Genomic DNA, 53,511 nt, shown 5'->3' with positions numbered 1-53,511 from the left:
GACGCCACGCGGCTGCCGTTCAAGGACGACACCTTCGACGCGGTGACGATCTCCTTCGGGCTGCGCAACGTGCACGACACGGACGCGCCCCGGCCGCCCGGCCCGTCGTACCCGGACCGGTTCACCGCGCGCGGCGTCGCAGCCCCGCCGCGACGACGGCGCCCAGCCCTCCGGCCAGGGCCGCCGCCCCGGCCCGGTTGCGATGGCGCGACAGCCATGCCTGCGGGCTGCTCGCGGCGGACTCCGCGTCGAAGCGCCCGTGCGCGCCGTGGTCACGCCCGTCCGGGCCGTCCGCGGGGCGCCACAGGTTGACCGGTCCCCGGGGTCCGCCCTGGTCCTGCTGGGCGTCGAACCCGGTCCGGGCCAGGTACCGGTCCAGCAGCCCGGGCGCGACCGCGTTGGCGAGCAGCGTGGCTGCGGTGGAGCCGCCCACCCAGTACTCGCGGCGCCGCGCGTGCCCGGCGGCGTGCACGACGGCCCGCGCGGCGACCTCGGGCTGGTAGACGGGCGCGACGGGGCGGGCCTGCCCGGCCATCCGGCTCAGCACCCAGTCGAACTGGGGGGTGTTGACGGCGGGCAGCTGCACCATCGTCGTACGGACGCCGCTGCGCGCGTGGAGCAGTTCGCAGCGCAGCGACTCGTTGAAGCCCTGGATGGCGTGCTTGGCCCCGCAGTACGCGGCCTGCAGCGGAATCCCGCGGTAGGCGAGCGCGGAGCCGACCTGGACGATGGTGCCGCGGTCGCGCGGCAGCATGTGGCGCAGGGCGGCCCGGGTGCCGAACACGTACCCCAGGTACGTCACTTCGGTCACCCGGCGGTACTCGTCGGGCCCGATCTCGGTGAACGGCCCGAAGACTCCGGTGAAGGCGTTGTTGACCCACACGTCCATGCCGCCGAACGTGTCGGCGACGCGCTCCGCGGCCTCGTCGACGGCCTGGGCGTCGGAGACGTCCACGGGGACGACGAGGGCCTCGCCGCCGGCCCGCTCCACCTCCTCCGCCGCCGCGGCCAGGCCCTCGCGTCCGCGGGCCAGCAGGGCGACGCGGTCACCGCGGGCGGCGAAGGCACGGGCCGTGGCCCGGCCCACGCCGCCGCCGGCGCCCGTCACCACGACGGCCCTGGGGCGGTCCGGGGACAGGGGACGCTTCCGGAACTCGCGCACGGCTCAGTCCGCCCGGCCCCGCGATGCCCCGGAACCGGTGTCGCCCCGGCGCGGCGCCGGGGTGCGGGGCGCGTGCGTGCCCGCTCCCGGCGGGCCGGGCGGCATCGGCGGGTACGGCGTGCCGGGGGCGCCCGGCGTCGCGACGGGCGGAGCGCCGCCGGCCACACGGTCACGGCCGGCGCTGACCCCGGCCGCGGCCCCGGTCGCCGTCGCGGACGCGTGGCCCGTCCCGTGTCCGCCGGTCCGGGCCGCGGCGCGCAGTGCGTACGCCGCCGCGGCCAGGACCGCCGCGGTGATCAGCGCGGCGGCCCAGTCGGGCAGACCGGCGGCGAGGACGAGCCCCACGGTGAGGGCGAGGGCCGCGCCCGCGTACAGGGCGGCGGCGCCGGAGGCGGCGTACAGCGTGGCCTTGCGGCGCTGCGTGCGCGTCTGCCGGCGCAGTTCGTCGCGCACGGTCTCGCGCGCCACCTGCGCCAGTTCGTCGGCCAGGTGCTTGTCCAGGTGCTCCAGGTGATCCAAGCGATCCATGCGCGCCCGGGTACCCGTACACGCGTACGCATAACGCCGTGCGCGACGGCCCCCTGCCGCGCGCAGGCGCCTGCCCCAACTAGGCTCGCCCGTATGGAGATTCTCGGAGCGACGCTGCGCGTCTGCGTCGACGACCTGGAGAAAGCGATCCCCTTCTACGAGCGTCTCGCGGGCGGCAGAGCCCTGCGCTTCGGGCGCGGCGGCGTCCAGGTGGCCGCGGTGGGCTGCTTCCTGCTGATGAGCGGACCGGAGTCCGAGCTGGAGGTGCTGCGCAAGGTCGCCGCGACGATCGCCGTGACGGACGTCGAGGACACCCGCCACACCCTCGCCGAGCTGGGCGCCGACATCATCGCGGGCCCGGTCGCGACCCCGGCGGGCCGCAACCTGATCGCCAGACACCCCGACGGGGCGGTGTACGAGTACGTCGACCGCCGCGCCTGACCTCACCGGGTGGCCGGGTCCGTGACCGTGGAGCGCGGGTCACGGACCCGGTCACGGGGAAGGCCGGCCGAAGGGCGCCGTTTCGGCGGTGAGGGCCCACCGCTGGTGGTCGCGCCAGGCCCCGTCGATGTAGAGCATCTTCGGGGAGAAGCCCTCCAGCCGGAACCCGCAGGCGCGGGCCAGCGCGATCGACGCGGCGTTGCCCGGCTGGACGTTGATCTCCAGCCGGTGCAGCCCCATCGGCCCGAACGCGTACCGCACGACGAGGCCGAGCCCCTCCCGCATCAGCCCGCGCCCCGCCGCGTGCACGAAGGCGCCGTAGCCCAGGGTCCCGCTGAGGAAGCCGCTGCGGACGATGTTGTTGATGTTGACGAACCCGGCGAGGGAGCCGTCGCCCTTCTCGCACACCAGGAATCCGGCTCTGGCCGGGTCCTCGATCAGCCGGCCCGCGTAGACCGCGTACGCCTCGTCGTTGTCCGGCGGGAAGAGCCAGGGGTGGTGCAGGTCCTTGCTCTCCCGCGTCCGGGCGGTGAACTCGGCGCCGTCCTCGTGGGTGAAGGGGCGTATGCCCACGCGGGGGCCTTCGGCGAGGTACCGGGAAGCGTGGTGGGGCACGGCGCCAGCTTACGACGCCCGCCCACGGGTCACCCGCCGGTCACCGGCGGCCCGGTCACCCCGGTGTCCCCGGGTGCGCCGACCACGGTCACCGGCGTGGTCCCCCGGTTCCCGGCGCAGGCTCCGCCGCCCGCCGCGATCACGGACCGGAGCCGGTGGCCCCGCTCGTGGCGGTGCACGATCCCGGGCAGGGTGACGGTGAAGCTCCGCGTCACGCCGGGCACCCGGACGGGGCGACGAGGCAGTGCACCAGGGTCCGGGTGCCGTCCGGCGCCACGTCGTACGGCTTGGCGAACAGGACCGGCTGTCGGCGGCGCGCCGGCCGCCCAGGAAGCCGATCAGCCGGGAGGCGGCGGCCCCGTCGATGCCCGCGCAGGCCGATCACCGGGAGGGGGGTCCCGACGGCGGCCGGGCGCCGTGCCGGGCTCAGCGCAGCGCCGGTTCGACGAGCGTCAACGTGCCCGCGTCGGCGTCGAGTTCGGCCGTCACCCCGAAGGGGATCGTCAGCGCCCCCGCGCAGTGGCCGAAGCCGAACTCCTCCACCACCGGCACCCCGAGGCCGCCGAGCCGGTCGGCGAGCAGCGGGCGCAGCCCCTCATAGGGCCCGCACTGCTCCCAGGACCCGAGCAGCACCCCGCGGACCCCGTCCAGCCAGCCGGCGCGCAGCAGCTGGGTGAGGCAGCGGTCCAGCCGGTACGGCTCCTCCCCCACGTCCTCCAGGCACAGCAGCCCGCCACGGGCGGAGGGGCGGGCGTGCGGGGTGCCCCGTTCGGCGGCGAGCAGGGACAGGCAGCCGCCGAGCGTGACGCCCCGCGCCCGCCCGGGGGCCAGGGGCGTGCCGCCGGAGGCGATCGCGCGGACCGTCTCCGGGGCGAACAGCGTGGCCTTCAGGTGCTCCTGCGCCCGCGCGTTCTTGAGGAAGTCCGCTCCCGCCGCCATCGGCCCGTGCAGCGTGACCAGCCCCAGCCGGGTGGCGAACGCCTCGTGCAGCGCCGTGATGTCGCTGAAGCCGACGAACACCTTCGGCCCGGCCGCCCGCATCGCCTCCCAGTCGAGCAGGTCGGCGATCCGCTGCGCCCCGTACCCGCCGCGGGCGCACAGCACCGCGTCGACGGACGGGTCGCACCAGGCGGCCTGGAGGTCGGCGGCCCGGTCCGCGTCCGTGCCCGCCAGATAGCCGAACGTACCGTGCCGGTCGAGGACATGGGGCGCCACGACCGGGTCGAGGTCCCAGCCGCGCAGCACGTCGAGCCCGGCCTGGAGCCGCTCCTCGGGCACCGGCCCGCTGGGCGCGACGACGGCCACCCGGGCGCCGGGGGCGAGCCGGGCCGGACGCAGCAGGGGCTCCACGGACGTCACCCGGCCAGCTCCAGCACCGGGACATCCCTCGGTTCCAGGCCGAAGACCTGCGCGTACAGGGACAGTTCGGCCTCCAGTGCCCGCACCATCGTCTCCGCCCGCCGGAAGCCGTGCCCCTCGCCCTCGAAGGTGAGATAGGCGTGCGGCACCCCGCGGCCCGCCATCCGGGCCAGGAAGCGCTCGCACTGCACGGGCGGGCAGATCACGTCGTCCAGCCCCTGGAGCAGCAGGAACGGGACGGTGACCCGGTCGGCGTGCGCGGCGGGGGACCTCTCCACGTACCGCTCGGGCACCTCGGCGTACGGCCCGATCAGCGTCTCCAGGTACCGCGACTCGAAGTCGTGGGTCTCCCCCGTCCCCCAGCCGGTCAGGTCGAGGATCGGGTAGAGGATCGTGCCGCAGGCGTAGACGCCGGTCGTGGCGAGCGAGGCGGCGGCGGTCCAGCCGCCCGCGCTGCCGCCGCGCACGGCGATCCGGTCCCGGTCGGCGGCGCCCTCGTCGGCCAGGGCGCGGGCGACGGCGGCGCAGTCCTCGACGTCGACGACGCCCCACCGCTCGCGCAGCCGGTTGCGGTACTCCCGCCCGTACCCGGTGGAGCCGCCGTAGTTGACCTCGGCGACGCCGATGCCGCGCGAGGTGAAGTAGGCGATCTCCAGGTCGAGGACGAGCGGGGCCCGGCCGGTGGGGCCGCCGTGCGCCCAGACGACGTAGGGCGGCAGTTCCCCCGCGGGGGCGGCGCACTCGGGGTGGTGCGGCGGGTAGACGTGCGCGTGGATCTCGCGCCCGTCCGGACCGGTGAAGGTACGGACCTGGGGCCGGGGGTAGTAGGCGGGGTCCACGGCGTCGCGGTGGGCGGCGCCGATCACGCGGGCGCGGCCCGTCCGCGTGTCCAGCTCGATCACCTCGTAGCCGCTGTGCGGGCTCGCCCCCACGGCCGCCACCCGCTCGCCGAGCGCGGCGAGCGAGGGCGCGAACTCGGTCCAGGGGCCCGCGGCGTCGGCGATCTCGCCGGTCTCCGGGTCGAGTATGCCGAGGGCGGGGGCGCCGCGGCCGTGCAGGACGGCGATCAGACCGCCCTCCAGCGGGGCGAACCAGCGCAGGCCCAGTTTCCACAGCGGCCCGCCGAACTCCTCCGCGCGCGGGCACAGCGGCCTGCCGTCGCGGTAGAGGTTCCACCAGCCGGTGCGGTCGCTCGCGTACAGCAGGGAGCCGTCGGGCGCCCAGTCCACCTGGGCGATCGACTCCTCGGGGCCGCCGGCCACGGTGCGGGGGAAGGTGAAGGTGCCGTCGGGGGCGAGGTCGGCGAGGACCAGTTCGGTGCCGTCCCACGGCATGCGCGGGTGGTCCCAGGCGAGCCAGGCGGCGCGCCGCCCGTCGGGCGAGAGGCGGGGCCCGGTGAGGAACCGGTGCCGCTCTTCGGTGAGTTCCCGGACCGCGCCCCGGTCCTCGGCCGCCGAGCCGTCCAGCGGCACCGCGGCGAGGACCCGGCGCACGTCGGTGGGCCCGTCGCCGGTGAACTCCTCCAGGACGCACCACACCTCGCCCCGCTCCGGCACGAGCTGCGGCTCCGCCCAGCGCAGTCCGCCGCCGACCGGGGAGAGGGGGGTCAGCGGGCGCGGCTCGCCTCCGCCCGGCCGGACGACGTACAGCCGCTGGTCGGGGAAGTGCGCGAACACCACCAGCGGCCCGTCGCCGTCCACGGTCGCGGCCCAGGGCCGGCCGCCGTACTCGATGACCCGGCTGCGCACGTTCCACGGCGCGGGCAGCACCGTCTCCTCGGTCCCGTCGGCGCGCCTGCGCACCAGGGCGCGCCGCCCGCCCTCCGCGGGCCGCGGTGCGGTCCACCACACCTCCTCGCCGACGAAGCCCACGTCCTCCGGGCGCCCGTCGTGGGCGGCGGCGAGCGCCGCGCCGACGGGCGAGGGCCACGCTCCGTACGCCAGGGTCTGCACGCTGTCCCCTTCTCCTCTCGGGCTTGCGGAATTCTCTCGGGCTCTCTCAGGCCGTGCGCAGGAAGCGGTCCAGGACGCGGACGCCGAAGTGGAGCGCCTCGACGGGGACGCGTTCGTCGACGCCGTGGAAGAGGGCCTGGTAGTCGAAGCCCTCCGGCAGCTTCAGCGGCGCGAAGCCGTACCCGGTGATGCCCAGCCGGGAGAACTGCTTGGCGTCCGTGCCGCCCGACATGCAGTACGGCACCACGTGCCCCTCGGGGGCGAACGCCTCGACGGCGGCCCGCATCCGCGCGAACGTCGGCGAGTCCACCGGCGCCTGGAGGGCGACCTCGCGATGGGCGAACTCCCAGTCCACGTCCGGCCCGGTGAGCCGGTCGAGCGTGGCGCGGAACTCCTCCTCGGTGCCGTACAGGAACCGCCCGTCGACATGGGCGACGGCCGCGCCCGGGACGACGTTCACCTTGTAACCGGCGTCCAGCATGGTGGGGTTGGCGCTGTTGCGGACGGTGGCCTCGACGAGGCTCGCGGCGGGCCCGAGCTTGTCCAGCAGGGCGTCCACGTCGTCCGGGCCGGTCTCGATGCCGTACAGGGCGGCGAGTTCGGTGAGGGCGGCGCGCACGGTCGGGGTCAGGCGCAGCGGCCACGCGTGCTCGCCGATCCGGGTGATCGCCGCGGCGAGCCGGGTCACCGCGTTCTCCCGGTTCACCTTGGAGCCGTGCCCGGCCCGGCCGCGCGCGGTCAGCTTCAGCCAGGCGGTGCCGCGCTCCCCGGCCGCGATCGGGTAGAGCTCCCGCCCGGCGCCGTCGTGGAAGGTGAAGGCGCCCGACTCGCTCACGCCTTCCGTGCAGCCCTCGAACAGCGCGGCGTGCCGGTCGGCGAGGAAGCCGGAGCCGTCCTCGGCGCTGGCCTCCTCGTCCGCGGTGAACGCGACCACCACGTCCCGCCGGGGCCGCACGCCGGTGCGGGCCCAGTCCCGCACCACGGCGAGGATCATCGCGTCCATGTTCTTCATGTCGACCGCGCCGCGCCCCCACACGACCCCGTCGCGGATCTCCCCGGAGAACGGGTGCACGCTCCAGTCGGCGGCCTCGGCGGGCACCACGTCGAGGTGCCCGTGCAGGAGCAGCGCGCCGGCCGCGGGGTCGGTGCCCTCGATCCGGGCGACGACGTTGGTCCGGCCCTTGGCACGCTCCAGCAGGACGGGTTCGATCCCCGCCTCGGCGAGGCGCGCCGCGGCGTACTCGGCGGCGGGCCGCTCCCGGCAGTCGCCGCCGCCCCGGTTGGTGGTGTCGATCCGGATGAGGTCGGAGGTGAACGTCACCACCTCGTCGAGGGCCCGCTCGTCCGGCTGCTCAGCCATACTGCTCCTCCACCGCCGCCGAGGCGATCGTGGTGACCGCCTTGAACGTCCGGATCGCCTCGTACATGGTCCCGTGCGTGTACGCCACCTTGCGCTCCCCGATGTGCTCCACCCCCGGCACGACCGTCGCGGCCATCGCCAGGTGCTCGGCGTCGAACTCCACCGCGACGGTGTACGGCCCGCCGCGCACGGGCTCGTGGCGCACCGCCAGCGACGCTGCCTCCTTCGCCGCCGCCCGGATCTCGGCGGCGGTCCGCGCGGGCGTGCGGCACACGGCCGCGTACCGCGACACGTGGTCCTTCACGGCGACCTTCAGCGCCCCGGGCGCGTACCCGAGCGCGTCCTCGCAGGCCACGTCGTCGCCGGTGACGAGCACGACCGGGACGCCGTACTCGGCGACGACGTGCGCGTTGAGCAGTCCCTCGCTGGCCCGTACGTCGTTCAGCCACACCCCGGTGATGGAGTTGGCGAGGTAGGTGTGGGCGAGGACGCCCTCCATGCCGGCGCCCGCGTGGTAGCCGACGAAGGCGATGCCGTCCACGTCGCCGTGCTGCACGCCCTCCACCATCGACAGGGACTTGTGCCGTCCGGTGAGCATCCGCACCCGCTCGTCGAGCCGTTCCAGCAGCAGGTTGCGCATGGTCCAGTGGGCCTCGTTGACGAGCACCTCGTCGGCGCCCCCGTCGAAGAAGCCCCGCACGGCGGCGTCGACGTCGGAGGTGAACATCGACCGGCACCGCTCCCACTGCGGCGTCCCGGGCAGCACGTCGGCCGGCCAGGTGACGCCCGTCGCGCCCTCCATGTCGGCGCTGATGAGGATCTTCATGCCCGGCTCCGTCCTCCCTCGCACGGCAACGGTGCCGCCAATGTAGCCGCTCGCCCGGCACCTGATCACCGGGACGGCGGTGTGTTTCCGGCGGCCGTCCGCGGAAACCCGTCGCCCGTGGTGGCGTACGGAGCTCAGGAGCGGGTCCGGCTGCCCGTGCTGCGGGCCCGCTGGCTGACGCAGACCTTCCTCCACTGGCCGTACCCGTCCGAGGCGGTGCAGGCGCTCCTGCCCGAGGGGCTGATTGTGGACGAGTACGACGGCACCGCCTGGGTGGGGCTCACCCCGTTCGTCATGGCCGGCGTGCGCCCGCCGGGCGTGCCGGCCCGGCTGCCCGGGCTCCCGGCGTTCGCGGAGACCAACCTGCGGACCTACGTCCGCCGCCGGGACGGGCGGGACGGCCTGTGGTTCCTGTCCCTGGAGGTCGCCTTCCCGCCGATGCTGGCGGCGCGCGCCGTGGGCGTCCCGTACCACCCGGGCACGCTGCGCGTCTCCGTCCACGGCGGCACGGTCACGTACGAGGGGTCCCGGTGGGGCGGCGGCGCCGCGTACCGCCTCGTCGTCCGCCCCGGCGGCCCGGTCGCCCCGACGGAACGGGACGTGTGGCTGACCTCGCGCCGGCGGTCGTACACCCGCCGGCTCGGCCTGCTCTGGGAGACGCCGGTGGAGCACGAGCCGTGGCCGCTGGCCGGTGCCGCCGTGGTCGGGCTGGAGGAGACCCTGACCGCCGCCGCGGGCCTTCCCGCCGCCTCCGGCGAACCCGTGGCGCACTACTCGGAAGGGGTCCGGCGGGTACGGATCGGCCCCTCCAGGCCCTGCTGACCGCACCCCGTCCCGCTCGTGCACCGCCGTGCCGTCCGGGGTGCGGAGCCGGCGCCCGCCGTATCGGCCTGGGCACCGCCCTGACCCTGCTCGCCGTCGACCTGGTCTACGTGCCCCGGCGGCGGATCCGGCCCACCCACCTCCTCGACGCCGCGATGCAGGCCGGATGGATCACCGCCTGGCTGCGGGCCGGACGCGGGTAGCGCGTCCTGACCACGCCGGGAACGGCGGCCGGTCCCCGCCGCCGGTACGCGCCCGGGCAAGCCCCGGCGGCCCTTTCCCCGCCGTGCCGGGGACGCGCGGCGGCGTCACCCGGCCGAGCCCCCTGCCGAAAGCCGGGGCGCCGGCAGGGGCCTGTGCCGAGGGCGCGGCGGCATCAGTCCTCGTGCCCGAGCTGAAGATCGCGTTCGGTGCGTCCGCCTCCGGCCACCTGGAGCACCGTGGCGACGGGCGGGTAGCCGGCCGCGATGACGGTGTACTCGCCGGAGGACAGGTCGACGAACCGGAAGACGCCGTCGGGGCCGGTGGTGAGCGTGTCGACGACGTTGCCGGCCGCGTCGAGCAGGGTCACGCGCGCGTCCTCCACGAGCCGCCCGTCACCGGCCCGCACGGTGCCGCGCAGCACGGCGCCGCCCGCGAGCTCGATGTCCTGCCGGGTCTCCCGGGCGGCCTGGACGCTGACGGGGAGGGCGGCCGGGCGGAAGGCGGGCGCGCTGGCGGCGAGGGTGTACTCGCCGGCCACCAGCTCGGTGATGACGTAGCCGCCCTCACGGCCGCTGCGGGTGCTGGCGACGACCTCGCCGTGCACGTTGGTGAGGGTGACGGTGGCGTCGCGTACGGGGCTGCCGTCGGCGGTGAGCACGGTGCCGGCCAGGCGTCCGGCGCCGCCGAGGACGACGTCCAGCTCGACGGGGCGTTCGCCGACGGTCACGGAGACCGCCTGCGGCTGGTGGCCGCCGGCCGCGGCGATCAGGACGTACGACCCCGGACCCGGCGTGCCCATCGCGTACCGGCCGTCGTCGCCGCTGGCGCCCCGGCCGACCTGCTGTCCGGCGACGTCGATGAGGGTGAGCGCCGCGCGGGGCACGACGGTGCCGTCGGGGTGCTGCACCGTGCCGCAGACGGGGGTGCCGGCGGCGTACGGCGACCGGGCCTGGGGGATCGGGCCGGCCGGCTGCGGCGCGGCCGGTGTCCCGGTGGCGGGGGTGTGGTGGGGCGCGGTGCTGTTCACCAGGGGGGTCTCCTTGAGGAAGAGGGCGAGGAGCAGGCCGAGGACGAGGACCGGCACCAGGTAGAGGAAGATCCGGGGCATCGCGTCGGCGTACGCCTGGATGTAGGCGTCGCGCAGCTGCGGGGGCAGTGCGTGGACGAGCTGCGGGGTGAGGGACTCGGCGGCGGGCAGCCCGGTGCCGGCCTCGGCGGGGAGCCGGCCGGCGAGGGCGTCGGTGAGCCGGTCGGCGAAGAGGGTCCCGAAGACCGCCGCGCCGACGCTGCCGCCGATCTGCCGGAAGTAGTTGTTGGCGCTGGTGGCGGTGCCCAGGTCGGCGGGGCGTACGGAGTTCTGCACGGCGAGGACGAGGACGGGCATCACCATGCCGATGCCGGCGCCGAGGACGGCCATCCAGACGCTGTAGTGCAGGCGGGGCGTGTCGGTGTCGAGCCGGGACAGCAGCCACATGCCGGCGACGGAGAGCGCGCCGCCGAGGATGGGGTGGGCGCGGTAGCGCCCGGTGCGGCTGATGAGCTGCCCGGAGACGATCGAGGCGCCGACGATGCCGCCCATCATCGGCAGCATCAGCAGGCCGGACTCGGTGGCGGAGGCGCCGTCGACCATCTGCAGGAAGGTCGGCAGGTAGCTGGCGGCGCCGAACAGGGCGATGCCGACGACGAGGCCGACCAGGCCGGTGATGTTGAAGATCGAGTCGCGGAACAGGCGCAGCGGGATGAGGGGTTCGGCGGCGAAGCGCTCGGCGACCAGGAAGAGGACGGTGGCCGCCAGTGCACCGGCGGCCAGGCCGAGGATGACGCGCGAGTCCCAGGCGTACTCGGTGCCGCCCCAGCTGGTCAGCAGCACCAGGCAGGTGGAGGCGGCGGCCAGCAGCAGCGCGCCGAGGACGTCCAGGCGGGGCTTGCCCTGTGGTTTCGGCAGCTTCAGGACGACGGCGACGACGGCCATGGTGACCAGGCCGAACGGCACGTTGATGTAGAAGCACCACCGCCAGGAGAGGTGGTCGGTGAAGTAGCCGCCGAGCAGCGGTCCGGCGACGGAGGCCAGCCCGAAGGCGGCGCCGATCAGGCCCATGAACCGGGCCCGGTCCCGCGGCGGCACGATGTCCGCGATGATCGCCTGCACGCCGATCATCAGGCCGCCCGCGCCGACGCCCTGCACGGCGCGGAAGGCGATGAGCTGGTCCATGGTCTGCGCCCGGCCCGCGAGCGCGGAGCCGACGACGAAGACGAGGATGGCGAACTGGAAGACGCCCTTGCGGCCCCAGAGGTCACCGAGCTTGCCGTAGATCGGCAGTCCGACGGTGGAGGTGAGCAGGTAGGCGGTGATCGCCCAGGACATCTTGTCCAGGCCGTGCAGCTCACCGACGATCTTCGGGAGCGCGGTGGCGACGATCATCTGCTCCAGGGCGGCGAGCAGCAGCGCCAGCATCAGCCCGCAGAAGACCAGCCGGACCCGGCGCGGACCGAGCGGAGGAGCCTGCGCCGGCTCCGGAGCCCCGGTCCTGGAAGGCGCGGCGACCGGTTCGTCCCGCACCAGAGTGGTCCCGCCCACGTGTGGCTCCCCTCGTCGCACTTGCGCAGATGTCCCGCATGGAGGGGCAACTGCGAACAAGTGCGACGAGTTACGGCGTACGCCGGCGCACGCGCGGAGATCACTCGAACCGGTGAGGGCTCCAACGCGCCCTCGACAAGCACCTCTTGGCTACTTCTCCACCTCGGCGGCGAGCCTGGCCAGCAGCGCGTCGTAGATGCGGCCGAGGCCCTTGGGCGCGAAGGTCTTCTCGAAGAAGCCGCCGATGCCGCCGGCGCCCTTCCAGGTGGTGGTGACGACGACCCGGGACCTGCCCTCGCCGGCCGGGGTGACCCGCCAGGTGGTGACCATGGAGGAGTTGCGGTCCTTCTCGACGAGTTCGCCGTCGGACGGCTCGGTGACCTCCAGCAGGCAGTCGCGGACGCGCTTGCTGGTGGCCTGGAGCTTCCAGTGGACGAGGGTGCCCTCGCCGTCGCCGCCCTCGCGGACCTCGTACTCGCTGAACTGCTCGGGCAGCAGCTTCGCGCGTGTGCCGCTGTAGTCGGCGAGGGTGTCGAACACCGTCTCCGCGTCCGCGGCGACGATCCGCTCCGTCGTGGCCTCGACCTGCGCCATCGGGTTCCTCCAGGAGGTGGTTCTCAGGGTCGGGGCAAGCCAACCACCCCGGCCTCCGGCCGCCAAATCGGGGCGTTCGAACCCGGCCCGGCGACCCGCCCCGCGCCATCGGAGGGACAAGCGTCGCTTCCGGGTCCAGGGCCACCGCGGAGGCTTCAGCGGACAGGAGCGGGCGGGAGCAGACGGAAAGCGGCCGGGGCATTCGAGGGCATCCGGCGGCCCGATCGGGTCACGTGCGGGCCGGATGTGTTCGTCCGTGGCGGCTTCCCGGGACGATGCGGCGAGGACCGCGGCCCTCGCGGTCCACCGCCCCGCCGTTCCGGGAGGACCCATGAGACACCGCGCGGCCGTGCTGTGCGGCGCCGCGGCCGTGGTGGCCGGGACCGTCGCCGCCGTCCCCGCCGGCGCGGGCGCGCCCCCGCGCGCGGACGCCCCGCCCGCCGCGGGGATCGCCTGGAGGAAGTGCGGCACGGCCGGCCATCCCACGCTCCAGTGCGCGTCCCTGGCGGTGCCGCTCGACCACGCCCGCCCGCGCGGGGAGCGGATCACGCTGGCGCTCACCCGCGTCCCGCACACCGCGCGGACCTCCCAGGGGCCGCTGCTGGTCAACCCCGGAGGTCCCGGGGGCAGCGGGCGGACGCTCGCCGGATTCGTCGCCTCCGCGCTGCCCCGGGAGGTGGCCGCCCGGTACGACGTCATCGGCTTCGACCCGCGGGGCGTCGGCGCGAGCAGGCCCGCCCTGAACTGCCGGCCGGGCCACTTCGCCCCCGTGCGCCCCGGCTCCGTGCCCCTCACGCCCGCGGCCGGGCGGGCCAACCTCACGCGCGCGAAGTCCTTCGCCGACGCCTGCGGGAAGAGGTACGCGCGCGTGCTGCCGCACCTCGACACGGTCGGCGCCGCGCGGGACATGGACGCGATCCGGGCGACGCTGGGCGCGCGGAGGATCAGTTACCTCGGCTACTCGTACGGGACCTATCTCGGCGCCGTGTACGCGAAGCTGTTCCCCGAGCGGGTGCGGCGCCTGGTCCTGGACTCGGTCGTCGACCCGTCCGCCGTCTGGTACGAGGCCAACCTCCGCCAGGACCTGGCGTTCGACGACCGCCACCGCGCCTTCCTCGCCTGGGTCGCCCGGCACCACGCGACGTACCGGCTCGGCAGGGACCCGGAGCGGGTCGGGGCCCGGTGGTACGCGATGCGGGCGGAACTGGCCGGGAGGCCGGCGGGCGGGAAGGTGGGGGCCGCGGAGCTGGAGGACACCTTCCTCCCCGGCGGCTACCACAACAGCCACTGGCCGCGCCTGGCGGCGGCGTTCGCGGCGTACGCGCGCGAGGGGGACGCCGGTCCGCTCGTCGCGGCGTACGAGGACCTCGGCGCCGTCGACGCGGCGGGGGAGAACGGCTACAGCGTCTACGCCGCGGTGCAGTGCCGGGACGCGCGCTGGCCGCGCGACTGGAACCGCTGGCGCGCGGACCACCGGGACCTGCACGCGAAGGCGCCGTTCCTGACCTGGAACAACGCCTGGTACAACGCGCCGTGCGCGTTCTGGCCGGTGCGGGCGCGGCGGCCGGTGGACATCGCCAACGACGCGCTGCCGCCGGTCCTGCTGTTCCAGGCGACGCACGACGCCGCCACCCCGTTCGAGGGGGCCGTCACGGTCCGCCGGCTGCTGGCGGGGTCCCGTCTGGTGGTCGAGGAGGGCGGCGGGAACCACGGCGTCACCCTGAGCGGAAACACCTGCCTGGACCGGCACCTGGCGGCCTATCTGGCCGACGGCACCGTGCCGCGCGGCGGTGGCGGCGGGGCGGACGCGGTGTGCCCGGCGCTGCCGGACCCGGTGCCGCCGGAGCCGGAGACGGCCTCGGCGCCCTCGCGCGGCTCGGCCCTGCACCGGTTGCTGGGCTTCCGCCACTGAGCGGGTGACGGGCCGTCGGGGCGGCCTCGCCGTGCCCGAAGTCCGGTACGCCGGGCGGCCGGTGGGCCGGCGGGCCGTCCTGGCCTCACCGGCTTCACCGGCCTCACCGCTGCTTCGGGATCCGCGCCAGCGCCCGTACCGCCGCCTCGGCCAGGGCCGGGTGGGCGAGGGCCTCGTCGAGGACGGGCCGGGCGCGGGGGTCGCCGAGCGCCCCGAGGCCCTCGACGCAGGCGAGGGCCACCCGGCGGTAGGGGTCGTGCGGGCGCAGCCGCCGCCGCAGTGCGGTGATCAGCGCGGGCACCGCCTCCGGGGCGCGCAGCTCGACCAGGAGCCGGACCGGGTGGAGGGCGTAGGCGACGCGCAGTTCGTTGGTGGCGAGCGCGGCGGCGGCCCGGGCGGTGCGCGGGTCGCCCAGGCGGGCGAGGGCGTGGGCGGCGGCGGCGCAGCGCGGCGGGTCGCGGTGGTTGAGCAGCAGCACCAGGGCCTCGAAGGCCCGCCGGTCCCCCGCCAGCCCCAGCCGGAACGCGGCCAGTTCCCGGGCCCACAGGGGCCGGCCGGGCTCGGTGAGGACGGCCGCCAGTTCGTCGTGGTCCCCGGTCGCCACGAGGCGCTCGTACGCCGCCGTGCCCCCGGACTCGGCCCGCAGACGCTCCGTGACCGCTCGCAACTCTTCGTCCATGGCACCGAGATTAGGGGCCGGCCGGCCGTCGGGGGCGCACATCGCCGGCGTACCCCGCCAAGGGCGAGGGCTGGCGCGCTCGTTACCGGGCGGTTAAGCTCAGACGAGCGAGTTACCCACTCGCGACGCTCCTCGCGGCGGTCTGGTGACGCGGCCGCCGCGCGGGACTTCACCACCCCACGCCGTCAGGCAGTGGGGGACGTCGGTTCGGTACCTCGGGTACCGCAGTACGGCACGGCCTCGGGACAGGGCCGGCCGGTCCGGCCGCCGCGCGCGGGCGTGTGCACGCCCCGCCCGACGGCACCGGGCGTGCGCGCTCGCAGCCCGGTGGCACCGCACTCCTCACGCATGACGCACCCGGTGCGCCCGTCGGCGCACCCGGAGGCGTCCTCCCGTCGTCACCCCTCATTCCTGGAGTCCGCGATGGCCTCTCCCCTGTCCGACACCCCTCCGTCCCCGCTGCGGACCGTCGCCGTCGTCGGCCTCGGCACCATGGGCACCGGCATCACCGAGGTCCTGGCCAAGGCCGGCCGCGACGTCGTCGGCATCGACATCGGCGAGGCCCAGACCGCGCGGGCCGTCGCCGCGCTGGAGGCCGCCACCGCCCGTGCCGTCGCCCGCGGACGGCTGGCCGAGCAGGAGCGCGCGGACGCCCTCGCCCGGGTGCGCGTCTCGACCGACCTGCGGGCGGCGGCCGACGCCGACCTGGTGATCGAGGTGGCGCCGGAGTCGTACGAGATCAAACAGCAGATCTTCCGGGAGCTGGACGGCATCGTGCGGCCGGAGGCCATCCTCGCGACCGGCACCAACGCCCTGTCCGTCACGCGCCTGGCCGCCGACTCGGCCCGCCCCGAACGGGTGCTGGGCCTGCACTTCTTCAACCCCGCCCCGGTGATGCGGCTGGTGGAGGTCGTCTCGTCCGTGCTGACGGCGCCCGCGGCCGTCACGGCGGTCACCAACCTCGCCCTGGACCTGGGCAAGGAGCCCGTCGCGGTCGGCGACCGGCCCGGTTTCGTCGCCGACGGGCTGCTGTTCGGCTACCTCAACCAGGCCGCGGCGATGTACGAGGCGAAGTACGCCTCCCGCGAGGACATCGACGCCGCGATGCGGCTGGGCTGCGGGCTGCCCATGGGCCCGCTCGCCCTGCTCGACCTCATCGGCATCGACACCGCGCGCACGGTCCTGGAGGCCATGTACGCCGCCTCCCGCGACCGGCTGCACGCCCCGGCCCCGATCCTGCGGCAGCTCGGCGAGGCGGGGCTGACGGGCCGCAAGGCGGGGCGCGGCTTCTACACCTACGAGGCGCCCGGCAGCCCGGCCGTGGTGCCGGACGCGCTGACGCCGCGGGAGGACGGCCCGCGGGTTCCCGGGCGTCCCGTCCGCTCGGTCGGGGTGGCGGGCTCGGGCACCATGGCGTCCGGCATCGCGGAGGTCTTCGCCAAGGCCGGGTACGAGGTGGTCCTCGCCGCCCGCAGCGCGGAGAAGGCCGAGGCCGCCAAGGCCCGCGTCGGCGCCTCCCTGGCCCGTTCCGTCGACAAGGGCCGGCTGACCGCCGGGGCCGCCGCGCGGGCCCTGGAGCGGATCCGGCCCGCCGGCACCTACGACGACTTCGCCGGCGTCGATCTGGCGGTGGAGGCGGTCGCGGAGGACCTGGAGGTCAAGCGGCAGCTGTTCGCCACGCTGGACAAGGTGTGCCGGCCGGGCGCCGTCCTGGCCACCACGACCTCCTCCCTGCCGGTGGTCTCCTGCGCCCGCGCCACCTCGCGCCCGCAGGACGTGATCGGCATGCACTTCTTCAACCCGGCCCCGGCGATGAAGCTGGTGGAGGTGGTCCGCACGGTGCTGACGGCGGACGACGCGCACGCCACCGTCCGCGAGGTCTGCGCCGCGATCGGGAAGCACCCCGTGGACTGCGGGGACCGGGCCGGGTTCATCGTGAACGCGCTGCTGTTCCCGTACCTGAACAACGCGGTCAAGATGGTGCAGGAGCACTACGCCTCGCTCGACGACATCGACGCGGCGATGAAGCTGGGCGGGGGCTATCCGATGGGCCCCTTCGAACTGCTGGACGTCGTCGGGCTGGACGTCTCGCTCGCCATCGAGAAGGTCCTGCACCGCGAGTTCCGCGACCCGGGGCTCGCGCCGGCGCCGCTGCTGGAACACCTGGTGGCCGCGGGCTGCCTCGGCCGCAAGACCGGCCGTGGCTTCCGCGAACATGCCAAGCGCTGAACGGCCCGGCGACCGGTTCCGGCCCGGTGACGGCTGGGGCGGACTGCTGGCCCCGGGCGGGCGGCCCACGCCCGCCCGAGGTGCCCCTCCCCCGCCCCCCGGAGTCCGGGCGGACCCCGGTCATGCGCACCGAGCTGCGCACATGCAGTACGTTCAGGGCATGTCCCAGCCCGCCAAGTCCTCACGTACACCCGCCACGCCCGATGCGCCGGAGAGCACCGCGGGCGGCCGTGCCGCCGCCCAGCGGCTGAAAATGCGCCGAGAACTGGCGGCGGCGGCGATGGAGCTGTTCGCGACCAAGGGGTACGAGGCGACCACCGTCGACGAGATCGCAGCCCAGGCCGGGGTCGCCCGCCGCACCTTCTTCCGCCACTTCCGCTCCAAGGAAGAGGCGATCTTCCCGGACCACGACGACACCCTGGTCCGCGCCGAGGCCGTGCTCAACGCCGCGCCCGCGCACGAGCACCCGCTCGACACGGTGTGCCGCGGCATCAAGGAAGTCATGAAGATGTACGCGGCCCGCCCGGAGATCTCGGTCGCCCGCTACAAGCTCACGCGCGAGGTGCCCGCCCTGCGCGAGGCGGAGATCGCGTCGGTGGCCCGCTACGAACGCCTCTTCACCCGCTACCTGCTCGGCCACTTCGACGAGCACGCGCACGCCGACGACGCCAACGACGACCCGCTGCTGGCGGAGGTCGCCGCCTCCGCCGTGGTCACCGCCCACAACCACGTGCTGCGGCGCTGGCTGCGGGCGGGCGGGCAGGGCGACGTGGAGACCCAGCTCGACCACGCCTTCGCGATCGTGCGCAAGACGTTCGGCACGGGCATCATGGCGGGCCGCGCCACGGCCCCGCGGCCGGCCGCCGCGACCGCCTCCACCCAGGGCGAGGTGCTGGTGACCGTGGCCCGCACCGACGCCCCGCTCGACGAGGTCATGCGCACGATCGAGCAGGCCCTCAAGGAGCGCTGAGCCCGTCCTTCCGTTGCGAGGCATGAGAACGGCCACCCCATCGGGGTGGCCGTTCTGGCATGTCAGGGGTGGTTTTCCGGCCGCTCGCCGCCCACTTTCGATCGATCATCGCTCATCTGATGCGTAAAGATTTCATCTGAGAGCAATTACTGGCACCCAGTGCCTTGCGGGCTGACACGGGGTGCCATACGTTGAAGGTGTCCGGGCGGCCGGAGCGCAGCGACCCACCGCGCGCCGGCTGTCCCCGCGGCCCCCTGGCCCGCGCGCCCGGACGCCTGCGTCACAGGCACCCTCCCGCGCCACAAAGCGCCGCCGAACCGTTCCACCCGCCGAACCGACGGCCCCCTCACACCACCTCAGCAGCACCGACGCACCCCTCAGCGCCCCTTGCTCAGGACGCTCACCGCCGGAGGCAACACCGTGACCGTGAAGGACATCCTGGCCGCGATCCAGTCGCCCGACTCCACGCCGGCCGACTTCGCCGCCCTGCCGCTCCCCGAGTCCTACCGCGCCATCACCGTCCACAAGGACGAGGTCGAGATGTTCGCGGGCCTGGACACCCGCGACAAGGACCCGCGCAAGTCCCTCCACCTGGACGAGGTCCCGGTGCCCGAACTCGGCCCGGGCGAGGCCCTGGTGGCCGTCATGGCCTCCTCGGTCAACTACAACTCGGTGTGGACCTCGATCTTCGAGCCGGTGCCGACGTTCGCCTTCCTGGAGCGCTACGGCAAGCTGTCGCCGCTGACCAGGCGCCACGACCTGCCGTACCACATCATCGGCTCCGACCTTGCGGGCGTCGTCCTGCGCACCGGCCCCGGCGTCAACGCCTGGCAGCCCGGCGACGAGGTCGTCGCCCACTGCCTCTCCGTCGAGCTGGAGTCGCCGGACGGCCACGACGACACCATGCTCGACCCCGAGCAGCGCATCTGGGGCTTCGAGACCAACTTCGGCGGCCTGGCGGAGCTCGCGCTGGTGAAGACCAACCAGCTCATGCCGAAGCCGGCCCACCTCAGCTGGGAGGAGGCCGCCGCCCCGGGCCTGGTCAACTCCACCGCCTACCGGCAGCTCGTCTCCCGCAACGGCGCGGCGATGAAGCAGGGCGACAACGTCCTGATCTGGGGCGCGAGCGGCGGACTCGGCTCCTACGCCACCCAGTTCGCCCTCGCCGGCGGAGCGACCCCGATCTGTGTCGTCTCCTCGCCCGAGAAGGCCGAGATCTGCCGGAGGATGGGCGCCGAGCACGTCATCGACCGCAACGCCGAGGGCTACAGGTTCTGGAAGGACGAGCACACCCAGGACCCCAAGGAGTGGAAGCGCTTCGGCAAGCGCATCCGCGAACTCACCGGCGGCGAGGACATCGACATCGTCTTCGAGCACCCCGGCCGCGAGACCTTCGGCGCGAGCGTGTACGTCACCCGCAAGGGCGGCACCATCACCACCTGCGCCTCCACCTCGGGCTACATGCACGAGTACGACAACCGCTACCTGTGGATGTCGCTGAAGCGGATCATCGGCTCGCACTTCGCCAACTACCGCGAGGCGTACGAGGCCAACCGCCTCATCGCCAAGGGGAAGATCCACCCGACGCTGTCGAAGGTGTACCCGCTGGAGGAGACCGGCCAGGCCGCCCACGACGTCCACCGCAACGCCCACCAGGGCAAGGTCGGCGTGTTGTGCCTCGCCCCCGAGGAAGGCCTGGGCGTGCGCGACCACGAGATGCGCGCCCGGCACCTCGACGCCATCAACCGCTTCCGGAACGTCTGAGGGGCGTAGATGACAGAGCGTCAGAAGGACCGGCCGTGGCTCATGCGCACCTACGCGGGGCACTCGACCGCCGAGGCGTCCAACGAGCTGTACCGGCGCAACCTCGCCAAGGGCCAGACGGGGCTGTCGGTGGCGTTCGACCTGCCGACGCAGACCGGCTACGACCCCGACCACGTCCTCGCCCGCGGCGAGGTCGGCCGGGTCGGGGTGCCCGTCGCGCACCTCGGCGACATGCGCCGGCTGTTCCAGGACATCCCCCTGGAGCAGATGAACACCTCCATGACCATCAACGCCACGGCCATGTGGCTGCTGGCGCTCTACCAGGTCGTCGCGGAGGAGCAGGGCGCGGACATCGGCCGGCTCCAGGGGACGACCCAGAACGACATCGTCAAGGAGTACCTGTCGCGCGGGACGCACGTCTTCCCGCCCGGCCCCTCGCTCCGCCTGACGACGGACATGATCGCGTACACGGTCTCCCACATGCCGAAGTGGAACCCGATCAACATCTGCAGCTACCACCTGCAGGAGGCGGGCGCCACGCCGGTGCAGGAGATCGCGTACGCGATGTCGACGGCGATCGCCGTCCTGGACGCCGTGCGCGACGGCGGCCAGGTGCCGCAGGAGCGCATGGGCGACGTCGTCGGCCGGATCTCCTTCTTCGTGAACGCGGGCGTCCGCTTCATCGAGGAGATGTGCAAGATGCGCGCCTTCGGCCGCATCTGGGACCAGGTCACGCGGGAGCGGTACGGCATCGAGAACCCGAAGCACCGCCGCTTCCGCTACGGCGTCCAGGTCAACTCCCTCGGCCTGACCGAGGCCCAGCCGGAGAACAACGTCCAGCGGATCGTCCTGGAGATGCTGGCGGTCACCCTGTCCAAGGACGCCCGCGCGCGTGCCGTGCAGCTCCCCGCCTGGAACGAGGCCCTCGGCCTGCCCCGCCCCTGGGACCAGCAGTGGTCGCTGCGCATCCAGCAGGTGCTGGCGTACGAGAGCGACCTGCTGGAGTACGACGACATCTTCGACGGCTCGAAGGTGATCGAGGCGAAGGTGGACGAGCTGACCCGGGCCGCGCTCGCCGAGATGGACCGGATCGAGGAGATGGGCGGCGCGCTGGCCGCCGTCGAGTCCGGCTACCTGAAGGCGCAGCTCGTCGCCTCGCACGCGGCGCGCCGGGCCCGGATCGAGTCCGGCCAGGAGAAGATCGTCGGCGTCAACGTCTTCGAGTCGACCGAGCCGAACCCGCTCACCGCCGACCTGGACACCGCGATCCAGACGGTGGACCCGGCGGTGGAGGCACGGGTGATCGAGTCGTTGCGGCACTGGCGGGACACCCGCTACCAGCCTCCCTTCAACCACCCGCGCCCCTGCAAGGCGCTGGAGCGGCTGAAGGAGGCCGCGCGCGGCACCGAGAACCTCATGGAGGCCACCCTGGAGTGCGCCCGCGCGGGCGTCACGACCGGCGAGTGGGCCGGGGCCCTGCGCGAGGTGTTCGGCGAGTTCCGGGCGCCGACCGGGGTCTCGTCCGCGCCCGTGGCCGTCCCCGCCGAGGAGGGCTCCAGGCTGTCCGAGGTGCGCCGGAAGGTGGAGCTGACCGCCCGTGACCTCGGCGTCGGCAAGCTGCGCTTCCTGGTCGGCAAGCCGGGCCTGGACGGGCACTCCAACGGCGCCGAGCAGATCGCCGTACGCGCCCGCGACGCCGGCTTCGAGGTGGTCTACCAGGGCATCCGGCTCACCCCGGAGCAGATCGTGGACGCGGCCCTGGCGGAGGACGTGCACGCGGTCGGCCTGTCCGTCCTCTCCGGCTCGCACGCGCAGCTCGTCCCCGACGTGCTGGAGCGGCTCCGTGTGGCCGGTGCCACAGATATACCGGTGATCGCCGGTGGCATCATCCCAAGCGGTGACGCCGAACTGCTGCGGGCCGCCGGAGTGGCCGCGGTCTTCACCCCGAAGGACTTCGACATCACCGGCATCATCGGCCGGATCGTGGACGAGATCCGGAACGCGAACAAGCTCGACCCCCTGGAGGTCCCCGCATGACTACGGTCAACCGCCTTCGCCCCCGGCGCTCCTGCCTGGCGGTACCGGGCTCGAACCCGCGCTTCCTGGAGAAGGCCCAGGGCCTCCCGGCGGACCAGGTCTTCCTGGACCTGGAGGACGCGTGCGCGCCGCTCGCCAAGCCCGAGGCGCGGCACACCGTCGTGAAGTTCCTCAACGAGGGCGACTGGACGGGCAAGACGCGGGTCGTGCGCGTCAACGACTGGACGACGGAGTGGACGTACCGGGACGTCGTCACGGTCGTCGAGGGCGCGGGCCAGAACCTGGACTGCATCATGCTGCCGAAGGTCCAGGACGCCCGGCAGATCGTGGCGCTGGACCTCCTCCTCACCCAGATCGAGAAGACCATGGGCTTCGAGGTGGGCCGCATCGGCATCGAGGCGCAGATCGAGAACGCCCGCGGCCTGAACAACGTCAACGAGATCGCGCAGGCGTCCCCGCGCATCGAGACGATCATCTTCGGCCCGGCCGACTTCATGGCGTCGATCAACATGAAGTCGCTGGTCGTGGGCGAGCAGCCGCCCGGCTACCCGGCCGACGCCTACCACTACATCCTGATGAAGATCCTGATGGCGGCCCGCGCCAACGACCTCCAGGCGATCGACGGCCCCTACCTCCAGATCCGCAACGTCGACGGCTTCCGCGAGGTCGCCGGCCGTGCCGCCGCCCTCGGCTTCGACGGCAAGTGGGTGCTGCACCCCGGCCAGGTGGACGCCGCCAACGAGGTCTTCTCGCCCTCCCAGGAGGACTACGACCACGCCGAGCTGATCCTGGACGCGTACGAGTACTACACCTCCGAGGCGGGCGGCAAGAAGGGCTCCGCGATGCTCGGCGACGAGATGATCGACGAGGCCAGCCGCAAGATGGCGCTGGTCATCGCGGGCAAGGGCCGCGCCGCCGGCATGAAGCGCACCAGCACGTTCGAGATCCCGGAGGCGTGAGCGCGATGCAGTTCGGACGCACCTACGAGGAGTTCGAGGTCGGGGCGGTGTACAAGCACTGGCCGGGCAAGACGGTCACGGAGTACGACGACCACCTCTTCTGTCTCCTCACCATGAACCACCACCCGCTCCACCTGGACTCCCACTACGCCGGGAACACGACGGACTTCGGCCGGAACGTGGTGGTCGGGAACTACGTCTACTCCCTGCTGCTCGGCATGTCCGTGCCGGACGTCTCCGGCAAGGCGATCGCCAACCTGGAGATCGAGTCGCTCCGGCACGTGGCGCCGACCTTCCACGGCGACACGATCTACGGCGAGACGACCGTGCTGGACAAGTGGCCGTCGAAGTCGAAGGACGACCGCGGCATCGTGCACGTCGAGACCAAGGGCTACAAGCAGGACGGCACCCTGGTGTGCGTGTTCCGCCGCAAGGTGATGGTGCCGACCGAGACGTACGTCAAGGAGCGCGGCGGAGAGCAGCCGGGCCGCCCCGAGCCGAGGGAACAGGGGAAGCGGTGATGGCCCGACTCGCCCAGACCGCCGGTCTGACCGACGTCCAGCAGGAGATCCTCTCCACCGTCCGGGAATTTGTCGACAAGGAGATCATCCCGGTCGCGACCGAGCTGGAACACCGCGACGAGTACCCGCAGGCGATCGTGGACGGCCTGAAGGAGCTGGGCCTGTTCGGCCTGATGATCCCCGAGGAGTACGGGGGGCTGGGCGAGTCGCTGCTCACGTACGCCCTGTGCGTGGAGGAGATCGCCCGCGGCTGGATGTCGGTGTCCGGCATCATCAACACGCACTTCATCGTGGCGTACATGCTCAAGCAGCACGGCACACAGGAGCAGAAGGACCACTTCCTGCCGAGGATGGCCGCCGGCGACATCCGGGGCGCCTTCTCGATGTCGGAGCCGGGCCTGGGCTCGGATGTGGCGGCCATCACGTCGAAGGCGGTCCGGGACGGCGACGAGTACGTCCTGACCGGCCAGAAGATGTGGCTCACGAACGGCGGTACGTCGTCCCTGGTGGCCGTCCTGGTCCGCAGTGACGAGGGTCACCCGGAGGGGACGGCCCCGCACAAGTCGATGACGACCTTCCTGGTGGAGAAGGAGCCCGGCTTCGGCGAGGTCCGTCCCGGCCTCACCATCCCGGGCAAGATCGAGAAGATGGGCTACAAGGGGGTCGACACCACCGAGCTCATCATGGACGGCCTGCGCGTTCCGGCCGATCGGGTGCTCGGCGGGGTGACCGGCCGAGGTTTTTACCAAATGATGGACGGCGTGGAGGTGGGCCGCGTCAACGTCGCGGCGCGTGGCTGCGGCGTCGCTCAGCGCGCCTTCGAGCTGGGTGTCCGGTACGCCCAGCAGCGTCACACTTTCGGCAAGCCGATCGCGCGGCACCAGGCCATTCAGTTCAAGCTCGCCGAGATGGCCACCAAGGTCGAGGCCGCGCATGCGATGATGGTGAACGCGGCACGCAAAAAGGACTCCGGGGAACGAAACGACCTTGAGGCAGGGATGGCGAAGTACCTCGCTTCCGAGTACTGCAAAGAGGTCGTGGAGGACGCCTTCCGGATCCACGGCGGCTACGGCTTCTCCAAGGAGTACGAGATCGAGCGCCTCTACCGCGAGGCGCCGATGCTGCTCATCGGCGAAGGGACCGCAGAGATCCAGAAAATGATCATCGGCCGCAGGTTGCTCGAAGAGTATCGATTCCAGGGCTAGATGTCCGGGTACGGGGTGTTTTCTTGGAGAAGAAGATCACACCCCGTAGGCGTTCTTCGGCCGCCGACTCCACTTCCTGGCTTACCCAGTTGCCGCCCCGAGCCGCTACGATCGCCGGAAAGCCGCCGTCCCCCGTCAGAGCGCGGCATCATCCGCTACGAAGGTCATCCATGCCCCACAGCCAAACCTCTGCACCTCGCGACAGCCTGGCCGGCGTACGCCTCGCGCGCGGAGCATCGCCGTGGCTCCTCCCGACCGTCGCCACCGCGGCCGTCAGCCTGGCCCGCGCACGCCGTTCCGGCGCCGCCAAGGCCATTGCCGTCCCCGCCACCGCGCTCGCGGCGGGGATGCTGTGGTTCTTCCGCGACCCCGAGCGCGAGATCGCCCAGGGCCGGGTCATCTCGCCCGCCGACGGCGTGGTGCAGAGCATCATGCCGTGGAAGGACGGACGCACCCGCGTCGCGATCTTCATGAGCCCGCTCAACGTCCACGTCAACCGCGCGCCGCTGGCCGGCACGGTGACGTCGGTCGAGCACATCCCGGGCGGTTTCGTTCCCGCTTTCAACAAGGAGAGCGAGAACAACGAGCGGGTCGTCTGGCACTTCGACACCGAGCTCGGCGACATCGAGATGATCCAGATCGCCGGCGCGGTGGCCCGCCGCATCGTCCCCTACCTGCCCCAGGGCACCAAGGTCGAGCAGGGCGAGCGGATCGGGCTGATCCGTTTCGGCTCGCGCGTCGACCTCTACCTGCCCGAGGGCGTGGAGGTCGCGGTCGAGGTCGGCCAGAAGACCGTGGCAGGGGTGACTCGCATTGACCGTGATTGATCCGGAGACCCAGACGGGCTGGGTGCCCGAGGCCGCCGAGGCGGACGACGAGGAGGAGATGCCCCTCTCGCTCCGCCTGTCGATAGCGGACACCCTCACCCTGGGCAACGCCACGTGCGGCTTCATGGCGGTGTACTTCACCACCACCGGCATCCTGATCCCGCACCTGTCGGGCAGCCAGGAGACCGGCATGGCCCGGCACAGCGCGGCCACCGCGGTCATCCTGATGCTGTGCGCGGCGGTCTTCGACCTGTTCGACGGCCTGGTGGCGCGCAAGCTGCGCAGTTCGCCGATGGGCGCCGAGCTGGACAACCTGTCCGACCTGATCAGCTTCGGTCTGGCCCCGGCGTACTTCGTCCTGGTCTACGGCATGGTCGCGGACGACGCCCACCAGCGGGTGGCGGCGGTCGGCGCGATCGTGGTGCTCCTGGCGGTGGTGCTCAGGCTCGCGAGATTCTCGTGCGTCACCGTCAAGGACGGCACGTTCCAGGGCATGCCGTCGCCGTTCGGCGCGCTGACGGTCGTGTCGATCGTGCTGCTGGAGCTGCCCTTCGTGGCGACGGTCCTCGCCGTCCTCGGCACGGCCTGGCTGATGGTGAGCCGGGTGGAGTACCCCAAGCCGCGGGGCCGCCTCGCGGTGGCGATGCTCTCCTGGATCGTGCTGTCGATGGGCCTGCTGGCCGCCTGGGCCTTCGACGCCCCGAGCGGCCAGCTGCTGCTCCAGACCGGCTGTGCGCTGCAGCTGGTGATGGGCGCGGTGATCCCGCTGTTCGCCACGGCCCGCCGGGTGAACAACTTCCGCGACAACCGGCGCGAGGCGCGGGCGGCACAGCTGCCGTAGCGCTCCGCTGGGAAGGGCCCCGGACCGATCATCGGTCCGGGGCCCTTCCTCTTTTCCCGTACGCGGCGTGGACACGGGCCCCGCCGGGAGCGCCTTCGGCGTCAGGCCAGGTAGTCCCGCGCGATGTTCTCCGCGACCCGCTCCAGGATCGGGCCGGCCTCCGCGATGCACTTCTCCACGTCCGGCTCGATCTCCGTCAGCGGGTACGCCCGGCGGATGCCGGCCCGGCCCAGCGTCTGAGCCGGCAGGGCGAGGCGCCCGCACACCGCGACGACCTCCTTGCCGGCGGCCCGCGCGGCGGCGGCGACACCGGCGGGGGCCTTGCCGTGCAGGGTCTGCTCGTCCAGGGAGCCCTCCCCGGTGATCACCAGGTCCGCGCGCTCCAGCGCCGGGGCGAAGCCGAGGACGTCGAGCATCACCTCGATGCCGGGGCGGAAGCGGGCGCCGATCAGGAGGGCGCCGTAGCCGATGCCGCCCGCCGCGCCCGCGCCCGGGGAGGCGGCGTACTCGGCCGCCTTCGCGCCCACGGCGTCCTCCAGGACCTTCGCGTAGTGCGTGAGGGCCGCGTCCAGCGTCTCCACGTCGTCCGGCGAGGCGCCCTTCTGCGGGCCGTAGACCGCCGGGGCGCCCTTCGGGCCGGTCAGCGGGTTGTCGACGTCGCTCGCGAGCACCAGTTCGACGGAGGCGAGGCGTGGGTCGAGGCCGGACAGGTCGGCCGTGGCCAGCTCGGCGAGGCCCCCGCCGCCCGGCGCCACCGGCTCCCCCTGCGCGTTCAGGAACCGCGCCCCGAGCGCCGTCAGCATGCCGGCGCCGCCGTCCGTGGTGGCGCTGCCGCCGACGCCGAACACGAGGGTGCGCGCGCCCGCGTCCAGGGCGGCCTTCAGCAGCTCGCCGGAGCCGTGCGTGGACGCCGTCAGCGGGGCGAGGACCCCCTCGGGGAGCCGCTGCAGCCCGCTCGCCTCGGCCATCTCGACGACCGCGGTGTCACCGCGCAGCGCGAACGCCGCCGTCACCTCGTCGCCGAGCGGCCCGGCGACGCGTACCTCGCGCCGCTCGAACCCGGCCGCGACCGCCGCGGCCACGGTCCCGTCGCCGCCGTCGGCCACCGGCAGGGCCTCGACCCGCAGGCCGGGCACGACCCGGCGCAGCCCGGCCGTGACCCGCTCGGCGACCTCGACGGCCGTCAGCGACCCCTTGAACTTGTCCGCGGCGACGAGGACCCCGCGGGCCCCGTCCAGTGCAGCGTCCGCCACTTGCATTCCCCTCGCTCTCCGGGCCCCGCGCGCGTCCGTGTGCGCCGGGGCCAGTCGCGCCGCTGTGACCTTAACCGGAGGACGCCCTCGCCGTCATGCCCCTGCCCAGCCCCTGGACCGGCGCGGATGCGGGTACACGACCCTCATGACCTCTGTGAGCGGGAAGCCGGACCTCGCCGACCGCGTCCACGGCGGCTGGCTGGGCCGGATCGCGGGCAACATGCTCGGCAAGCCGGTCGAGCAGGGCGAGGTGTGGACGCGTGAGCGCATCGACCGCTATCTGCGGCGGGCCGGCGCCCTTCCCCTGACCGACTACCTGCCCGAGCCGGCCGACGACGCCGACGCGCTCGCGATGCGCCCGGAGTGGCGCGGCTGTGTGCGCGGACGCGTCCACGGCAGCTGCCGCGACGACGACGTCGACTACGCCGTCCTCGGCCTGCACCTGCTGGAGACGCACGGCTTCGGCTTCACCACCGAGCAGGTCGGCGACCTGTGGCTGCTGCGGCTGCCGTACCTGCAGACGTTCACGGCGGAGCGGGCGGCGTACCGCAACCTCGCCAACGGGCTGAAGCCGCCCCTGACCGCCACCTACGGCAACCCGTACCAGGAGTGGATCGGCGCGCTGATCCGTGCCGACGTCCACGGCTGGACCTGTCCCAGCGCCCCGGGCCGCGCCGCGCTGCTCGCCCGCCGGGACGCGGTGCTGTCGCACACCGGCAACGGGGTGTACGGCGCGATGTGGGCGGCGGCGCTGGTCTCGGCGGCGTTCACGGCGGCGACCGTGCGCGAGGCCGTGGAGCAGGCGCTGGCCGTGATCCCGGCGGGCAGCCGCCTCGCGCGCACCGTACGCCGGGTGGTCTCGCTGCACGACGCGGGGATGGCGTGGGAGGACACGCTCGCCACCGTGTCCGAGGAGACCGCCGGGCTCGGCTGGATCCACGTCGTGCCCAACGCCGCCGTCCTCACCGCCGGGCTGCTGTACGGCGACGGCGACTTCACCCGCACCGTCGCCCTGACCGTCCGCGGCGGCCTGGACACCGACTCCAACGGGGCGACCGCGGGCTCGGTGGCCGGGGTGTTCGGCGGGGCCTCGGCGATCCCCGGCCGGTGGAAGGAACCGCTGCGGGACACGGTCCGCAGCGCGGTGTTCGGCTTCGACGGCGTACGGATCAGCGAGCTGGCGGAGCGGACGCTGCGGCTGGCCGGCGGCGGCGCCTGACGGCCCGTGCCGCCCGCCCGGCGCGTTCCGCACGCCCCGGGGTGGTGCGGCGCGGGGGGATCCGCGCCCCGCGCTCCCCGAGCCGTGTGGTGAGCCGGGGAGACGGACCGGGCCGTCTGGTTACCCTTCCTGGATGACCACGACTCAGGACTACGCCACGTACATCGCGGGCCTCCCCCGCGTCCTCGCCGGTGCCGCCGCCCTCTTCCGGGACGCCGAGGGCCGTGTGCTGCTCGTCGAGCCCAACTACCGCGACGGGTGGGCGCTGCCGGGCGGCACCATCGAGTCCGACGACGGCGAGACCCCGCGGCAGGGCGCGCGGCGGGAGACCGCCGAGGAGATCGGCCTGGACGTCCCGCTGGGCCGGCTGCTGGCGGTGGACTGGGTGGACGGCGCGGGCCGGCCGCCGCTGGTGGCGTACCTGTACGACGGCGGGGTCCTCGGCGAGGAGGACTTCAAGGCGATCCGCCTCCAGGAGGAGGAGCTGCTGTCCTGGCGGCTCGTGCCGCGCGAGGAGCTGGCCGAGTACCTGCCCGACGCGCTGGGCCGGCGCGTCCTGGCGGCGCTCGACGTGCTCGCCGAGGGCGCGGGGACGGCGGAGCTGGAGAACGGCCACCGGGTCGGCTGACCCCGGCGGGTCAGCCCTCGGCGGCGCGGGGCCGGGCGTCGATCTCCCGCAGCGCCTCGTCCCGCTCGGCGACCTTGGCCTCGGTGCGGTGACCGCGCGCGATGTAGTCGCGGACGACGAGTTCCACGGCGTCCTGGGGGTTGCCCACGCCGGCGAGCACCATGACTTCGACGACGAGCCGGGCGTCCAGGGAAACGGTGACCTTGGCCATGCGCGGACGCTAGCACCCGCGGCCCGCCGCGGACCGGGGATTCGCTCGCCGCACCCGGATATCCGTTCGCCGCGGCGGCCGGGGGCGTCCTACCCTCGGCGGCATGAGCAAGCCTCTCGTCGCCCTCCTCAGCGGCGCCGGTGTCTCGACCGACTCCGGCATCCCCGACTACCGCGGGCCCAACGGGCTGTGGCGGCGGGACCCGGAGGCCGAGAAGCTCGTGACCTACGCGTACTACATGGGCGATCCGGAGATCCGGCGGCGGTCCTGGCGGATGCGGCGCGAGAACCGCACGCTGAGGGCCGAGCCCAACGCGGCGCACCGGGCGGTGGCCGAGCTGGAGCGGTCCGGGGTGCCGGTGCGGGTGATCACGCAGAACGTGGACGGGCTGCACCAGCTCGCCGGCCTGCCCGCTCGCAAGGTGCTCGAACTGCACGGCAGCGCGCGCAGCTACGTCTGCACGGGGTGCGGCGTCCGGGGGCCCATGGAGGACGCGCTGGCCAGGGTCGAGGCCGGTGAGGACGATCCGCCGTGCCTGGAGTGCGGCGGGATCCTGAAGTCGGCGACCGTGATGTTCGGCGAACGGCTCGACCCCGTCGTCCTCGGCGAGGCCCTCGCCATCGCCAAGGCCTGCCAGGTGTTCGTCGCCGTCGGCACCAGCCTCCAGGTCCAGCCCGCCGCGGGGCTCGCCGGTGTCGCCGCCGACCACGGGGCCCGCCTGATCATCGTCAACGCCGAGCCGACGCCGTACGACGACCGGGCCGACGAGGTGATCCGGGAGCCGATCGGCACGGCCCTGCCGGCACTGCTGCGGCGGCTGGGCGGCGAGGACGCCGGTTAGAGCCGGTCAGAACAGCGCCGCGCCCCGTTCGAAGTCCAGCAGCCGCCGCTTGCGGTCCAGGCCGCCGCCGTAGCCGGTGAGGCTGCCGTCGGCGCCGATGACGCGGTGGCAGGGGACGACGATGCCGACGGGGTTGCGGCCGTTGGCGAGGCCGACGGCGCGGGAGGCCGCCGGGGTGCCGAGGGCCTCGGCCAGCTCGCCGTAGGTGCGGGTCTCGCCGTAGGGGATCTTCCTGAGCCGGTCCCAGACGCCGCGCTGGAAGGGGGTTCCGGTCAGGCGCAGGTCGAGGGTGAACTCCTTCAGCTCGCCCGCGAAGTACGCCTCCAGTTGTTCCTCCGCCTCGGCGAACGGGCGGCGGTCGCGCACTCCGAAGGTCTCCTGGGGCGGGCGGTGGCGCTGGTCGGCCATGTACAGGCCGCACAGGACGCCGTCGTCGGCGACGAGGGTGAGCGGGCCGTACGGACTGTCGGTGACGGTGTGCTGCTTCACGGTGACGACCTTATTCCGGAAGGAAGTTGATGGGGTGGCTGTCCGTCGCCCACAGGTACTGGACCGCGTAGGCCCGCCAGGGGCGCCAGGCGGTGGCGCGGGCGGTGAGGGCCGCCGGGGTGGAGGGCAGGCCGAGGCCGCGGGCGGCGCGGCGGACGCCGAGGTCGGTGGGGAGGAAGGCGTCGGGGTCGCCGAGGGCGCGCATCGCGATCACGTCGGCCGTCCAGGGGCCGAAGCCGGGCAGGGCGAGGAGGCGGGCGCGGGTGTCCGCCCAGTCTCCGGCCGGGCCCAGGTCCAGGGAGCCGTCGGCGAGCCGGCCCACGAGGGTGGTGAGCGTCGTGCGGCGGGTGCGGGGCATCGCCAGGGCGTCCGGGTCCGCCTCCGCCAGCGCCGCCGCCGTCGGGAAGAGGTGGGTGAGGCCGCCCTCGGGGTCGTCGACGGGTTCGCCGTGGGCGGTGACCAGGCGGGCCGCGTGGGTGCGGGCGGCGGCGGTGGAGACCTGCTGGCCGAGCACGGCCCGTACGGCGAACTCCGCCTCGTCGACCGTGCGCGGGACGCGGCGGCCCGGGGCCTTGTCGACCAGGGGCGCCAAGGCCGGGTCGGCGCGCAGCCGGTCGTCGACGGCGGCCGGGTCGGCGTCCAGGTCGAGCAGGCGGCGGCAGCGGCTGACGGCGACGGTCAGATCGCGCAGGTCGGTGAGGGTGAGGCGGCAGGCGATGTGGTCGGGGTGGGGGGTGAGGGCGACGACGCCGTGGCCGTAGGGGAGGCGGAGGGTGCGGCGGTAGGCGCCGGTGGGGGTACCGCCCACGCCTTTCGGGCTGTGGGGGAGCCACTCCTCCACGCCGGGTACGGCGGTGGCGGCGAGGTGGCCGAAGAGGTTGCCGGGGGTGAGGGGGGCGCGGAAGGGAAGGCGGAGGGCGAGGGCGCCGGAGGCGGGAGCGGGGACGGACCGGCCGCGCGGGGCGCGGGCGCGCAGGCCGCTCGGGGTGAGGGCGTACACCTCGCGGACGGTGTCGTTGAAGGTGCGCAGGGAGGAGAAGCCGGCGGCGAAGGCGATCTGCGCCATCGGCAGGGCCGTCGTCTCGATGAGGAGCCGGGCGGTCTGGGCGCGCTGGGCGCGGGCGAGGGCGAGGGGGCCCGCGCCCAGCTCGGCGAGGAGCTGGCGTTCGATCTGCCGGGTGCTGTAGCCGAGCCGGGCGGCGAGGCCGGGCACGCCCTCGCGGTCGACGACGCCGTCGGCGATCAGCCGCATGGCGCGGGCGGTGAGGTCGGCGCGCCGGTTCCACTCCGGGGAGCCGGGCGTGGTGTCCGGGCGGCAGCGCTTGCAGGCCCGGAACCCGGCCTGCTGGCAGGCCGCCGCGCTCGGGTGGAAGACCATGTTCTCCGGCTTGGGCGGCACCACCGGGCAGCTGGGCCGGCAGTAGATCCCGGTGGTCAGGACGGCCGTGAAGAACCATCCGTCGAACCGGGCGTCCTTGGATTGGACGGCGCGCACGCAGCGCTCGGTGTCGGTGTGCATCCCCGTCTGCATGCGTCCAGGATGGCCCGCCCGCCGCGCCGGGGCTGGCGGGAATCCGACGTCAGCCTCGCGCTTCCTGCGCCTGGCCGGATCGCCACGCGGATTCCCGCAGCAGCCGCAGCCCGTTGAGGCCGACCAGCACGGTCGAGCCCTCGTGTCCGGCGACGCCGAGCGGCAGCGGCAGGTGGCCGATGAGGTCCCACAGGACCAGGACGGTGATGAACGTCCCCGCGATGACGAGGTTCTGCACCACCAGGCGGCGGGCGGTCCGGGACAGCCGGACGACCGCGGGCACGGCGGCCAGCTCGTCGCGCACCACGACCGCGTCGGCCGTCTCCAGTGCCAGGTCGGAGCCGGCGCGGCCCATGGCGATCCCGGCGTGCGCGGCGGCGAGGGCGGGCGCGTCGTTGACGCCGTCGCCGACGAACAGCACCTTGCGGCCCGCCTGTTCGAGGCCGCGTACGGCGGTGACCTTGTCCTCGGGCAGCAGGCCGGCGCGGACGTCGGTGATGCCGGTGGCGGTGGCGACGCGGGCGGCGGCGGGCGCGTTGTCGCCGGTGAGCAGGGCGGGGGCGGTGCCGGTGAGGGCGGTGAGCGCGGCGGTGGCCCCGGCGGCGTCGGCGCGCAGGCGGTCGGTGAGGGCGAGGGTGCCGACGGGGGTGCCGTCGCGGGTGACCTGGACGGTGGTCTCGTCGCCCTCGGGGGTCTCGGCCCGGCCGACCAGGATCTCGTGTCCGTCGACGACCGCGCGCACGCCGCGGCCCGGGGTGGCCGTGAAGTCCCGCGCGGGAGCGAGGGGCAGGTCGCGGGCGCGGGCGGCGGCCACGATCGCGCGGGCCAGCGGGTGCTCGCTGGGGTGCTCGGCCGCGGCGGCGAGGGCGAGCAGGGCGTCCTCGTCGAGGCCGGAGCCGGGCAGCGGGCGCACGGCGGTCACCTCGGGGGCGCCCTCGGTGAGGGTGCCGGTCTTGTCCAGGGCGGTGGCGTCGATCTCGCCGAGGCGTTCCATGGCGACGGCCGACTTCACCAGGACGCCGTGGCGGCCGGCGTTGGCGATGGCGGACAGCAGGGGCGGCATGGTGGCGAGGACGACCGCGCACGGCGAGGCGACGATCATGAAGGTCATGGCGCGCAGCAGGGCGTCGGTGAGGTCCTCGCCGAAGGCGAGCGGGACGCCGAAGACCGCGAGGGTGGCGGCGACCACGCCGACCGCGTAGCGCTGCTCGATCTTCTCGATGAACAGCTGGGTGGGGGCCTTGGTGCGGGAGGCCTCCTCGACCAGGGTGACGATCCGGGCGATGACCGAGTCGGCGGGGTCGCGCCCGACGCGGACGCGCAGGGCGCCGGTGCCGTTGAGGGTGCCGGCGAAGACCTCGTCGCCGGGGCGCTTGAGGACGGGGAGGGGCTCGCCGGTGACGGTGGCCTGGTCGGCCTCGCTGGTGCCGTCGGTGACGGTTCCGTCGGCGCCGATCCGCTCCCCCGGCCGCACCAGCAGGAGGTCGCCGACGGCCAGCTCGGCGGTGGGGACGGTCTCCTCGCGGCCGTCTTCGGTCACCCGGGTCGCGGTGGTGGGGGCGAGGTCGAGCAGGCCGCGCACGGAGTCGGCGGTGCGGGCGGTGGCCAGGGCCTCCAGGGCGCCGGAGGTGGCGAAGATGACGATGAGCAGGGCGCCGTCGAGGACCTGCCCGATCGCCGCCGCACCCAGCGCCGCGACGATCATCAGCAGGTCGACGTCGAGGGTCTTCTCGCGCAGCGCCCGCAGCCCCTCCAGCGCGGGCTCCCAGCCGCCGGCGGCGTAGGCGAGCGCGTACAGCGGCCCGTACGCCCAGGCGGGGGCGCCGCCGAGGTCGAGGGCGAGCGCCAGGAGGAACGCGATCAGCGACGCCAGCGCCCAGCGGGCCTCGGGCAGGGCGAGGACGCGGGTGCGGCGGCGGGGCGCCTGCCGGGCCGGCGCGGGGACGGGGGTGGGAGTGAGGGTCGTGGACACGCGGTCACCATACAGGAACACATGAAGACTCATTCAAGAGTTCATCAGTTCATTGGTTCATGCGTTCAGGGGTGGTGAGTAGGATGTCCGCATGGGTCATGGAGCCGTCGTCCCCGCGCAGGAAGCCGCCGAACGGGTACGCCTGGGCGCGGACAACGTCGCCAAGGTCGCCACCACGCTCCAGGCCCTGTCCACCCCGTCCCGCCTGCTGATCCTGGCGCGGCTGCGCGAGGGCCCGCTGCCGGCCACGGAGCTGGCCGCCGAGGTGGGCATGGAGCAGTCGGCGTGCTCGCACCAGCTGCGGCTGCTGCGCAACCTGGGCCTGGTGGTGGGCGAGCGCCGCGGCCGGTCGGTGGTCTACGCCCTGCACGACCACCACGTCGCCGAGCTGCTCGACCAGGCCGTGTACCACGTGGAGCACCTGCGGCTGGGGATCAGCGACGCCGCGGGGTGAGCAGCCCGCTCATCGTCTCGGCGGCGCGTACGGCGGCGTCCGCGCAGCAGTTGTTGAACAGCACGTGCACCTCGTCCGCCTGCCGGGCCGCGCGCCGCAGCCGGGGCACCCACGCGGCGAGTTCGGCCACGGAGTAGTCGTGGCGGAACCGGTCCTCCTTGCTGCCCCTCCCCCACTCCGTGCTGCGGCCGTGGAACCGTACGACGGCCAGGGCGGGCCGGGTGACGGGTGCCACCGGCGGCAGGGAGGTGGGCAGCCCCTGCGCCATGTCCACGCCGACGGCGCTCGCGCCGAGCCCGGCGAGCAGGGCGCGGGTGTCCTCGGCGCGTTCCGCCCGCCACCACCCCGGGTGGCGGAACTCCACGGCGAGGGGCCAGCCCGCCGTGCGCCGCGCGCACTCCCGCAGCGTCTCCTCGGCCTCGTCGCCCGGCGCGAACCACGGCGGGAACTGGAACAGCACGGCGCCGAGCCGTCCGGCCGCCCGCAGCGGCTCGACCGCCTGCGCGAACCGCCCCCACACCTCGTCCAGCAGCGCCGGGCTCGCCCGCCCGCGCCAAAGCGCGCCGGGATCGGCCCCGCGCAGGTCGGTGGGGAGCGCCTCGGCGCGCGTGGGATGGCCGGTCAGCAGGGAGAACGCCTTGACGTCGAAGCGGAAGCCGTCCGGGGTGCGCTCCACCCACAGCTCGCTGTTGCGGCGGCTGGGCAGCGCGTAGTACCCGGAGTCCACCTCGACGACGGGCAGCCGGGAGGCGTAGTGCCGCAGCCGCCCCTCGGCGTCCCGCCGCCCGGACGGGTACCAGCCGCTCGCCACGAGCTGCCGGTCCGTCCACGAACACGCCCCGACGAGAATCTCACCCATGGGAGCCCGGTACCCCGGGCCCGGGCTCCCCGATCATGGCAGGGCCTCCCGGATCGTGACCGGGCTCAGCCGGCCGCCGTGCGCCGCCGCGAGGCCGCCATCGCCTCGCGGACGTCGGCCAGGGGGCGCAGCCGGTAGGTGTAGGAGTAGTCCCGGTCGGCGAAGAGCTTGTACTCGTCGTGGGTGTGGGCGCCCCAGCTGTCGTCGCCGCCGACGCCCATCTGGCGGTGGTTGACCCGCAGGACGATCTCGTCGCGCGGGGTGAGCTGGTAGTCGTGGCGGACGCCGCAGGACAGGTCCTCCGGGGTGAAGTACGAGGCGTTGATCTCCAGCAGGGGCTCGCCGCAGACCAGCAGGCCGGTGCCGTCGCGGCCGGTGAGGGCGGCCCAGCGGACGTCGGTCTTGTTGCCGTTCTCCTGCGGGCGGATGTACGGCGTCCACTGTTCGGCGACGGTGCCGGAGTACACGCCGACGTCGGTGCCGTTGTTGCGGTCCCAGTGGTTCTCCTCGGGGCCGCGGCCGTAGTAGTGCAGCCGGTCCAGGCGGCGCGGCAGGAAGAGGAGGGTGCCGACCTCCGGGATGTACGGCAGGTTCGCGGCACCGGGGTGGAGGGTGTGGTCGACCTTGACCTCGCCGTTGCCGAAGACCGTGTACGTCGTGGTGTACGACGACTCGACGGTGGTCGGCAGCGTGCCGGTGACCCCGATCTCGACGGCCCGGTCGCGCAGGGCGCGCACGGTGACGCCGGTGACCTTCCGGCGGGCGCCGGCGTCGCGCCAGGTCTGGTTGCGGGTGTGCTGGCCGTTGCCCTTGTCGTTGTCGGTGGGGGCCCGCCAGTAGTTGGGCACGGGCCCGGAGGTGATCAGGCGGGCGCCCTTGGCCTCGTAGGAGGTGAGGGTGCCGGTGCGCTTGTCGACGGCGAGGGAGAAGTCCTCGCCCCGCACGGTGACCTCCCGCTCGCCGTCCTCGTACCGCAGGGCGGGCACGCTCGTCAGCGGTGCGGGGGTCACGGCCGGGACGCCGGCGTCGAGGGGGAGCTGCTGCCGGGCCACCTCGAAGCCGGCCTTCGCCCACGGGGTGTCCTCCCTGGTGGTGAAGGACAGTTCGAGGAAGTACTCGGTGCCCGGCGCCGGGTCGTCCGGCAGCCGTACGGGCAGGGTGACGTCCTTGCTCGACAGCGGCTCCACGTCGAGCTGCTCGCGGGTCAGCCTGCCCTCCCGCACGGTCCTGCCGTCGGCGACCAGCGCCCACCGGCCGTCGAACTCGCGGAGGTCGGTGAACAGGTACTCGTTGGTGAGGGTGACCGCGCCGGGGCCGCCGCCGTCGGCCCGGGCGGCGCCGATCGCCTGGTGGATCCGCTTGACCTCGGCGGCCTTTCCGGTGTGGCCGCGGTCGGCGGTGACGATGCCGTCGGCGACGAAGTTGCCGTCGTTGGGGTTGTCGCCCCAGTCGCCGCCGTAGGCGAGGAAGGTCTTCTCCCGCGGCTTCTTCCGGGTGACCTTCACGGTGGCGGCGTCGAACCAGAACCGCACGCCGTCGTCGCCCGGACCGCGGCTCTCGGAGGCCAGTTCGGCGGCGGTCAGGGCGCGGGCGTAGACGCGGGCGCGGCGGATGGTGCCGCTGAACTCGCGGGTCCAGTTGTCGGCGTCGGTGGCGAGGGCGAGGGGCGCGGTGGTGCTGCCCGGCCGCCGGGTGGTGGTGCGGGTGGCCTTCACCTCCCCGTCGACGTACAGGGTCAGGGTGCCTGCGTCGGCGTCGAAGACGCCCGCGAGGTGGTGTTCGCGGCCGGTCCAGTCGTCCGGCAGCGCCCAGGTCGCGGTGATCCACTGGCCGCCGGAGTGGATGAAGAACTCCAGCGTCCGGCCGTTCTGCTTCAGCGCGTACTGGGTGTCGCCCTTGGCGATGACCGGCTGGTGGTAGCCCGTCACGTGGGGGGTGACCCACGCCTCCAGCGTGAGGGAGCCGGTGAGGTCGAGGCGGTCGTCGCGGGCGAAGACCGTGCCGCCGGACAGGCCCTTGCCGCGGTCGAAGGTGCCGGCCGGGGTGAGGATCTCGCCGCGCAGCCCGGCCGGGCCGGTCTCGGTCAGCAGGACGCGGTCCGGGACGGGCCAGTTCAGCGCCTGGTCGGCGAAGTCCCAGATCCAGCCGCCCTGGAGCACGTCGTACCGGCGGATCAGGTCCCAGTACTTCTTGAAGTTGCCGTTGGAGTTCCCCATCGCGTGGGAGTACTCGATCATGACGTACGGGCGGGTGTCGGAGGTGTCCTTCGCCCGCTGCTCGACGCGCTGGGGCGTGTCGTACATCTCCGAGCGGATGTCGCTGATGCCCGGCCGGTCGTCGCCCTCGTACTGGATGACGCGGGTGGGGTCGTAGGAGCGGACCCAGTCGTACATGGCGGTGAGGGTGGAGCCGCCGCCCGCCTCGTTGCCGAGCGACCAGATCACGACCGAGGCGTGGTTCTTGTCGCGGTGGACCATGTTCTGGACGCGGGCCATGCACGCCGCGGTCCACTCGGGGTGGTCGCCCGGGTACTCGTCGCGGATGCCGTGGGTCTCCAGGTTGGTCTCGTCGACGAGGTACAGGCCGTACTCGTCGGCGAGTTCGTACCACAGCGGGTTGTTCGGGTAGTGCGAGGTGCGGACGCTGTTCATGTTCATCCGCTTGATGACCGCGATGTCCTCGACCATGTCCGCGCGGGTGAGGGCGGTGCCGCGCGCCGGGTGCACCTCGTGCCGGTTGGTGCCGCGGAAGGAGACGGGCTTGCCGTTGATGCGCATCAGCCCGTCTTTGAGCGCGAACTCGCGGAAGCCGACCCGGTGCGAGAGGGTCTCGGTCACCTTGCCGGAGGGGTCGCGCAGCCGCAGGACGGCGGTGTAGAGGTGCGGGTGCTCGGCCGACCACAGCTTCGGCGCGGGTACGGCTCTGGCGGCGCGGGCGGTGACGTCCTCCCCGGCGCGGACGGTGCCGAGGTCGGCGGGCAGCTGAAGCGGCCGGTTCCAGACGGCGTGGCCGCGCGCGTCGTACAGCTGGACCTCGACGGTGTGGCGTCCGGCGTCGCCGCCGCCGTAGGCGCGCACACTGGCGGTGACCGCCAGGTCGGCGGCGGTGCAGGTGTCGTTCAGCGGGGTGTCGAGCTTGAAGTCGCGCAGGTGCACGGCCGGGGTGGAGTACAGGTAGACCGAGCGGAAGATGCCGCTCAGCCGGAGCATGTCCTGGTCCTCCAGCCAGTCGCCGTCGGAGTAGCGGTAGACCTCGACGGCGATCTGGTTGGTGCCGGGCTTGAGGTGGTCGGTGATGTCGTACTCGGACGGGGTGTAGGAGTCCTCGTCGTAGCCGACGAGTTCGCCGTTGATCCACACGTAGTGGGCGGACTTGACGCCCTCGAAGTGCAGGAAGGTGCGCCGTCCGGACCAGGCGCGGGGGACGGTGAAGGTGCGGCGGTACTGGCCCACGGGGTTGTAGCGGGTGGGCGCGGCGGGGGGCTGCGGGTCCTCGCCGAGGCCGTTGGGGCCCCAGTACGGATAGGTGATGTTCAGATAGATCGGGCGGTCGTAGCCGTGCAGCTGCCACACGGACGGGACCGGGATGGTGTCCCAGTCGCCGTCGTCGAGGTCGGTGCGGTGGAAGTCGGGGTCCCGGTCGTCGGGGCGGTCGGCGTAGGCGAACTTCCACGGCCCGTCGAGGCTCAGCCGGTACGGGGAACGGGTGCGGTCGGCGGCCAGGGCCTGCCTCACGTCCGCGTACGGCATGAGGGTGGTGTGCGGGGGCTCGGTGCCGAGGCGGAAGACACCGAGGTCGTTCCAGGCCGGGGGCGTGTCGGTGGCGGCGCGGCGTCCGGCGGCGTGGGCCGCGGCGGACGGCGCGGACAGGGCGAGGGCGCCGAGGAGGGCGGCCCCGCCCTCCAGGAGACGGCGGCGGCTGACGACCGGGCGGGGGGCCGGGATCTCGGCGGGTGAGACGTGCGCGTGCGGCATGACCGTGGCCTTCCTCGGGACGACAGTGTGCTGCACCGGCTTCGGGAGGCTGCCGGATCCCGCCCTTCGGCGTTGCCGGGCCGAACGCGCCCGGCGCCTGGGCCGCAGGGGGCGAAGGCGACCCAACCCGCCTTTGTGCGACGGAAGTTGGTGCTGGACAGGATCACAACTGCCGGTGACAGGGCAACCTCTGGGACAGAGTCACCCTAGGACCCGAACACAACCGAATCAATGACCCCGTCGGACTTTGTGTGGTCCTGTGAACACGGTGGGTTGCGAGGGGCCCGGGCGCGATCGGCTCCGGGTGCGGCCCTTCGGACGGCGGGCGCCCTCGCGCATCGGCTCCCGCCGCCGGACGCGCGCACGGACCGCTGATCTCGCCGCCTGGTTGTACGGCAAACAACGGATTGCCATGGGACGGGCGGTGGGTTTGTATCGGCGGGTGCCCGGTGGGGGCCGGGGACGGATGGATCAGGGGGGATTCATGCGTGCGGTGCTCAGATCCTTGTCGGCGGCGGTCGCCGTCCCGGCGTGTGCCATGACGCTCCTGGCGCCCGCGGGCGCCGTCGCGTCGCCGCAGGAGGCACGGAAGGCATATGGGGCACAGAAGGCGCAGAAGCCCGAGGTGCCGTCCGTCCGGCGCGTCACCCAGGGGGCGAACGGCCCTTCCGGGGACGCGTCGGTCAGCGCGAACGGCCGGTACGTCGTCTTCGGGTCGTCCGCCGACAACCTGGTGCCGGGCGACACCAACGGCGCCCCGGACGTCTTCCTGCACGACCTGCGGACCCGTCGCACCGCACGGGTCGGCCTGACCGCGGACGGCACCCAGGCGCCGTACGGCGGCAGCGCGCCGGTGATCAGCGCCGACGGTCGGTATGTCGTCTTCCGGTCGCGCGGCCTGATCCGCGGCCGGGAGCAGACGGGCTACTTCCGCCGCGACCTGCGGACCGGCGCGACCGACTGGGTCGGCGGCGCCGATGACCTGTACCCGGGGAAAGGCACGCTGGTCGGGGCGTCCGTCGGCGCGGACGGGCGGTACGTCTCCTTCACCGCGCGGCAGACCGGTACCGGCCGCCCGGGCCACCGCACCGCCGTGCGGGACCTCGCCACCGGCGGGCTGACGGTCCTGGAGTCCCCCTACGCGAGCGAAGCCCGTCTCGACGACGACGGCCGCCGGCTCGTCTACGGGGAGAGCGTCCCCGCCCCGGTCCAGCATCCGCCGTCCAGGGTCTTCGTCCTGGACCTGCGAACCGGCCAGTCGCGTCGGCTGGACGTGGCGGCGGACGGCTCCACCACCACCGCGCGCTCGGGGCACCCGGCCGTCAGCGGCAACGGCCGGGTCGCCGCCTTCGCCTCGTGGGCGACCGACCTGGTGCCCGGGGAGGACCCCAACGGCACGGGACACGACGTCTTCGTCACCGACCTCCGTACCGGGGCGCTGCGGCGCGTCGAGGCGCCCGCCGCGCAGGGCCACAGCACCGTCCCGTCCCTGAGCGGTGACGGCCGGTACGTCGTCTTCGGTTTCACGCCGCCCGGCACCACCTGGGGCACCACCCACCTGTACCGGACCGACCTGCGCACCGGACGCGTCACCCCGGTCAGCCGCACCGCGGACGGGACTCCCGCCACCGCCACGACCGGGGAGCGCCCGGTCGACGCCCACGGCCGCACCGTCGTCTTCTCGTCCGCCGACGGCGCCCTGGCGCCCGGCGCGCCCAGCCCGGGCGGTGACGTGTACGTCCGCACGATGCGCTGACCGTCCGCCACCGTCCGCCGGAGCGGACCCGTACGCGGCGCGGCCGCGCCCGCCGTCCCGCCCGGGCCGTCGCGGGGACGGCGCCGCGGCCCGGCGCTCCCGGCCACCTGTCGAAGGGGGAACCACACCATGCGAAGAAGCCGGAGAAGACTCGGCGCCGTGGCCGTCGCCGTCGCCGCGGCCGTCGCCGCGTGCGTCACGGCGCCGGCCACGTCCGCGGCGGCCCAGCCGGCACCGCGGGGCGAGCGGCACGAGCACGCGCACCACGGGAAGAAGCCGGGTGCCCGGCACGCCCTCCGTCTCACCCAGGGCGCCGACGCGCAGTCGGAGGCCCCCTCGCTCAGCGCCGACGGCCGCTACGCGGTCTTCACCTCGTCGGCCACCACCCTCGTCCCCGGCGACACCAACGGCGCCCCGGACGTCTTCCTGCGGGACCTGAGGACCGGCCGCACCCAGCGCGTCAGCACGGACGCCGCCGGCGGCCAGTCCGGGCTCGGCGGCACCGCGGGGGCCATCAGCGCGAGCGGCCGGTACGTGGTCTTCGTGTCGGCCTCACCGGACCTGATCCCGGGCGAGGTCCACGACAAACCGTCGGTGTACTGGCGCGACCTGCGCACCGGGGAGCTGAAGTACGTCGGCAACGACCTCGGCTTCCACATGCAGCGGGCCCTGGAGGCGTCCGTCAGCGCCGACGGCCGGTATGTCGCGTTGGCCGCGATCGAGGATGTCCCCCGGCCGGGCTCGGTGATCGCCGTGCGCGACCTGCGCACCGGGGAGCTGACCAAGCAGCCGTTCAACCTGCACCGGTCCCACAACCCGCTGCTCAGCGACGACGGCGGCGTCCTGGTGTACTCGACCTACTCCTACTGGCCGTACGAGAATCCGCTCTCCGACGTGGTGGTGACGGACCCGCGCACCGGCGTCCACCGGTCGCTGCACACCACGCCCGGCGGCGCCCGCCCCAACGGCAGGGCGTCCCAGGCCGGCCTCAGCGGCGACGGCCGCCACGCCTCCTTCACCTCGACGGCCACCGACCTCGGCCCCACGGACACCAACGGCGCCGGCTCCAACGTCTTCGTCCGCGACCTGCGCACCGGTGCCCTGCGCATCGTCGAGGCGCCCGACCCCGCCCTCTCCACCGCCGACGGGGCGCTGAGCGGGGACGGCCGGTACCTGCTCTTCCGGGCGTTCACGGCCGGGTCGGACGATCCGGGCACCTGGTATCTGCGCGACCTGCGCAAGGGCCGTACCAAGGTGGCGATCACCGGGGCCGGGGGCACGCCGGTCCAGGCGGCCACCGGCGACCGGCCGCTCGACGCGCGGGGGCGGACGGTGGCCTTCTCCTCGGCGGCCGACGGTCTGGCCCCGGGCCCGCGCAGCCCGGGAGCCGACGCCTACGTGCGGCGTGTGCGCTGACCGCGGCGCCGCAGCGCGCCTCGGCCGGGCCCCACGCGGCATGTGCCGCGTGGGGCCCGGCCGTCGCGTCGGGCATCCGGTGGGTGCTGCCCGGCGCGTGCCCGGCTCACGGCCGCGGCCGTGAGCGGAGGCCGTGACGGGGCTCCGGTCCGGCCGGAGCCCCGTCCTCGGTCAGCTGGTGGGGAAGGTGTCGGGGGTGCTGATCCTGCTCTTGAGCAGCGCCCCGGACTCGGTCAGCACACCGCTGCTGCTGTAGTCGGTGCCGTTGCAGGTGCCGGGTTTGAACGCCGCGCTGCTCTCGTTGGCGTCGGAGTAGGTCCAGTTCGCGTAGCTGATCTTCAGCTGGTCGAGCAGGTCCAGCCAGGCCACGCTGCTCGCCCGGTCCATCGCTCCGCCGCCGGTGGCGCTCACCGTGCCGAACTCGGTGACGAACAGCGGCAGCTTCGTGGCCGCCCGGCTCACCGTGGCACGGTAGTTGTCCTTGTGGCTGGCGGCGTAGAAGTGGAACGCGTACATGATGTTGGTGGCGTTGACGGGGTTGTTGACGACCTCGGTCTCGTTGGAGCCGTCCGAGACGCCCAGCGAGGACCAGCCGCGGGTGCCGACGATGATCACGGCGTCCGGGTCGGCGGCCCGGATGACCGGGATGACCTGCTCGGCGTAGTTCTTGATGGCCGTCCAGCTCACGCCGTTGGGCTCGTTGGCGATCTCGTAGATCACGTTCTTCTTGGCGGCGTTGCGGGCGGCGACGGACGCGAAGAACGTCTTCGCGCGGTCGAGGTTGTAGTTCGGGTCGCCCGGCGTCAGGGTGTGGAAGTCGATCAGCGCGTACATGCCGCGGGCCTCGGCCATGTCGACGAGGCTGTTGACGCGGCTGGTGAAGCCCGCCGGGTCGGTCTCGTAGCCCTGCTCCTGGACGTACATGGCGATGCGGAACAGGTCCGACTTCCAGTCCTTCGCCAGCGCGTCCAGGGACGCGTTGTTGTAGCACTTGCTGAACCACTGGATGCCGTGCGTGCTCATGCCCCGCAGCTGGATGGGGCGGTTGTACTGGTTGCACAGGTTCACGCCGCAGACACGGAGCTGCCCGTTGATGCCGACGGGGGTGCCGGTGCCCGGGTCCGGATCGGGGTCCGGGTCGGGCGGGGGCTCTTCCCCTCCGACGGAGCCCGTACAGGCGACGCCGTTGAGCGTGAACGCCGTGGGCGTCGGGTTGGCGCCGGTGAAGGTGCCCGTGAAGCCCAGGTCGGCCGCCGCGCCGGTGGCCAGCGTGCGGTTCCAGTCGCTGTTGGCGACGGTGACCGTGGAGCCGGACTGCGACCAGGTGCCGTTCCAGCCCTGGGCGACCTTCTGCCCCGCGTCCGGCAGGGTGAACTTGAGCGTCCATCCGGTGACGGGATCGCCCAGGTTGGTGACCTTCACCCCGGCCTGGAAGCCGCCCTGCCACTGGTTGGTGACCGTGTAGTCGACTCTGCAGCCGGTGGCGGCCGCCGCCTGGGGATCGGCTGCCGCCTGGGGGCCGGCCAGCGCCGTGAGGCCCAGGGTCGTCGCACAGGCCGCCAGTAAGGCCGAAAAGCGTTTCAAAGCGTCCCTCCTCGTACGAAGCGGAATCGGAAATGGGAGCGCTCCCAAAGCCCATTGGCCCGAGACCGTACACCGGAGTGCCGCTGCGCGTACAGACATACGACCGCCGAACGGAACGACGGAATGAGCGCCCTTCACCCGGCCCGGGCCCGCCTGCCGGACACTCGGACGCCCGGGCGCCGGCACCCGGCGCCCAGTGCCCGACACCCGGCGTGCGCGGCACGCGGCACGCGGCGCGCCGCCCAGCGGGGCGATCAGGCGGCGCGGCAGAGCGCCGCCGGGCCGCCCGGGGCCGCGGCGCGGTCCACGGCCGCGCCCACGGGACGGGCGGCTCGGACGGGACGGGCGGCTCGGACGGCGACCGCGGCCCGCGAGCGGTTCCGCGCGAAGACGACGAGGCGCAGCACCGCGAACCGCGCGAGGCCGGCGAGCGCGGAGGCGGACAGGTAGACGGCCTGCTCGAGCACCACGCCGGGGGCCGCCACCAGCTGCCGCAGGGCGAGCATCGCCACACAGGTCACCGCGTACGCGGCCGCCGCGGACCCGGCCGACTGCGCATGCTGGCGCCAGGTCGCGCGCCCGCCGGCACCGAAGGTGAAGCGGGCGTGCAGCTCGGTGGCGAGGAGCGTGGAGACCACGGTGACCAGAGCGTTGGCCAGGGTCCACGGCATCCAGGAGGCGAGGGCCGCCACGGCGAGACTGGAGGCGAGCCCCACTCCGCCGCCGCAGACCACGAAACGGACGAAGGCGGTGAAGACACCCGGTGCCGCCTGCTGCCGGTTCTGCGCTGCTTCCATGACCCGCCCCCTGTTCCGCCGTTTCCTACTCAGGAAATGCTACGTTGCATTTACAAACCGAGCAACAACCTTGTTGCGGCAGATCGCTAAAACCGCAGGTAACAGCAGATAAATCGTTGCAATGTCCCATCAGTAACGCAACAGGTCAGTCGCGTACGTTGCAATGCACTGGGCGTGAACGTCACGTCGGCGACAGACTCCGACGCCCCGCTTCCGGTGGCCCACGACAGCACCCGGCACCCTGGGCCACGCCTTCGCCCGGACGGGACGCCCGAGGTGGCGCCGAGCCGCCGCACGGCGTAGCGGCACCGGCGCGTCGCACGACAGTACGCGTTCACTTCAATACGTTCGGTGACTGCCGTGTTCCGGGCAGGACCCCGCCGTCGAAAGGTGCCGCCATGCCGTTCTCCGCCCCCGGAGGGGCCGACGACCTGCCCCCGGACCTGCTGGGCCGGTGGAACGAGGAGATCCAGACCCGCTTCGCGCAGCTCGAACCCGGCCTGGGGAGCAGGTTCTTCCGTCTGGAGGCCACCGACCCGGCGGCCCAGCGGGTTCCCGTCACCTGGTTCGGGAACCCCGCCGAACCGGGTTTCTGTCTCGACGCCACCACGGCCCGCCGGCTCTCCGACTGGGGGGTGCGCGGGCGGCGCGCACTGCACAACGAGTACTGCGAGTACGCCGTGATCACGGCCCCGGACAGCGAGGGACGGCTGCGCCCGAAGCGCGTACAGGTCACCACCGAACTGCCCGAGTACCACCTGATGCTGGCCACCCACGCCCCCCGGCTGCTGCGTGAGGTGATCTCCAAGATCCTGGGGAGCGAGCCGCGGTGGGAGGAGCTGTACGGACCGGGCGCGACGGACCCTGAGCAGCTCGGCCCGAAGCAGCGGCGGGTGCGGTTCGCGCGCCAGCTGACCGGCAACTGCGGGGAGCGGGATCTCGTCGAGGCGAACGTCCCGAGCGCACCGGCCGGCTCCCTCAACGCGGTGAACGCCCTGTTCATGGCGCACCCCATCAACGGACTGGACGACCTGATCTACATCGTGCTGTTCGGTGCCCGCCCGTACGCCCGGCGGACCGCGTCGGGCGGGCTGGAGCCGGCGGGCCGGGACCAGATCTTCCGGGTCGGCGGGACGGAGGCACTGGCGTGCCGGCACGCCGACCCGGCGGCGGCGCTGGCCGCGGCGGGCGCGGCGTTCCAGGGGCGCACGGTGTCGTTCGCCGACCCGCTGGGCATGTACATCCACCGTTTCGCGTCGGACGTCTTCCTGTTCGAGGGCGGCCCGGTCCCCGACCCGTGGATCCGGCTGGGGCGCGGCGCGAACGGACTGCACCAGCGGCTGGAGTTCGGGCCCGGGGACGACGACCCGCACTTCCTGGACGAGATCACGCTCGTGGAGGGTGACCTGGAGGAGCCGCTGACCGGAGGCTACGACGTGGTGCGCCGGGTGGAGGTCGGACCGGTCGCGGCGGTCGGCGCGCCGTCCCCGGTGGGCGACGACGAGTTCGTCGTCCTGCCCGATCCGCCCGGGCCGATCCGCTGCGGCGAGGCGCGGGTCTGCGACAGCATCAGGCAGCTGAAGGCGGCCTTCGACGCGGCGCACGAGCGGATCCCGTCGGCCGCCGGTCCCCGGGGCGGACGGTGACCGTGCTGCAGGAAGGCATCCACCACGGGCCGGGCATGAGCCCGCCCGGGCACATGGCGCTGGTGTTCCTGCGCGTCGACCCGGCGGCCGACGCCCCCGTCGTGGACGGTGTGCTGCGGAAGGCGGCGGCGATGCTGCGGGCGCTGGCCGCGGGCACCGTGCCCGAACTGCCGGGCCATCCGGTGCCGGGCGGCAACCTGACGTTCCTGCTGGGCTTCGGCCCGAAGGCGTTCGGCATCCCGAAGGCCAGGCGGCCGGCCCCGGAGGCCCTCGCGCCCCGCTTCCGCTTCCGTTCGCCGCGCCCGACCGGGGGCGGACCGCTGCTGGTCGGCTCCGGCCTGTCGTACGCGGCGGACGTCACGCGCAACGACGCGACCGAGGAGTTCTGTCTCCAGTTCACCGCCGACACCCAGCTCGCCGTGGCCCGCGCGGTGGTGGAGCTGTGGAAGCTGCTGCGCGGCGAGCGGGACGGCACGACGCGCACCGCCCCGCTGGAGATCGCCGGCATCCACACCGGATTCCAGCGCGACGACCTGCGCAGCTGGATCGGCTTCCACGACGGCGTGTCGAACCTCGACAGCGCCGACCGGGAGCGGGTCATCAGCATCGGCGAGGGCGAGGCGGGCACGGACACCTGGACCGTCGGCGGCACGTACCTGACGTTCCTGCGCCTGACCGTGGACCTGGAGCAGTGGCAGGACCTGTCCCGCGCGCAGCAAGAACTGCTGGTGGGCCGTGACAAGCTGACCGGCGCCCCGCTGACCGGCCGGGACGCCGAGGGCCGGCCGGTGCCCGCCGCCGGCTGCCCGGTGGCCGGCACCACGGAGGTGACCCAGCCGGGCAACGAGGCGTTCCGGAAGCACGGCGAGACCTCCGATCCGGTGGTGGCCGCCTCCCACGTCCACCGGGCGAACCTGGTCCCCAGCACCGACCCGGACCAGGCCGGCTCGCTGCGGGTGTTCCGGCAGGGGTACGAGTTCTTCGAACCGGCCGCCGCGGCCCCGGGCTTCCGGATCGGCCTGAACTTCGTGAGCTTCCAGGACAGTCCCGACCGGCTGCTGCGCCTGCTCACCCAGCGGGGCTGGCTCGGCGGCGTCAACTTCGGCGGGCAGCCCGGCCCGGACGCCCCGGCGGGCCGGCTGCTGTCGGTCCGGGCCGCCGGGACGTATCTGGTGCCCCCCGTGCAGGACGGCGCGCCCTACCCGGGCGCCGAGGTCTTCGGCTGACGCTCCGCCCGGAGTCCTCCGGGCCCCGGCGGGAGCGGACGGCTCCCCCCGCTCCCCCCGCTTCCCCCACGGCACTGGAGAGTCCCGTGATCGAACAGCTCTGGCTCCATCCGCCCCTCGCCTTCGCCCGCATCGGCCCCTCCCCGGTGCCGTGCGACACCTACCTCTGGGGGCCCAGCGACCTGACGCCCCGCGGCACCGGCAAGACCACCGTGGTGCCCGGCCCCACCCTCGACGTCGCCGCCGACGGCACCCTCACCGAACGGATGCCGCAGAGCGTGCGGTTCAAGGACGCCGACGGCTTCCGCCCGGTCTGCCCGTTCTTCGAGCTGCACGGCGCCTGGACCGTGGACGGGCGGCGCCACAGCGGCCCGGTCACCACCCGGGTGCTCGCCGACCACGGCCTCGCCCTCGCCGACGTGCGCTGGCGCGTCGCGGTCGCCAACCTCAAGCCGTACCACTACACCGAGGCCATGGGCGACCGGATCGAGGCCGGCGTCGAACTCGCCGGGGACGACCACCGGCGGCACGAACTGGCCGGGCGCTCCCCCGACGGCGCCGGCCGGCCGCTCGTGCCGCCCGGCCGGCACGTGCCGCTCGGCGCCGTCCAGGTGCCCGCCCCGAACGAGCGGCTGCCGGAGCTCAGGCTGCGCTTCACCCCCGCGGCGGGCGTCGTGTACGGGCCGGTCGACCTCCCCGAACGCGTCAGGGCCCTCCCCGAGGGCGCCATCCGGTACACCCTTCCCGCCGAACGGCTCATCCTCGGCCCGGACGCGGCCTGGTGCGGTTTCTCGCTCACCTCGGACCCGCGGACCAACCCCGGCGGGCTGTTCGCCGGTGCCGAGAACAACGACAGCCTCGGCCTGGTCGACGACGTCTGCGACGGCCTGGTGACCGCCTCCCTGCCCGGCGGTCTCACCGCCACGGCCCGGATCGTCGTCGGGCCGCCCGACTTCGCGCCCGACCGCAGGCCCTTCGTGTCCCTCGCGGACGGCCTGACCGACCGCGTACGGCGCGGCGACGTCCGCGACCCCGCGTACCTGGCGGACGCGCGGCAGACCGCGCTGGAGGTCCGCGACCTGTTCGAGCGCATCCTGGAGACCCTGGACGCCGTCAACGTCGACGCCCAGAACGAACGGGCCGCGCGCGAGAACGCCGCCCTCGCGCGCGCCGTCGGCGACCCGGTCGAAAGCGCCCGGCAGCAGGCCTTCACGGCACCCGAGCCGCTGCTCGGCGTGGTGCTGGGCCTCACCGAGCGGGGCCGGCGCCGGCACCGCAGGTTCGTCGCCCTGGAGGCCCTGGAGGACCTGCTGCGGGAACAGCCCGAACTGATCCGCCGGGTGATCCGGGAACCGGTCACCACGGAGCGGTACTACGACCGGAAGATGCCCGTGGCCATGCGCGGCTCCGACCGCTACCCGATGCACCTGACCCGCCGCCAGTACGACCTGCTGACCGGCTGGGCCCGCTCGCTGCGGGCCGGGACCCAGGAGGGGACGTGACCGTTCTGCTGCGCATCGGCCGCCGTCCGCCGGAGCCGGACCCCGGGCCGGCCGGGGAGCCGGACGCCCCGCCGGGACTCGCCGCCGAGGCGAAGGTGTTCCGCAGCGCGCACGGCGCGCACCTGTTCCTCGCCGACGGCAGCCGCGTCTACGACCTGCCGGAGGAGACCGCCGCCCGGCTGGAACGCTGGACGGCCGCCCCGCACACCCCGGCCGAGGACGCGGCGTTCGCCGCCGGGCTGGGACTGCCGCTGTGGGGCGGCGCGGACGCCCCGGCGCCGCGCATCGACGGCACGCCCGCCGAGGTGCCGCCGCTGTCCGCGCTCTCGCTCAACGTGATGCAGGCGTGCAACCTCAGCTGCGCCCACTGCTACGCCGACGAGGGCCGGTTCGGCGGCCCGGCCCGTGCCATGCCCCGGCACACGGCGTTCGCCGCCGTGGACCGGCTGCTGGCCGAGGCCGCGCCGGGCGCGGACGTCGTGGTCGGGTTCATGGGCGGCGAACCGCTGCTGGCCCGCCGCCTGGTGCACGACGTGGTGCGGTACGCGACCGAGGCCGCCTCCGGCACGGGGCACCGGGTGCGGTTCTCGCTCACCACCAACCTGACCACGGTCCGGGCCGAGGACGCGCGGCTGTTCGCCCAGCACCCGTTCACCGTGGCGGTCAGCCTCGACGGCGACCGCGCCGGCCACGACGCGCTGCGCCGCGCGCCCGGCGCAGGGAGCGCGTACGACGCGCTGTGCGCGGGGCTGGAGGTGCTGCGCCGGCACGGGCGCCCCCGGCACCTCTCGGCCCGGGTCAGCGTCACCCCGCACACCACCCGGCTGCTGGACGTCCTGGAGCAGGGCATCGCCCTGGGCTTCGACGAGGTGGGCTTCGCGGCGGTGGTCAGCGCCCCCGACCCCGCCTACGAGCTGGGCCCGGCGGACTTCGCCGGTTTCCTGGACCGCATGGTGGAGTGCGGCCGGGCCGCCCTGCGGGAGCTGTCGGCCGGCCGCCCGTATCCCTTCGGCAACTTCGTGACCGCCATGCACCAGCTGCACCGGGGCAGCCACCGGCCCTACCCCTGCGGCGCCGGCGCCGGCTATCTCAGCGCCTCCGCCGAGGGCGGGCTCTACGCCTGCCACCGGCTGGTGGACGACCCGGCGTTCGCCATGGGCACGGTGGCCGGCGGGCCGGACCGGGCGGCCCGGGAGCGGCATCTGGCGCGCGGTCACGTGGACCGGATGCGGCCCTGCCGGTCCTGCTGGGCCCGCTATCTGTGCGGTGGCGGCTGCTACCACGAGGTGAGCCGCCGCGGGCGGCCCGGCTGCGACTACATCCGCGGCTGGCTGGCCTTCTGCCTGCGGGCCTACGCGGAACTCGCGCAGGCCGCCCCGGGGTTCTTCGCCGAGGCGGGGGACTTTGCGGCCGGGGCGACGAGCGACCCGGCGACCCTCGCCCGGTGACCGGGCGCGTCGCTCCGCCGGTCCCCCGGTCCGCCCTCCCGACCCGTCCCTCCGCCCCACCCCGCACGACCAAGGAGCCGCCATGTCCGATCCAGCCCGCGGGCCCCTGCCCGAACCCAACGGGAAGATCTTCCCGCGCAATCTCACCGCCCGGGCCGACCTGCTGGTCCGCGGCAACCCGGCGGGCACCCGCCCCGAGAGCGGTGTCGACAACTGCTACCCCGGGCTGGAGTTCGACCAGCGCAATCTCGACAAGGCGTTCTTCCCCGGTCTGACCGTCGACTTCCACCGGCCGGACGGGTCGCAGGTCGTCGCGGTCACCGGTGGCCCCGCCGCCGAGCAGGGCCTGACCGACGCCGACCTGCCGCTGCACGTGTGGGCGCTGTGCGGGCGTACCACCGTGGACGAGCCGGTGGACCGGGCCCGCACCTTCAGCTGCACCGGGCTCAACGGCCTGGAGGTGTGGCGCCGGGTGCACGACCTGCTGCCGGGTCCGGTGGCCGTGCTGGTGGGCCCCGTCCCGGGCCGGTTCTCGCCGGGGGCGGACATCGTCGGCGGCGACCTCGACGGGCTGCGGCTGAGCGGCCGCAGCATCGTCCAGCGCGACGGGACCGGTGCGGTGGAGGCGGCCGTCCTGGTCGCCGACCGGGCCCGTTACCTGGACGAGGACGGGGTGATCGACCCCGAGGTGTACCAGCCGGGCGACCTCACGCGCAGCCTGTGCGCGCCCTGGCAGTACGACTTCCGGGACTGCGGCTGTTTCTACTGGGCCGCCTCCAAGCCGGACATCGCCACCAGCTCCGACGGCCGGTTCCGCGACCTCAACTTCCAGCGGCGCGACCGCACCACGGTTCCGCCCGAGCCCGACGGCCCCGGGCTCGCGGGCCGCCGTGAGCGGGAACTCGACTACGCCGAGCTGATCGCCGACTGGAACGTGCTCCCCGTCGTGCTCAACGGCCGCGAGGACGACAGCCTGGGCGTCCCGCCCGTGCCGGCGGTCGGCACACTCACCCGGGACCAGGTGATCGCCGAGCTGGAGTACCTGGCCACCGTGGAGCACGCGCTCTGCGTCGAGTACCTCTTCGCGCACTACTCGCTCGACGCCCCGATGCGGCTGCCGGACGGTGCGGACCCCCGGGTCCGGAAGATCTTCGCGGCGGCGGACGAGGTGTTCTCCGTGGCGGTGGACGAGATGCGGCACCTGCGGTGGGTCAACGAAGCCCTCGGCACGCTCGGCCGGCCGCCCCGGCTGGGCCGCGCCGCCAGGATCCACCACACCCTCGACCGGCCCTTCGCGCTGCGGCCGCTCACCCCCGAGCAGCTGCAGTGGTTCATCGACGTCGAACGCCCCAGCCAGGAGGCCGGCACGGGTGTCGACGGCATGTACGTACGTCTGCACCAGACGCTGGTCCGCAACCCGGAGGAGTTCCCCGAGCACGACCGGCTGGCGCACCTGATCAAGCTGATCATCGACGAGGGCCAGGACCACTTCCGGCGGTTCACCGCCGTCCAGGGCCACCTGGCGGACCTGAGCCCCGAGCAGTACCTGCGGCCGCTGCGCGACGGCTCCGACGATCCGCTGGAGGCCCGTCTGCTGGATCTCGGCGACCAGAACTACGCCGTGCTGCTCGGCGCGCTCGACGCCACCTTCGCGCTGGGCGACCGCGCGGGCGGCCTCCTGATCGAGCAGTCCCGGCGCGCCATGTTCAACCTGCACGAGGTCAACCACCTGCTGGCCGCGCGCGGTGTGGCGCCGCGCTTCACCCTGCCCGCCCCGTTCGCCGAGCCCCTCGCGGAAGGCGCCGGGCGCGCCGACGGCCAGGGCGCCGCCCGTGCCGCCGCCGCGGCGGCCACGGGCATCCGCGCGCAGATCGGCTCGCTGGGCGGCCACGCCGAGCGGGCGATGATGCTCCGCCAGCAGGCCGACACGGACGCCCTGCTGGCCGCCCTAGAGGAGGACGGGGCCCCCTCGGGTCCCGCCGGTTCCACCGCTCCCACCGATTCCACCGGTCCCACCGGTCCCGCCGGTCCGGCCCCCGGGGACGGCCTCTCGTGACCGCCGGCGGGCGCGGCGCCGTCGTCGTGGTGGAGGGGGCCGGGCTCGCCGAACTGACGTGCGCGTGGCTGCTCGCGGGCCGTGGCCACCGGGTCCGGCTGGCCGGTGCCCGCCCGGCTCCGGGGCCGCGCCCGCTGGTGCTCAACGAGGTCACCGTGGACCTGCTGCGCTCTCTGTGGGGCACCCGGCACGTCCCGGACGGCTGGTGGCTGACACACCGGCAGGTCGCGTGGGGCGCCGGAACCGGACCGGGCCGGCTGGCGC

At 74.0% G+C, this 53,511-nt stretch carries 43 protein-coding genes and 2 pseudogenes (1 of these 45 only partly in view); 25 read left to right on the top strand and 20 right to left on the bottom strand.

Annotated elements, in window-relative coordinates:
- Positions 1 to 87 (top strand): annotated as a pseudogene (locus ABZ340_RS19480) (class I SAM-dependent methyltransferase); the annotation flags it as partial.
- Between the two features lie 34 nt (positions 88 to 121).
- On the opposite strand, the gene ABZ340_RS19475 reads toward ABZ340_RS19480, so the two are convergent.
- Together ABZ340_RS19475 and ABZ340_RS19470 are read right to left on the bottom strand one after the other, a co-directional pair.
- Complete coding sequence (locus ABZ340_RS19475) at positions 122 to 1,162, bottom strand: SDR family oxidoreductase (protein WP_358783011.1); 1,041 nt, start codon at positions 1,160 to 1,162, stop codon at positions 122 to 124.
- A gap of 3 nt (positions 1,163 to 1,165) precedes the next feature.
- Positions 1,166 to 1,690: a hypothetical protein gene (locus ABZ340_RS19470; protein WP_358783010.1), complete on the bottom strand. Its 525-nt coding sequence runs from the start codon at positions 1,688 to 1,690 to the stop codon at positions 1,166 to 1,168.
- Between the two features lie 93 nt (positions 1,691 to 1,783).
- Between ABZ340_RS19470 and ABZ340_RS19465 the strand changes: the two genes are divergently transcribed.
- Positions 1,784 to 2,131, top strand: a complete 348-nt coding sequence (locus tag ABZ340_RS19465; protein WP_358783009.1) for a VOC family protein — start codon at positions 1,784 to 1,786, stop codon at positions 2,129 to 2,131.
- A 51-nt stretch (positions 2,132 to 2,182) separates the two neighbouring features.
- Here the strand turns inward: ABZ340_RS19465 and ABZ340_RS19460 are convergent, their stop codons facing one another.
- The 6 genes and pseudogenes from ABZ340_RS19460 to ABZ340_RS19435 all read right to left on the bottom strand — a co-directional run bounded on the left by ABZ340_RS19460 (position 2,183) and on the right by ABZ340_RS19435 (position 8,243).
- Positions 2,183 to 2,746, bottom strand: a complete 564-nt coding sequence (locus tag ABZ340_RS19460) for a GNAT family protein (RefSeq protein WP_358783008.1) — start codon at positions 2,744 to 2,746, stop codon at positions 2,183 to 2,185.
- 29 nt (positions 2,747 to 2,775) lie between these two features.
- Positions 2,776 to 3,053, bottom strand: a pseudogene (locus ABZ340_RS19455) (peptidase S15); the annotation flags it as partial.
- A 119-nt stretch (positions 3,054 to 3,172) separates the two neighbouring features.
- Positions 3,173 to 4,096: an LD-carboxypeptidase gene (locus ABZ340_RS19450; RefSeq protein WP_358783017.1), complete on the bottom strand. Its 924-nt coding sequence runs from the start codon at positions 4,094 to 4,096 to the stop codon at positions 3,173 to 3,175.
- A 5-nt stretch (positions 4,097 to 4,101) separates the two neighbouring features.
- Positions 4,102 to 6,057, bottom strand: coding sequence for a prolyl oligopeptidase family serine peptidase (locus ABZ340_RS19445; protein ID WP_358783007.1), 1,956 nt, complete (start codon positions 6,055 to 6,057; stop codon positions 4,102 to 4,104).
- Between the two features lie 46 nt (positions 6,058 to 6,103).
- Positions 6,104 to 7,417, bottom strand: coding sequence for a M20/M25/M40 family metallo-hydrolase (locus tag ABZ340_RS19440; protein WP_358783006.1), 1,314 nt, complete (start codon positions 7,415 to 7,417; stop codon positions 6,104 to 6,106).
- Positions 7,410 to 8,243 (bottom strand): M55 family metallopeptidase, encoded by an 834-nt coding sequence (locus ABZ340_RS19435; protein ID WP_358783005.1) that lies wholly within the window; start codon positions 8,241 to 8,243, stop codon positions 7,410 to 7,412. The genes ABZ340_RS19440 and ABZ340_RS19435 overlap by 8 nt, the downstream gene beginning before the upstream one ends.
- Before the next feature lie 117 nt (positions 8,244 to 8,360).
- On the opposite strand from ABZ340_RS19435, the gene ABZ340_RS19430 reads away from it, so the two are divergent.
- A complete protein-coding gene (locus ABZ340_RS19430) occupies positions 8,361 to 9,065 on the top strand; it encodes a DUF2071 domain-containing protein (RefSeq protein ID WP_358783004.1) in 705 nt (234 codons plus the stop codon).
- A 376-nt stretch (positions 9,066 to 9,441) separates the two neighbouring features.
- On the opposite strand, the gene ABZ340_RS19425 is transcribed toward ABZ340_RS19430, so the two are convergent.
- Together ABZ340_RS19425 and ABZ340_RS19420 are read right to left on the bottom strand one after the other, a co-directional pair.
- Positions 9,442 to 11,847 (bottom strand): MFS transporter, encoded by a 2,406-nt coding sequence (locus ABZ340_RS19425; protein WP_358783003.1) that lies wholly within the window; start codon positions 11,845 to 11,847, stop codon positions 9,442 to 9,444.
- A gap of 150 nt (positions 11,848 to 11,997) precedes the next feature.
- The gene (locus tag ABZ340_RS19420; RefSeq protein WP_358783002.1) at positions 11,998 to 12,441 is read right to left on the bottom strand and encodes an SRPBCC family protein; all 444 of its coding nucleotides are present in this window, start codon (positions 12,439 to 12,441) and stop codon (positions 11,998 to 12,000) included.
- Between the two features lie 331 nt (positions 12,442 to 12,772).
- Between ABZ340_RS19420 and ABZ340_RS19415 the strand changes: the two genes are divergently transcribed.
- Positions 12,773 to 14,353, top strand: coding sequence for an alpha/beta hydrolase (locus ABZ340_RS19415; protein WP_358783001.1), 1,581 nt, complete (start codon positions 12,773 to 12,775; stop codon positions 14,351 to 14,353).
- A 103-nt stretch (positions 14,354 to 14,456) separates the two neighbouring features.
- Here the strand turns inward: ABZ340_RS19415 and ABZ340_RS19410 are convergent, their stop codons facing one another.
- Entirely contained in the window at positions 14,457 to 15,032 is a 576-nt protein-coding gene (locus tag ABZ340_RS19410) for an adenylosuccinate lyase (protein ID WP_358783000.1), read from the bottom strand.
- Positions 15,033 to 15,455: 423 nt separating this feature from the next.
- Between ABZ340_RS19410 and ABZ340_RS19405 the strand changes: the two genes are divergently transcribed.
- The 9 genes from ABZ340_RS19405 to pssA all read left to right on the top strand — a co-directional run bounded on the left by ABZ340_RS19405 (position 15,456) and on the right by pssA (position 26,385).
- On the top strand, positions 15,456 to 17,261 hold the full coding sequence (locus ABZ340_RS19405) for a 3-hydroxyacyl-CoA dehydrogenase NAD-binding domain-containing protein (protein WP_358782999.1): 1,806 nt from the start codon (positions 15,456 to 15,458) through the stop codon (positions 17,259 to 17,261).
- Positions 17,262 to 17,421: 160 nt separating this feature from the next.
- Complete coding sequence (locus tag ABZ340_RS19400) at positions 17,422 to 18,231, top strand: TetR family transcriptional regulator (RefSeq protein ID WP_358782998.1); 810 nt, start codon at positions 17,422 to 17,424, stop codon at positions 18,229 to 18,231.
- Between the two features lie 426 nt (positions 18,232 to 18,657).
- On the top strand, positions 18,658 to 19,995 hold the full coding sequence (ccrA, locus tag ABZ340_RS19395; RefSeq protein ID WP_358783016.1) for a crotonyl-CoA carboxylase/reductase: 1,338 nt from the start codon (positions 18,658 to 18,660) through the stop codon (positions 19,993 to 19,995).
- A gap of 9 nt (positions 19,996 to 20,004) precedes the next feature.
- A complete protein-coding gene (locus ABZ340_RS19390) occupies positions 20,005 to 22,032 on the top strand; it encodes a protein meaA (RefSeq protein ID WP_358782997.1) in 2,028 nt (675 codons plus the stop codon).
- On the top strand, positions 22,029 to 22,991 hold the full coding sequence (locus ABZ340_RS19385; RefSeq protein ID WP_358782996.1) for a CoA ester lyase: 963 nt from the start codon (positions 22,029 to 22,031) through the stop codon (positions 22,989 to 22,991). Before ABZ340_RS19390 ends, ABZ340_RS19385 begins: the two co-directional genes overlap by 4 nt.
- Positions 22,992 to 22,996: 5 nt before the next feature.
- Entirely contained in the window at positions 22,997 to 23,512 is a 516-nt protein-coding gene (locus ABZ340_RS19380; protein ID WP_358783015.1) for a MaoC family dehydratase, read from the top strand.
- Positions 23,512 to 24,717, top strand: a complete 1,206-nt coding sequence (locus ABZ340_RS19375) for an acyl-CoA dehydrogenase family protein (RefSeq protein WP_358782995.1) — start codon at positions 23,512 to 23,514, stop codon at positions 24,715 to 24,717. The genes ABZ340_RS19380 and ABZ340_RS19375 overlap by 1 nt, the downstream gene beginning before the upstream one ends.
- 170 nt (positions 24,718 to 24,887) lie before the next feature.
- Positions 24,888 to 25,544, top strand: coding sequence for a phosphatidylserine decarboxylase (locus ABZ340_RS19370; RefSeq protein ID WP_358782994.1), 657 nt, complete (start codon positions 24,888 to 24,890; stop codon positions 25,542 to 25,544).
- Positions 25,545 to 25,566: 22 nt separating this feature from the next.
- On the top strand, positions 25,567 to 26,385 hold the full coding sequence (pssA, locus tag ABZ340_RS19365; RefSeq protein WP_044385569.1) for a CDP-diacylglycerol--serine O-phosphatidyltransferase: 819 nt from the start codon (positions 25,567 to 25,569) through the stop codon (positions 26,383 to 26,385).
- 101 nt (positions 26,386 to 26,486) lie between these two features.
- On the opposite strand, the gene ABZ340_RS19360 is transcribed toward pssA, so the two are convergent.
- Positions 26,487 to 27,644 (bottom strand): glycerate kinase, encoded by a 1,158-nt coding sequence (locus ABZ340_RS19360; protein WP_358782993.1) that lies wholly within the window; start codon positions 27,642 to 27,644, stop codon positions 26,487 to 26,489.
- 139 nt (positions 27,645 to 27,783) lie between these two features.
- Here ABZ340_RS19360 and ABZ340_RS19355 point away from each other — a divergent pair, with 139 nt between their 5' ends.
- Positions 27,784 to 28,857: an ADP-ribosylglycohydrolase family protein gene (locus tag ABZ340_RS19355; RefSeq protein WP_358782992.1), complete on the top strand. Its 1,074-nt coding sequence runs from the start codon at positions 27,784 to 27,786 to the stop codon at positions 28,855 to 28,857.
- Positions 28,858 to 28,990: 133 nt separating this feature from the next.
- Positions 28,991 to 29,485: an NUDIX hydrolase gene (locus tag ABZ340_RS19350; protein ID WP_358782991.1), complete on the top strand. Its 495-nt coding sequence runs from the start codon at positions 28,991 to 28,993 to the stop codon at positions 29,483 to 29,485.
- A gap of 10 nt (positions 29,486 to 29,495) precedes the next feature.
- Here the strand turns inward: ABZ340_RS19350 and ABZ340_RS19345 are convergent, their stop codons facing one another.
- The gene (locus ABZ340_RS19345; protein WP_358782990.1) at positions 29,496 to 29,696 is read right to left on the bottom strand and encodes a DUF2191 domain-containing protein; all 201 of its coding nucleotides are present in this window, start codon (positions 29,694 to 29,696) and stop codon (positions 29,496 to 29,498) included.
- 103 nt (positions 29,697 to 29,799) lie between these two features.
- Here ABZ340_RS19345 and ABZ340_RS19340 point away from each other — a divergent pair, with 103 nt between their 5' ends.
- The gene (locus tag ABZ340_RS19340; protein ID WP_358782989.1) at positions 29,800 to 30,537 is read left to right on the top strand and encodes a Sir2 family NAD-dependent protein deacetylase; all 738 of its coding nucleotides are present in this window, start codon (positions 29,800 to 29,802) and stop codon (positions 30,535 to 30,537) included.
- A gap of 6 nt (positions 30,538 to 30,543) precedes the next feature.
- Here ABZ340_RS19340 and ABZ340_RS19335 read toward each other — a convergent pair whose 3' ends face one another.
- The 3 genes from ABZ340_RS19335 to ABZ340_RS19325 are packed head-to-tail and all read right to left on the bottom strand — an operon-like array spanning position 30,544 to position 34,562.
- Positions 30,544 to 31,026, bottom strand: coding sequence for a methylated-DNA--[protein]-cysteine S-methyltransferase (locus ABZ340_RS19335; RefSeq protein WP_358782988.1), 483 nt, complete (start codon positions 31,024 to 31,026; stop codon positions 30,544 to 30,546).
- Positions 31,027 to 31,036: 10 nt separating this feature from the next.
- Positions 31,037 to 32,557: an AlkA N-terminal domain-containing protein gene (locus ABZ340_RS19330; protein WP_358782987.1), complete on the bottom strand. Its 1,521-nt coding sequence runs from the start codon at positions 32,555 to 32,557 to the stop codon at positions 31,037 to 31,039.
- Positions 32,558 to 32,606: 49 nt separating this feature from the next.
- Positions 32,607 to 34,562: a heavy metal translocating P-type ATPase gene (locus ABZ340_RS19325; protein ID WP_358782986.1), complete on the bottom strand. Its 1,956-nt coding sequence runs from the start codon at positions 34,560 to 34,562 to the stop codon at positions 32,607 to 32,609.
- A gap of 58 nt (positions 34,563 to 34,620) precedes the next feature.
- On the opposite strand from ABZ340_RS19325, the gene ABZ340_RS19320 reads away from it, so the two are divergent.
- Positions 34,621 to 34,983 (top strand): metalloregulator ArsR/SmtB family transcription factor, encoded by a 363-nt coding sequence (locus tag ABZ340_RS19320; RefSeq protein ID WP_358782985.1) that lies wholly within the window; start codon positions 34,621 to 34,623, stop codon positions 34,981 to 34,983.
- Here ABZ340_RS19320 and ABZ340_RS19315 read toward each other — a convergent pair.
- Positions 34,964 to 35,842 (bottom strand): DUF72 domain-containing protein, encoded by an 879-nt coding sequence (locus ABZ340_RS19315; protein WP_358782984.1) that lies wholly within the window; start codon positions 35,840 to 35,842, stop codon positions 34,964 to 34,966. The genes ABZ340_RS19320 and ABZ340_RS19315 overlap by 20 nt on opposite strands.
- Positions 35,843 to 35,907: 65 nt before the next feature.
- Positions 35,908 to 39,816 (bottom strand): glycoside hydrolase family 2 TIM barrel-domain containing protein, encoded by a 3,909-nt coding sequence (locus tag ABZ340_RS19310; RefSeq protein WP_358782983.1) that lies wholly within the window; start codon positions 39,814 to 39,816, stop codon positions 35,908 to 35,910.
- A gap of 538 nt (positions 39,817 to 40,354) precedes the next feature.
- Here ABZ340_RS19310 and ABZ340_RS19305 point away from each other — a divergent pair.
- The gene (locus tag ABZ340_RS19305) at positions 40,355 to 41,572 is read left to right on the top strand and encodes a hypothetical protein (RefSeq protein ID WP_358782982.1); all 1,218 of its coding nucleotides are present in this window, start codon (positions 40,355 to 40,357) and stop codon (positions 41,570 to 41,572) included.
- A gap of 159 nt (positions 41,573 to 41,731) precedes the next feature.
- Positions 41,732 to 42,988, top strand: coding sequence for a hypothetical protein (locus ABZ340_RS19300; protein ID WP_358782981.1), 1,257 nt, complete (start codon positions 41,732 to 41,734; stop codon positions 42,986 to 42,988).
- A 171-nt stretch (positions 42,989 to 43,159) separates the two neighbouring features.
- On the opposite strand, the gene ABZ340_RS19295 is transcribed toward ABZ340_RS19300, so the two are convergent.
- On the bottom strand, positions 43,160 to 44,572 hold the full coding sequence (locus ABZ340_RS19295) for a cellulase family glycosylhydrolase (RefSeq protein WP_358782980.1): 1,413 nt from the start codon (positions 44,570 to 44,572) through the stop codon (positions 43,160 to 43,162).
- Positions 44,573 to 44,826: 254 nt separating this feature from the next.
- Positions 44,827 to 45,369: a hypothetical protein gene (locus tag ABZ340_RS19290; protein WP_358782979.1), complete on the bottom strand. Its 543-nt coding sequence runs from the start codon at positions 45,367 to 45,369 to the stop codon at positions 44,827 to 44,829.
- Between the two features lie 398 nt (positions 45,370 to 45,767).
- On the opposite strand from ABZ340_RS19290, the gene ABZ340_RS19285 reads away from it, so the two are divergent.
- The 6 genes from ABZ340_RS19285 to ABZ340_RS19260 form a co-directional block, all read left to right on the top strand.
- Entirely contained in the window at positions 45,768 to 47,015 is a 1,248-nt protein-coding gene (locus ABZ340_RS19285; protein WP_358782978.1) for a hypothetical protein, read from the top strand.
- The gene (locus tag ABZ340_RS19280; RefSeq protein WP_358782977.1) at positions 47,012 to 48,241 is read left to right on the top strand and encodes a hypothetical protein; all 1,230 of its coding nucleotides are present in this window, start codon (positions 47,012 to 47,014) and stop codon (positions 48,239 to 48,241) included. Before ABZ340_RS19285 ends, ABZ340_RS19280 begins: the two co-directional genes overlap by 4 nt.
- Positions 48,242 to 48,327: 86 nt before the next feature.
- Positions 48,328 to 49,743, top strand: coding sequence for a hypothetical protein (locus tag ABZ340_RS19275; RefSeq protein ID WP_358782976.1), 1,416 nt, complete (start codon positions 48,328 to 48,330; stop codon positions 49,741 to 49,743).
- Positions 49,740 to 51,191: a radical SAM protein gene (locus ABZ340_RS19270; protein ID WP_358782975.1), complete on the top strand. Its 1,452-nt coding sequence runs from the start codon at positions 49,740 to 49,742 to the stop codon at positions 51,189 to 51,191. Before ABZ340_RS19275 ends, ABZ340_RS19270 begins: the two co-directional genes overlap by 4 nt.
- 82 nt (positions 51,192 to 51,273) lie before the next feature.
- Positions 51,274 to 53,247 (top strand): ferritin-like domain-containing protein, encoded by a 1,974-nt coding sequence (locus ABZ340_RS19265; RefSeq protein ID WP_358782974.1) that lies wholly within the window; start codon positions 51,274 to 51,276, stop codon positions 53,245 to 53,247.
- A protein-coding gene (locus ABZ340_RS19260) for a hypothetical protein (protein ID WP_358782973.1) crosses the window boundary here: on the top strand, positions 53,244 to 53,511 show its beginning. Its footprint extends 740 nt past the window's final position; 268 of the gene's 1,008 nt are visible here — the first part of the coding sequence; the start codon lies at positions 53,244 to 53,246; its stop codon lies beyond the right edge, outside the window. Before ABZ340_RS19265 ends, ABZ340_RS19260 begins: the two co-directional genes overlap by 4 nt.

This window comes from Streptomyces sp. NPDC006134 (assembly GCF_040628835.1).
Classification (GTDB): Bacteria; Actinomycetota; Actinomycetes; order Streptomycetales; family Streptomycetaceae; genus Streptomyces.
The sequence above is the reverse complement of the archived record's forward strand: the minus strand, read 5'-3'. Positions and strand labels throughout refer to the sequence as shown.

Coding starts and splice junctions, on each gene's coding strand:
- ABZ340_RS19470 (WP_358783010.1), bottom strand. CDS start 1,690: ATGGATCGCTTGGATCACCTGGAGCACCTGGACAAGCACCTGGCCGAC.
- ABZ340_RS19465 (WP_358783009.1), top strand. CDS start 1,784: ATGGAGATTCTCGGAGCGACGCTGCGCGTCTGCGTCGACGACCTGGAG.
- ABZ340_RS19440 (WP_358783006.1), bottom strand. CDS start 7,417: ATGGCTGAGCAGCCGGACGAGCGGGCCCTCGACGAGGTGGTGACGTTC.
- ABZ340_RS19435 (WP_358783005.1), bottom strand. CDS start 8,243: ATGAAGATCCTCATCAGCGCCGACATGGAGGGCGCGACGGGCGTCACC.
- ABZ340_RS19420 (WP_358783002.1), bottom strand. CDS start 12,441: ATGGCGCAGGTCGAGGCCACGACGGAGCGGATCGTCGCCGCGGACGCG.
- ABZ340_RS19415 (WP_358783001.1), top strand. CDS start 12,773: ATGAGACACCGCGCGGCCGTGCTGTGCGGCGCCGCGGCCGTGGTGGCC.
- ABZ340_RS19410 (WP_358783000.1), bottom strand. CDS start 15,032: ATGGACGAAGAGTTGCGAGCGGTCACGGAGCGTCTGCGGGCCGAGTCC.
- ABZ340_RS19405 (WP_358782999.1), top strand. CDS start 15,456: ATGGCCTCTCCCCTGTCCGACACCCCTCCGTCCCCGCTGCGGACCGTC.
- ABZ340_RS19400 (WP_358782998.1), top strand. CDS start 17,422: ATGTCCCAGCCCGCCAAGTCCTCACGTACACCCGCCACGCCCGATGCG.
- ABZ340_RS19390 (WP_358782997.1), top strand. CDS start 20,005: ATGACAGAGCGTCAGAAGGACCGGCCGTGGCTCATGCGCACCTACGCG.
- ABZ340_RS19385 (WP_358782996.1), top strand. CDS start 22,029: ATGACTACGGTCAACCGCCTTCGCCCCCGGCGCTCCTGCCTGGCGGTA.
- ABZ340_RS19380 (WP_358783015.1), top strand. CDS start 22,997: ATGCAGTTCGGACGCACCTACGAGGAGTTCGAGGTCGGGGCGGTGTAC.
- ABZ340_RS19375 (WP_358782995.1), top strand. CDS start 23,512: ATGGCCCGACTCGCCCAGACCGCCGGTCTGACCGACGTCCAGCAGGAG.
- ABZ340_RS19370 (WP_358782994.1), top strand. CDS start 24,888: ATGCCCCACAGCCAAACCTCTGCACCTCGCGACAGCCTGGCCGGCGTA.
- ABZ340_RS19360 (WP_358782993.1), bottom strand. CDS start 27,644: ATGCAAGTGGCGGACGCTGCACTGGACGGGGCCCGCGGGGTCCTCGTC.
- ABZ340_RS19355 (WP_358782992.1), top strand. CDS start 27,784: ATGACCTCTGTGAGCGGGAAGCCGGACCTCGCCGACCGCGTCCACGGC.
- ABZ340_RS19350 (WP_358782991.1), top strand. CDS start 28,991: ATGACCACGACTCAGGACTACGCCACGTACATCGCGGGCCTCCCCCGC.
- ABZ340_RS19345 (WP_358782990.1), bottom strand. CDS start 29,696: ATGGCCAAGGTCACCGTTTCCCTGGACGCCCGGCTCGTCGTCGAAGTC.
- ABZ340_RS19340 (WP_358782989.1), top strand. CDS start 29,800: ATGAGCAAGCCTCTCGTCGCCCTCCTCAGCGGCGCCGGTGTCTCGACC.
- ABZ340_RS19330 (WP_358782987.1), bottom strand. CDS start 32,557: ATGCAGACGGGGATGCACACCGACACCGAGCGCTGCGTGCGCGCCGTC.
- ABZ340_RS19325 (WP_358782986.1), bottom strand. CDS start 34,562: ATGAGTCTTCATGTGTTCCTGTATGGTGACCGCGTGTCCACGACCCTC.
- ABZ340_RS19320 (WP_358782985.1), top strand. CDS start 34,621: ATGGGTCATGGAGCCGTCGTCCCCGCGCAGGAAGCCGCCGAACGGGTA.
- ABZ340_RS19315 (WP_358782984.1), bottom strand. CDS start 35,842: ATGGGTGAGATTCTCGTCGGGGCGTGTTCGTGGACGGACCGGCAGCTC.
- ABZ340_RS19310 (WP_358782983.1), bottom strand. CDS start 39,816: ATGCCGCACGCGCACGTCTCACCCGCCGAGATCCCGGCCCCCCGCCCG.
- ABZ340_RS19305 (WP_358782982.1), top strand. CDS start 40,355: ATGACGCTCCTGGCGCCCGCGGGCGCCGTCGCGTCGCCGCAGGAGGCA.
- ABZ340_RS19290 (WP_358782979.1), bottom strand. CDS start 45,369: ATGGAAGCAGCGCAGAACCGGCAGCAGGCGGCACCGGGTGTCTTCACC.
- ABZ340_RS19285 (WP_358782978.1), top strand. CDS start 45,768: ATGCCGTTCTCCGCCCCCGGAGGGGCCGACGACCTGCCCCCGGACCTG.
- ABZ340_RS19265 (WP_358782974.1), top strand. CDS start 51,274: ATGTCCGATCCAGCCCGCGGGCCCCTGCCCGAACCCAACGGGAAGATC.